The sequence below is a fragment of the Vibrio sp. 1F279 genome (genome assembly GCF_041439815.1).
GTDB lineage: Bacteria > Pseudomonadota > Gammaproteobacteria > Enterobacterales > Vibrionaceae > Vibrio > Vibrio tasmaniensis_A.
In genome coordinates this window covers 1-57,671 of record NZ_JBGOOU010000025.1, presented here as the reverse complement: position 1 = coordinate 57,671, position 57,671 = coordinate 1, and the positions used below count along the sequence as shown (strand labels likewise).

At 43.5% G+C, this 57,671-nt stretch carries 49 protein-coding genes and 2 pseudogenes (1 of these 51 running past the window's edge); 38 read left to right on the top strand and 13 right to left on the bottom strand.

Features of this window, described 5'->3' with window-relative positions; translation table 11 throughout:
• Both ACED60_RS17280 and ACED60_RS17275 read right to left on the bottom strand, forming a co-directional pair.
• Positions 1-1,083: the 5' portion of a PTS transporter subunit EIIC gene (locus ACED60_RS17280; RefSeq protein WP_371695561.1), read on the bottom strand. Its footprint begins 288 nt before the window's first position; the window shows 1,083 of its 1,371 coding nt (coding positions 1-1,083); the start codon lies at positions 1,081-1,083; its stop codon lies beyond the left edge, outside the window.
• 16 nt (positions 1,084-1,099) lie between these two features.
• Positions 1,100-2,542 carry a glycoside hydrolase family 32 protein gene (locus ACED60_RS17275; protein WP_371728059.1) on the bottom strand — a complete coding sequence of 481 codons (1,443 nt, stop codon included), beginning with the start codon at positions 2,540-2,542 and terminating at the stop codon, positions 1,100-1,102.
• A gap of 198 nt (positions 2,543-2,740) precedes the next feature.
• On the opposite strand from ACED60_RS17275, the gene ACED60_RS17270 reads away from it, so the two are divergent.
• The gene (locus tag ACED60_RS17270; RefSeq protein ID WP_017098077.1) at positions 2,741-3,754 is read left to right on the top strand and encodes a LacI family DNA-binding transcriptional regulator; all 1,014 of its coding nucleotides are present in this window, start codon (positions 2,741-2,743) and stop codon (positions 3,752-3,754) included.
• 43 nt (positions 3,755-3,797) lie between these two features.
• Here ACED60_RS17270 and ACED60_RS17265 read toward each other — a convergent pair whose 3' ends face one another.
• The gene (locus ACED60_RS17265; protein ID WP_017098076.1) at positions 3,798-4,238 is read right to left on the bottom strand and encodes a CBS domain-containing protein; all 441 of its coding nucleotides are present in this window, start codon (positions 4,236-4,238) and stop codon (positions 3,798-3,800) included.
• 335 nt (positions 4,239-4,573) lie between these two features.
• Between ACED60_RS17265 and queA the strand changes: the two genes are divergently transcribed.
• The 5 genes from queA to secF all read left to right on the top strand — a co-directional run bounded on the left by queA (position 4,574) and on the right by secF (position 10,236).
• Positions 4,574-5,626, top strand: coding sequence for a tRNA preQ1(34) S-adenosylmethionine ribosyltransferase-isomerase QueA (gene queA, locus ACED60_RS17260; protein ID WP_017099581.1), 1,053 nt, complete (start codon positions 4,574-4,576; stop codon positions 5,624-5,626).
• A 194-nt stretch (positions 5,627-5,820) separates the two neighbouring features.
• Positions 5,821-6,957 (top strand): tRNA guanosine(34) transglycosylase Tgt, encoded by a 1,137-nt coding sequence (tgt, locus tag ACED60_RS17255; RefSeq protein WP_009848280.1) that lies wholly within the window; start codon positions 5,821-5,823, stop codon positions 6,955-6,957.
• Between the two features lie 110 nt (positions 6,958-7,067).
• A complete protein-coding gene (yajC, locus tag ACED60_RS17250; RefSeq protein ID WP_009848281.1) occupies positions 7,068-7,397 on the top strand; it encodes a preprotein translocase subunit YajC in 330 nt (109 codons plus the stop codon).
• 20 nt (positions 7,398-7,417) lie between these two features.
• A complete protein-coding gene (gene secD, locus ACED60_RS17245) occupies positions 7,418-9,274 on the top strand; it encodes a protein translocase subunit SecD (protein ID WP_009848282.1) in 1,857 nt (618 codons plus the stop codon).
• Positions 9,275-9,288: 14 nt separating this feature from the next.
• Positions 9,289-10,236, top strand: a complete 948-nt coding sequence (secF, locus tag ACED60_RS17240; RefSeq protein ID WP_012603308.1) for a protein translocase subunit SecF — start codon at positions 9,289-9,291, stop codon at positions 10,234-10,236.
• Between the two features lie 322 nt (positions 10,237-10,558).
• Here secF and suhB read toward each other — a convergent pair whose 3' ends face one another.
• A complete protein-coding gene (suhB, locus tag ACED60_RS17235) occupies positions 10,559-11,362 on the bottom strand; it encodes an inositol-1-monophosphatase (RefSeq protein WP_009848284.1) in 804 nt (267 codons plus the stop codon).
• A 181-nt stretch (positions 11,363-11,543) separates the two neighbouring features.
• On the opposite strand from suhB, the gene trmJ reads away from it, so the two are divergent.
• From trmJ to ACED60_RS17130, 21 genes are all read left to right on the top strand, one after another.
• The gene (trmJ, locus tag ACED60_RS17230) at positions 11,544-12,272 is read left to right on the top strand and encodes a tRNA (cytosine(32)/uridine(32)-2'-O)-methyltransferase TrmJ (RefSeq protein ID WP_004735091.1); all 729 of its coding nucleotides are present in this window, start codon (positions 11,544-11,546) and stop codon (positions 12,270-12,272) included.
• Between the two features lie 116 nt (positions 12,273-12,388).
• On the top strand, positions 12,389-12,910 hold the full coding sequence (iscR, locus tag ACED60_RS17225; protein WP_012603310.1) for a Fe-S cluster assembly transcriptional regulator IscR: 522 nt from the start codon (positions 12,389-12,391) through the stop codon (positions 12,908-12,910).
• A 27-nt stretch (positions 12,911-12,937) separates the two neighbouring features.
• On the top strand, positions 12,938-14,152 hold the full coding sequence (locus ACED60_RS17220) for an IscS subfamily cysteine desulfurase (RefSeq protein WP_009848287.1): 1,215 nt from the start codon (positions 12,938-12,940) through the stop codon (positions 14,150-14,152).
• A 33-nt stretch (positions 14,153-14,185) separates the two neighbouring features.
• Complete coding sequence (gene iscU, locus ACED60_RS17215) at positions 14,186-14,563, top strand: Fe-S cluster assembly scaffold IscU (RefSeq protein WP_004735094.1); 378 nt, start codon at positions 14,186-14,188, stop codon at positions 14,561-14,563.
• A gap of 101 nt (positions 14,564-14,664) precedes the next feature.
• Positions 14,665-14,988: an iron-sulfur cluster assembly protein IscA gene (iscA, locus tag ACED60_RS17210; protein ID WP_004735095.1), complete on the top strand. Its 324-nt coding sequence runs from the start codon at positions 14,665-14,667 to the stop codon at positions 14,986-14,988.
• Between the two features lie 80 nt (positions 14,989-15,068).
• Complete coding sequence (hscB, locus tag ACED60_RS17205) at positions 15,069-15,584, top strand: co-chaperone HscB (protein WP_009848288.1); 516 nt, start codon at positions 15,069-15,071, stop codon at positions 15,582-15,584.
• Positions 15,585-15,606: 22 nt separating this feature from the next.
• On the top strand, positions 15,607-17,457 hold the full coding sequence (gene hscA, locus ACED60_RS17200; protein ID WP_371728058.1) for a Fe-S protein assembly chaperone HscA: 1,851 nt from the start codon (positions 15,607-15,609) through the stop codon (positions 17,455-17,457).
• A 20-nt stretch (positions 17,458-17,477) separates the two neighbouring features.
• Complete coding sequence (gene fdx, locus ACED60_RS17195; protein WP_017098073.1) at positions 17,478-17,816, top strand: ISC system 2Fe-2S type ferredoxin; 339 nt, start codon at positions 17,478-17,480, stop codon at positions 17,814-17,816.
• Between the two features lie 92 nt (positions 17,817-17,908).
• A complete protein-coding gene (gene iscX, locus ACED60_RS17190) occupies positions 17,909-18,109 on the top strand; it encodes a Fe-S cluster assembly protein IscX (protein ID WP_004735099.1) in 201 nt (66 codons plus the stop codon).
• A 206-nt stretch (positions 18,110-18,315) separates the two neighbouring features.
• Positions 18,316-19,611 (top strand): aminopeptidase PepB, encoded by a 1,296-nt coding sequence (gene pepB, locus ACED60_RS17185; protein WP_371728057.1) that lies wholly within the window; start codon positions 18,316-18,318, stop codon positions 19,609-19,611.
• A gap of 106 nt (positions 19,612-19,717) precedes the next feature.
• Positions 19,718-20,152, top strand: a complete 435-nt coding sequence (gene ndk, locus ACED60_RS17180; RefSeq protein ID WP_371695571.1) for a nucleoside-diphosphate kinase — start codon at positions 19,718-19,720, stop codon at positions 20,150-20,152.
• A gap of 453 nt (positions 20,153-20,605) precedes the next feature.
• Entirely contained in the window at positions 20,606-21,748 is a 1,143-nt protein-coding gene (locus ACED60_RS17175) for a bifunctional tRNA (adenosine(37)-C2)-methyltransferase TrmG/ribosomal RNA large subunit methyltransferase RlmN (RefSeq protein ID WP_009848292.1), read from the top strand.
• A 441-nt stretch (positions 21,749-22,189) separates the two neighbouring features.
• The gene (gene rodZ / locus ACED60_RS17170; RefSeq protein WP_371728056.1) at positions 22,190-23,146 is read left to right on the top strand and encodes a cytoskeleton protein RodZ; all 957 of its coding nucleotides are present in this window, start codon (positions 22,190-22,192) and stop codon (positions 23,144-23,146) included.
• A 7-nt stretch (positions 23,147-23,153) separates the two neighbouring features.
• A complete protein-coding gene (gene ispG, locus ACED60_RS17165) occupies positions 23,154-24,275 on the top strand; it encodes a flavodoxin-dependent (E)-4-hydroxy-3-methylbut-2-enyl-diphosphate synthase (protein WP_009848294.1) in 1,122 nt (373 codons plus the stop codon).
• A gap of 70 nt (positions 24,276-24,345) precedes the next feature.
• Positions 24,346-25,614 carry a histidine--tRNA ligase gene (gene hisS, locus ACED60_RS17160; RefSeq protein ID WP_009848295.1) on the top strand — a complete coding sequence of 423 codons (1,269 nt, stop codon included), beginning with the start codon at positions 24,346-24,348 and terminating at the stop codon, positions 25,612-25,614.
• Between the two features lie 76 nt (positions 25,615-25,690).
• Positions 25,691-26,305: a YfgM family protein gene (locus tag ACED60_RS17155; protein WP_065678454.1), complete on the top strand. Its 615-nt coding sequence runs from the start codon at positions 25,691-25,693 to the stop codon at positions 26,303-26,305.
• A 10-nt stretch (positions 26,306-26,315) separates the two neighbouring features.
• The gene (bamB, locus tag ACED60_RS17150; protein WP_371707476.1) at positions 26,316-27,476 is read left to right on the top strand and encodes an outer membrane protein assembly factor BamB; all 1,161 of its coding nucleotides are present in this window, start codon (positions 26,316-26,318) and stop codon (positions 27,474-27,476) included.
• 158 nt (positions 27,477-27,634) lie between these two features.
• Positions 27,635-29,116: a ribosome biogenesis GTPase Der gene (gene der, locus ACED60_RS17145; protein ID WP_010440555.1), complete on the top strand. Its 1,482-nt coding sequence runs from the start codon at positions 27,635-27,637 to the stop codon at positions 29,114-29,116.
• A 133-nt stretch (positions 29,117-29,249) separates the two neighbouring features.
• Complete coding sequence (locus tag ACED60_RS17140; protein WP_371728055.1) at positions 29,250-30,170, top strand: alanyl-tRNA editing protein; 921 nt, start codon at positions 29,250-29,252, stop codon at positions 30,168-30,170.
• A 290-nt stretch (positions 30,171-30,460) separates the two neighbouring features.
• A complete protein-coding gene (locus ACED60_RS17135; protein WP_371728054.1) occupies positions 30,461-31,456 on the top strand; it encodes a diguanylate cyclase in 996 nt (331 codons plus the stop codon).
• 42 nt (positions 31,457-31,498) lie between these two features.
• Positions 31,499-31,726, top strand: coding sequence for a zinc ribbon domain-containing protein (locus ACED60_RS17130; RefSeq protein WP_017099592.1), 228 nt, complete (start codon positions 31,499-31,501; stop codon positions 31,724-31,726).
• Between the two features lie 89 nt (positions 31,727-31,815).
• Here the strand turns inward: ACED60_RS17130 and xseA are convergent, their stop codons facing one another.
• Positions 31,816-33,162 (bottom strand): exodeoxyribonuclease VII large subunit, encoded by a 1,347-nt coding sequence (gene xseA, locus ACED60_RS17125; RefSeq protein ID WP_017066420.1) that lies wholly within the window; start codon positions 33,160-33,162, stop codon positions 31,816-31,818.
• Positions 33,163-33,433: 271 nt separating this feature from the next.
• On the opposite strand from xseA, the gene guaB reads away from it, so the two are divergent.
• The 5 genes and pseudogenes from guaB (at position 33,434) to ACED60_RS17100 (ending at position 40,441) form a co-directional block, all read left to right on the top strand.
• Positions 33,434-34,897, top strand: coding sequence for an IMP dehydrogenase (guaB, locus tag ACED60_RS17120; protein WP_010440594.1), 1,464 nt, complete (start codon positions 33,434-33,436; stop codon positions 34,895-34,897).
• 378 nt (positions 34,898-35,275) lie between these two features.
• Positions 35,276-36,829 carry a glutamine-hydrolyzing GMP synthase gene (guaA, locus tag ACED60_RS17115; protein ID WP_017099594.1) on the top strand — a complete coding sequence of 518 codons (1,554 nt, stop codon included), beginning with the start codon at positions 35,276-35,278 and terminating at the stop codon, positions 36,827-36,829.
• A gap of 286 nt (positions 36,830-37,115) precedes the next feature.
• Positions 37,116-38,828 (top strand): annotated as a pseudogene (locus tag ACED60_RS17110) (chitinase).
• A gap of 137 nt (positions 38,829-38,965) precedes the next feature.
• Positions 38,966-39,760, top strand: coding sequence for a hypothetical protein (locus tag ACED60_RS17105; protein WP_017098063.1), 795 nt, complete (start codon positions 38,966-38,968; stop codon positions 39,758-39,760).
• Positions 39,761-39,847: 87 nt separating this feature from the next.
• On the top strand, positions 39,848-40,441 hold the full coding sequence (locus ACED60_RS17100) for a GPR1/FUN34/YaaH family transporter (RefSeq protein WP_009848306.1): 594 nt from the start codon (positions 39,848-39,850) through the stop codon (positions 40,439-40,441).
• 176 nt (positions 40,442-40,617) lie between these two features.
• Here the strand turns inward: ACED60_RS17100 and ACED60_RS17095 are convergent, their stop codons facing one another.
• The 4 genes from ACED60_RS17095 to ACED60_RS17080 all read right to left on the bottom strand — a co-directional run bounded on the left by ACED60_RS17095 (position 40,618) and on the right by ACED60_RS17080 (position 46,061).
• A complete protein-coding gene (locus tag ACED60_RS17095) occupies positions 40,618-42,165 on the bottom strand; it encodes a sodium:alanine symporter family protein (protein WP_102556377.1) in 1,548 nt (515 codons plus the stop codon).
• Positions 42,166-42,639: 474 nt separating this feature from the next.
• Positions 42,640-43,980, bottom strand: coding sequence for an MBL fold metallo-hydrolase (locus ACED60_RS17090; protein WP_371728053.1), 1,341 nt, complete (start codon positions 43,978-43,980; stop codon positions 42,640-42,642).
• Between the two features lie 177 nt (positions 43,981-44,157).
• Positions 44,158-44,925 (bottom strand): 1-acylglycerol-3-phosphate O-acyltransferase, encoded by a 768-nt coding sequence (locus ACED60_RS17085; protein WP_371728052.1) that lies wholly within the window; start codon positions 44,923-44,925, stop codon positions 44,158-44,160.
• A 197-nt stretch (positions 44,926-45,122) separates the two neighbouring features.
• Complete coding sequence (locus ACED60_RS17080) at positions 45,123-46,061, bottom strand: hypothetical protein (RefSeq protein WP_371728051.1); 939 nt, start codon at positions 46,059-46,061, stop codon at positions 45,123-45,125.
• 270 nt (positions 46,062-46,331) lie between these two features.
• Between ACED60_RS17080 and ACED60_RS17075 the strand changes: the two genes are divergently transcribed.
• From ACED60_RS17075 to ACED60_RS17060, 4 genes are all read left to right on the top strand, one after another.
• Positions 46,332-48,044: a bifunctional 2-polyprenyl-6-hydroxyphenol methylase/3-demethylubiquinol 3-O-methyltransferase UbiG gene (locus ACED60_RS17075; protein WP_135385396.1), complete on the top strand. Its 1,713-nt coding sequence runs from the start codon at positions 46,332-46,334 to the stop codon at positions 48,042-48,044.
• Positions 48,045-48,102: 58 nt separating this feature from the next.
• A complete protein-coding gene (locus ACED60_RS17070; protein ID WP_135382703.1) occupies positions 48,103-48,831 on the top strand; it encodes a DUF429 domain-containing protein in 729 nt (242 codons plus the stop codon).
• 81 nt (positions 48,832-48,912) lie between these two features.
• Complete coding sequence (locus ACED60_RS17065) at positions 48,913-49,722, top strand: M15 family metallopeptidase (protein WP_135382702.1); 810 nt, start codon at positions 48,913-48,915, stop codon at positions 49,720-49,722.
• A 305-nt stretch (positions 49,723-50,027) separates the two neighbouring features.
• Positions 50,028-51,908: an ATP-dependent zinc protease gene (locus ACED60_RS17060; protein ID WP_371728050.1), complete on the top strand. Its 1,881-nt coding sequence runs from the start codon at positions 50,028-50,030 to the stop codon at positions 51,906-51,908.
• Between the two features lie 152 nt (positions 51,909-52,060).
• Here the strand turns inward: ACED60_RS17060 and ACED60_RS17055 are convergent, their stop codons facing one another.
• The 3 genes and pseudogenes from ACED60_RS17055 to ACED60_RS17045 form a co-directional block, all read right to left on the bottom strand.
• Complete coding sequence (locus ACED60_RS17055) at positions 52,061-53,368, bottom strand: HipA domain-containing protein (RefSeq protein WP_371728049.1); 1,308 nt, start codon at positions 53,366-53,368, stop codon at positions 52,061-52,063.
• Positions 53,352-53,654 (bottom strand): helix-turn-helix transcriptional regulator, encoded by a 303-nt coding sequence (locus ACED60_RS17050; protein WP_009848316.1) that lies wholly within the window; start codon positions 53,652-53,654, stop codon positions 53,352-53,354. The genes ACED60_RS17055 and ACED60_RS17050 overlap by 17 nt, the downstream gene beginning before the upstream one ends.
• Before the next feature lie 259 nt (positions 53,655-53,913).
• A pseudogene (locus ACED60_RS17045) lies at positions 53,914-54,335 on the bottom strand (DUF4143 domain-containing protein); the annotation flags it as partial.
• 830 nt (positions 54,336-55,165) lie between these two features.
• On the opposite strand from ACED60_RS17045, the gene ACED60_RS17040 reads away from it, so the two are divergent.
• Together ACED60_RS17040 and ACED60_RS17035 are read left to right on the top strand one after the other, a co-directional pair.
• On the top strand, positions 55,166-55,519 hold the full coding sequence (locus ACED60_RS17040; RefSeq protein ID WP_371728048.1) for an EAL domain-containing protein: 354 nt from the start codon (positions 55,166-55,168) through the stop codon (positions 55,517-55,519).
• Positions 55,520-56,226: 707 nt separating this feature from the next.
• A complete protein-coding gene (locus tag ACED60_RS17035) occupies positions 56,227-57,021 on the top strand; it encodes a transcriptional regulator (protein ID WP_135385388.1) in 795 nt (264 codons plus the stop codon).
• 280 nt (positions 57,022-57,301) lie between these two features.
• On the opposite strand, the gene ACED60_RS17030 is transcribed toward ACED60_RS17035, so the two are convergent.
• A partial coding sequence (locus tag ACED60_RS17030) for a hypothetical protein (RefSeq protein WP_371728047.1) occupies positions 57,302-57,671 on the bottom strand: 370 nt, incomplete at its 5' end.

Genomic DNA, 57,671 nt, shown 5'->3' with positions numbered 1-57,671 from the left:
GTAGGCATTACCTTTTTTCAGTTTATCTTTCAGTAGAGTCGCGACGGCTATCGCAGCGCCAAATTGACCTGCCATTGAAGCAGTACCAAGAGGTTGCAGTGGGTTAACACCAGTTTCATTTAATAAGCCAATCTCAATGACACCAAGAGCATGGTGTAGACCGGTGATCACGATCATTTGCTGAACGGCACCATAAAGGATGTAACCAATACCAAGAGGTAGGTCGAGCGCCATACGTACTAGAGAAGTACAGCCGTGTTCAATGCTTTGTAGAATCGGACCAAAGCCAAACAAGATGACAAATACGGCAATCGTAATGGTTAAAAATGGAGTGAAGACTAGGTCCATACTTGCTGGAATGAAGCGGCGTAGATTACGCTCCAAGTAAGAGACAAACCAACCTGCGAATATTGCTGGAAGTACAGTGCCTTGGTAGCCCACTAATGGGAAGTTGATTCCCAATAAGTTGACCATCATCGGCTCGGCACCGCCAGAGGCTACCACCCAAGCATTAGGTAATTGTGGGGCGACCATCATCAAACCAACAACGATGGCAATAATAGCATTGCCACCGAATTTCTTTGCCGCAGAATAAGCGATTAAAACGGGTAAGAAGGCAAAGGCAGTGTCGGTTAGCATGCTAAATAGGGCAAGCGTTTCGGGTGAGAAACTCATGCCAGAATGCAGCATCATGCCACGTAAACCCATCAGTAAGCCGGTGGTCACTAGTGCTGGGATCAGTGGGATCAAAATATCGGCGAGAGTGCGAACCACTTTTTGACTTATGGTCATATCTGCGAAGGCATCTTGTTTAAAATCTGAGTTATCAAGCTCTCCGCCTAATGCGTGCTTTAATGAGTCATAAACGTGAGAGACTGTACCAGTGCCAATAATAAATTGGTGTTGACCTGATTGATAAAAGTAGCCGCTGATCTGTTTAATTTCTTTTGCTTTTTCAGAATCAACTTTTTCGTTGTCTTTTAGGATGAGGCGCAAGCGTGTGGCGCAGTGTTCTGCGTTGCGGATGTTCTCTATGCCCCCGATACTCTCGAGTATCTCGTTTACGGTAGCGTCATAATTCATTTTGTTCACCATTTTATTATATTGTAAGGTAGTTAAGTTTGATATCCATATCGGTATCTTCTTTTTGTAATATATTTAATCTGTGTTCTTCATTTTCAGGGAAAAACAAACAAGTAAATACATCTCGTCCATTGTTGAGGTATATCTCAATGATGCTTTGGTCACATATAAATTTGACATCCGTTATGTCATAATTTGTTCTGTGATGTCTGACGCTTCCAAATTCCCAATCTTCTGGATGGTGGTTATATTGGCTTCGATCTAAGTGAATATCTCTGTCTTTAATAGAGAATAACAATTTCTTATTTTTAGTTTCGATGGATATTTTTATATTTCCATTGAACTCATTTACATCGAGTGAAAATGAAAGTTGCTCTAACTTAATGGGTATATTGGTTTTATTTATTTCCAATGGACGCTTATTAAAAGAGTCAGATTGCAAAATCTTCGGTTGTTGGTATAAGCGACGATTAAGAATTGATAGTGTTCTCGGCAATGTTAAACAGTTAACCCAGCCAAATTGGCGACTTGGTAGTTCTTCATCGGTCCCTGCCCATGCAATAAGAGTTTGCTCATCTGGGGTGTTCGCCATAGTTTGTGGGGCATAAAAATCAAACCCACGGTCCAATTCATCCCAGTGTTCAACTTCAAAGGTCAGTTTTTCGAAGTTGATGCTGCCTAAACAATAGATAACGTTGAATCGGTTATGGAATCGACTTCCGTTTGCCTTGCTACCTTGCGGTGAAAAAATTAAAACGTCATGGCCGTCAACGTTTAATAGATCAGGACATTCGAACATGTAACCGGTTAAGAATTCCCCTGAGAACTGAAGATCTAATTCTCCTTTGAATTCCCAACGGAGCAAGTCATCCGATTGATATATGATGATTGCCCCTGATAGATCGGCTTCTCGCTGTGCACCGAGCAACATGTAATAGTGTTCATTGTGTTTAAGGATTTTGGGATCTCGTACATGCCCGGTATACCCCTTGGGAACCGACTTAATCACTGGATTCGGACTATACTTGGTGACGGCATTAGTGTTATCGAGTAATGCTAAACATTGGTTTGCATCTCGAGATGATCCTTTTTTAATGTTTCCTGTATAAAATAAATAAGCGTTATTATTTTCTACAAAAGCACTGCCGGAATATGCTCCGTGAGATTCATAGCTTTCTTTTGGTGTTATTTTAGAACCATGCCTCTCCCAATTTAATAGGTCATTAGAAGTTAAATGCATCCAATGCTTCATTCCATGGTAGGTATCGAATGGAAACCATTGGTAAAATAAATGGTATTGATTATTGAAAAAACAAAAACCATTTGGATCATTTAATAAACCATGGGGAGGCGTAATATGAAATAAAGGTCTCATTTCTGATGATCTTTCTATTTCAGTAAACTTAGTTATTTCACTAGCCGTTGCTAAATTGATTGTTTTGTATTTTTGTTCTTGCACGATGGCTTACCTAATCATGTTGCTTGGTTTAAATCATAGGTAGGGTGACGATTTGATAAAATAGTGAGGACGAATTCTCCAGTCGTTCTGAGTGAATATTGGCTAAATCTGTAGTCGTTTGTGATGTAACACCAAGTCTTGTTACATGATTTTGGTTAATGTATTGGGTTGGTAGATTGTTAAAGAGAATGAGTGAACATGACTATTAGGGATGTTGCTAAACGTGCGGGTGTATCAATCGCGACAGTATCAAGGGTGCTAAATGGTAGTGAGCGTGTCTCAGAGCAAGCAAAGCTGTCTGTGATTAGTGCGATGGAAGCTCTGAACTATCAGAAACCGCCTGCGAAGCGTAAAAAGCCAACTAAGCTGTTTGCTGTCATTGTGCGAAATATGTCGAATCCTTTCTTTACTCAGTTAGTGGATGTTCTTGAGGAAGAGGCCTACAAGCATGGCCGAAGTATACTGTTGTTTAATAGCCGGAATAATTTACAGTTAGAGAAGACGTTTCTTTCGGAGTGCATCAACCATAAGGTTGATGGTGTTTTTCTAATCCCTCGCTCGTTGAAAAAAGAACATCTAGAGCCATTAGGTGAGCTACCGTTTCCTGTCGTATTGTTGACAGCGACAGACCCTACTGTTGCGAGTATAGGAACTCATCACCAGCACGGGGGTGAGCAAGTTGCCTGTTATTTTGCTAAGCGAGGGTATCGTCGTATTGGCTTTATTGGAGCCAGTGATATTCAATCGGATCGCTTTATTGGTTTTCAAACAGAACTAAAGTCTCGCGATATCCTGTTGGATAAAAAACATGTGTTAGCTCCCTATACTACGGAGTCGTTGACAGAATATATCCAACACTTGATCGTCGATAATTCTTCGCCACTGGAAGCTGTATTTTGTTCCGATGATATATCGGCTAGTCATCTATTTAATGGGTTAAAATCAGTAGACAGTCAACTGCTTGAAAGGGTTGATATTGTAGGGTTTGATGACACATTTATTGCCCAGTCATTGGGCTTTTCAAGTGTTAAGCAACCAATACATCAAATTGCGCTGTTAGGTTTTGATATGATGATGGAGTTGATTCAAATCGGAGAGTCTTTTCCAAAAGCTATGTTGCTAGAACCGACAGTCGTTATCCGACATACACCTAAAGTTCCGTCTATTTCACGTAGCCCTGAAATTCTTCGTAATAACGTACAGCAACGCTAAGGATTCGCTCTCTTTCCTTAGCGTGTCTATTGGTGAATAGTGGTTAATTTACCTCTTCCGGTTCCGCTTCTTCTTGTAGCTCTAGCAGGTTAATGGCTATCGTAACGAAATCGCTGTCTGTAATGATGCCCACGAGTTCGTGGTTCTCTACGACAGGTAAACAGCCCACTTTGTGTTTCTGCATATAAACAGCAGACTCTTTTAGTCCTGCGCGCGGCTCTACAGACATAACACTCTTGTGCATGATGTCATTGAGTGGTGTTGCAAGAGTATAGGATTGAGCTTGTGGGATGTTTTGTAGGCTAGATTCTTGAGCGGCAAGAACGTCTCGCTGTGTGACGACGCCAAGTAGTTGTCTGTCGGCATCAACAACCGGAATATGGCGGATATCAAGCGCTTCCATCATGTGCTTTGCATCGGCCAGTGAGTGTGAGCGCAATAGGGTATGAGGGTTGCGAGTCATCATATCTTCAACCTTGATCATACGGACCTCCTTCTTTTTTATTTGTTGCTATTACTATAGTTTTTTATCCCAAAAATAACTGAGATCTAACGCATTTTTGGGTGAGTTTCATGCAACTAATTTTGGTTTTTTTATGAGGGGGAGTGGTCGTATTATTTTACGACTCTTTACAATAATCCAATGCTGTAAACCTTGCTATTGCGGCTCGTGTGCCTATACTAGCCCACTGCGAAATTTTTAGTCATGTTTACGATGTGTTTCTGGTAACGATTTACTTACCGAAACGATTGTTCGGCAACTTCGACTTAATATTCGTCAACGGCATTAATATCATCAACTAAGACAAGACTCGACACATGCAAGTTTCAGATTTTCACTTTGACCTACCAGATGAACTCATTGCTCGCTACCCTCAAGAGGAGCGCACAGCAAGCCGCCTACTTAAATTAGATGGCAACAATGGCAACCTAGCTGATGGTTCGTTTAAAGACGTTTTAGACTTGGTTGAGCCAGGCGATCTTGTTGTTTTTAATAACACTCGCGTGATTCCTGCTCGTGTATTCGGTCGCAAGGCATCAGGCGGTAAGCTTGAAGTGTTGGTTGAACGTATGCTGGATGAGAAAAGCATTCTTGCGCATGTTCGTTGTTCTAAATCACCGAAACCGGGTACCAAATTGTTCCTTGGTGAGAACGATGAGTATGAAGCTGAAATGGTGGCACGTCATGATGCGTTATTTGAAATCCATTTCACATCCGATCAAAGCGTTTTAGAGATTCTTAACAGTGTTGGTCACATGCCACTGCCTCCTTACATCGATCGTCCAGATGAAGACGCCGATAAAGAGCGCTACCAAACTGTCTATAATGAAAAGCCGGGTGCGGTTGCTGCGCCAACAGCAGGCCTTCACTTTGATGATAAGCTAATGGCTGACATGAAAGAAAAAGGTGTTGAGTTTGCTTACGTGACACTTCACGTTGGTGCTGGTACGTTCCAGCCAGTAAAAGTCGATAATATCAATGACCACCACATGCATGCTGAGTACGTTGAAGTACCGCAAGAAGTGGTGGATGCCGTAGCTGCTGCAAAAGCACGTGGCGGGCGTATTATTGCCGTTGGTACAACCTCTGTGCGTTCACTAGAAAGTGCGGCTCAAGATGCATTGAAAAATGGCACTGAGTTAGTTCCTTTCTTTGGTGACACAGAAATCTTCATCTTCCCTGGTTATGAATATCAGCTGGTGGATTGCTTGATTACCAACTTCCACTTACCAGAATCAACGCTGATTATGTTGGTGAGTGCATTTGCTGGCTACGACAATGTGATGGGCGCATACGATCACGCAGTGAAGAGCGAATACCGTTTCTTCAGCTACGGTGATGCGATGTTCATCAATAAGAAAACGAGCTAATTTTAGCTGGTTATAAACGATATAAGCAGAATTTACGGGTGCTAGCAGTAAGCTAGGAGTCGGGCAGGGTGTCTGTCTAATCTCTCGCAAGGAATACGCGACCGCTCCTCATAGAACCCACTAGACTGAACTTTTGTTTGGCCTAAGGTTCTGAATTAACAGTCAGATTGTTTCTCTGGCATATTGGAGGCTTCGTGAAATTAAAATACGAACTTAAAAAAACTAATAGCGGCGCACGTCGTGGTCAACTTCAGTTTGAACGCGGTACCGTTGAAACCCCAGCATTTATGCCTGTAGGTACTTACGGTACGGTAAAAGGCATGACACCTGAAGAAGTAAAAGACACAGGTGCTGAAATCCTATTAGGTAATACATTCCACCTATGGCTACGTCCTGGTCAAGAAATCATGAAACTGCACGGTGATTTGCACGATTTCATGAACTGGAAAGGTCCTATCTTGACTGATTCAGGTGGCTTCCAAGTATTCAGCCTAGGTGCAACGCGTAAAATCACTGAAGAAGGTGTTCATTTCCGTAATCCTGTAAACGGTGACAAGATTTTCATGGACGCTGAGAAGTCGATGGAAATCCAAAAGGATCTAGGTTCAGACATTGTAATGATCTTTGACGAATGTACGCCTTATCCTGCAACGCACAAAGAAGCTAAAGACTCAATGGAGATGTCTCTTCGTTGGGCTCAGCGTTCACGTGATCATTTTGATAAGCAAGAAAACCCGAACTCACTGTTCGGTATTGTACAAGGTGGCGTATACGAAGACCTTCGTGATGTATCCGTTAAAGGCCTAACAGAAATTGGCTTTGACGGTTACGCAGTAGGTGGTCTAGCAGTAGGTGAACCAAAAGAAGATATGCACCGCATTCTTGAGCACACATGTCCTCAACTGCCTGAAGATAAGCCTCGTTACCTAATGGGTGTAGGCAAACCTGAAGACTTGGTTGAAGGTGTTCGTCGCGGTATCGATATGTTTGACTGTGTTATGCCAACGCGAAATGCACGTAATGGTCACCTGTTTGTAACGGAAGGTGTGATCAAGATCCGTAATGCGAAGCATAAAACCGATACAACACCACTAGATTCAGATTGTGACTGTTACACTTGTAAGAACTACAGCAAGTCGTACTTACACCATTTGGATCGTTGTAACGAAATCCTAGGTGCTCGACTGAACACGATTCACAACCTGCGTTTCTACCAACGAGTAATGTCAGACATTCGTCAGTCTATCGATGAAGATCGCTTTGAAGAGTTCGTTGCAGAGTTCTACGCAAGAATGGGGCGTGAAGTGCCACCACTAGGTAAAGAATCTTAGTATTTCTTTTTTGCGAGCCCTATCTCTCTTCCGAGTGATGGGGCTTGAAAATAAAGGGATACGACCCAATTAGACAAACAATTACGAAAATATAATAGAGGATGTTTTAAATGTTTATTTCTCAAGCTCACGCAGCAGCAGAAGGTGCACCAGCAGGCGGCGGTTTCGAAATGCTTATCATGCTAGGTATGTTCGCTGTGATCTTCTACTTCATGATCTACCGTCCACAAGCTAAGCGTGTTAAAGAGCACAAGAGCCTTATGTCTTCTATGGGCAAAGGCGATGAAGTTCTTACAAGCGGCGGCCTAATCGGCAAGATCACTAAGATTGCTGAAGACAGCGACTACGTTGCTATCGAACTGAACGCAAACAACGAAGTCGTTATCAAGAAGGACTTCGTTACAGCAGTGCTACCAAAAGGTACTCTGAAATCACTATAAACAGCTAGAGGATCCTCGCTGTGCTAAACCGTTATCCGTTATGGAAGTATTTGATGGTGATGTTTGCCATCGCTATCGCTGCGTTGTACGCACTTCCAAATATATACGGTGAAGATCCGGCAGTTCAAGTTACAGGGGCGCGTGGCGCCTCTGTAGATCTGTCTACGCTGGATGCTGTCACCAATGCTCTTGAAGCAGAAAACCTTTCTACTAAATCCGTTGCTCTCGAAAACGGTTCCATTCTTGTTCGATTTAACGATACAGATACGCAAATCAGTGCCCGTGATATCATCACAGAAGCACTAGGTGATGACGTTATCGTAGCTTTAAACCTAGCGGCTTCAACTCCTGATTGGCTTGAATCTATTGGTGCTGCACCAATGAAACTGGGTCTTGATCTACGTGGTGGTGTTCACTTCTTAATGGAAGTGGATATGGACGCTGCGATGCAAAAACTGGTTGGCCAACAAGAAGAAGCGTTCCGCAGTGAACTTCGTGAAGAGAAAATCCGCTACCGTGCTATTCGCCCATCGGGTAAAGATGCGGTTGAAGTGATTCTGCGTAACGAAGAGCAGCTTGCTGAAGCGAAATCGCTTCTGCAATCTAAGCACCAAGATATGACGTTCGTAGATTCAGAATCTAACGGTCGTTTCTCTTTGATTGCTAACTTCACTGAAACTCGTCTTCAAGAAATCCGCAATTATGCGGTAGAGCAAAACATTACTATTCTACGTAACCGTGTTAACGAACTTGGTGTTGCTGAGCCTTTGGTTCAACGTCAAGGTGCTAGCCGTATCGTAGTGGAATTGCCAGGTGTTCAAGACACGGCTCGTGCTAAAGAAATTTTAGGCGCAACCGCGACTCTTGAATTCCGTGAAGTGGACAGCAGTGCCGATTTGGCCGCTGCAGCTTCTGGCCGTGCTCCTGCTGGTAGTGAAATTAAGCAAGACCGCGATGGTCGTCCTGTAGTACTTAAGAAACGCGTTATCTTAGGCGGTTCTAGCATTACAGATGCAAGCTCAAGTGTTGATGAATATGGTCGCCCACAAGTTAACATCTCGCTAGACAGCGAAGGTGGTAGCAAGATGTCTACATTCTCTCGTCAAAATATCGGTAAGCTAATGGCAACCGTATTTGCAGAGTATAAAGACAGCGGTCGTAAAACACCTGAAGGCCGAGTGATCCTAAGTAAGCACGAAGAAGTGATTAACCAAGCGACGATTCAATCTGCGCTTGGCCGTAACTTCCGTATTACAGGTATCGACTCAACGGCTGAAGCTCATAACTTGGCACTTCTACTACGTGCAGGTGCATTGATTGCGCCTATCTCGATTGTAGAAGAACGTACGATTGGTCCATCTATGGGTCAACAAAACATCGATATGGGTATCATGGCGATGGTTTGGGGTATGGCTGCAGTAATGCTGTTTACACTGCTTTACTACCGTACTTTCGGTTTGATTGCGAACGTCGCTCTGATGGCTAACTTAGTGTTGATTATTGGTGTGATGTCGATGATTCCTGGCGCGACAATGACGCTACCAGGCATTGCCGGTATCGTATTGACGGTCGGTATGGCAGTCGATGCCAACGTTCTTATCTTTGAGCGTATACGTGAAGAACTTCGAGATGGACGTAGTCCACAACAAGCGATTCACCAAGGTTATGCAAACGCATTTAGTACAATCGCCGATGCCAACATCACCACACTACTAACAGCAATCATTCTATTTGCTGTCGGTACAGGTGCGATTAAAGGCTTTGCGGTAACGTTATCAATCGGTATCTTGACTTCAATGTTTACAGCTATTATCGGAACACGTTGTATCGTGAACCTGATGTATGGCGGCAAACGCGTTAAGAAACTGTCGATCTAAGGCTAGGAATTAATATGTTTCAGATTCTAAAAGCAGACAAAATGATCGACTTCATGCGTTGGTCAAAGGTTGCCTTTTTATTCTCAATCTTGATGATTGGTACTGCTATCTTCACCCTAACAACGAAATCGTTGAATTGGGGTCTAGATTTTACCGGCGGTACTCTGATTGAAGTGGGCTTTGAGGAGCCAGCAAACCTACCTGACATTCGAAGCGCACTAGAAGCTGAAGGCTTTGGTGATGCTACGGTTCAGAACTTTGGTTCTGCGCGTGAGGTAATGGTTCGTCTACGTCCACGTGATGGTGTTGCGGGCGAAACGCTTGGTAACCAAATCCTGTCTGCAATTAAAGATGGTACTGGTGAGCAAGTTGAGATGCGTCGTATCGAGTTCGTTGGTCCAAACGTGGGTGATGAACTAACAGAAGCTGGTGGTCTTGCGATCTTAGTTTCTCTGATCTGTATCTTGATCTACGTATCCGTACGATTTGAATGGCGATTAGCTGCAGGTGCTGTATTAGCCCTAGCGCACGACGTTATCATCACACTAGGTGTGTTCTCTCTAATGCAAATTGAGGTCGACCTTACCATCGTGGCAGCCTTGCTAACGGTAGTCGGTTACTCCCTCAACGATACCATAGTGGTATTTGACCGTATTCGTGAGAACTTCCGTAAGATGCGTAAAGGCGAGGCACCTGAAGTACTGAACAGCTCAATCACACAAACATTGAGCCGTACATTGATCACTTCTGGTACAACGTTATTCGTAGTTATCGCACTGTTCGTTCAGGGCGGCGCTATGATTCACGGCTTTGCGACTGCACTTCTACTGGGTATTACCGTTGGTACTTACTCTTCTATCTACGTTGCATCTGCACTAGCTATGAAGTTGGGTATTACGCGTGAACACCTAATGCCACCACAAGTGGATAAAGAAGGTGAAGAGTTTGACGAAATGCCTTAGGCCGCGGCTTAACAACTTTCGCTAAACCAAAAAAACCGCTGGGTAACTAGCGGTTTTTTTATGTCTGTATATTGTGGGTTAGCTTTTGGAACCGACTGACCATTGTCGTATTTACCAATACCAACACCAATACCAAGTGCCAAAGTAGCTAAGTCACTATCTAGTGGCGATCTAAATACAGCTTACAGAGCAGTGATTTGTGCTCACTGTAACTAACCGACATTTTGGTCGTATCTTGTATCGCGGATACAAAAAAGCCTCGCAATAGCGAGGCTTTGAAAATCTTCTGCTCTAACTAAAGAGCATTAACGCAAGGTCTGAATTACTTCAGCATACCTTCGTTAGAGTTCTCACGAACGTGCTTAAGAATAGACTTAACACCACGCGCGCTTGAAGCAACAACATTACCAGACGTCATGTAATCAGTGCCGCCAGCAAAGTCAGTCATGATAGCACCAGCTTCACGAGCGATTAGATCGCCAGCTGCTAGATCCCATGGCTTAAGACCTAGTTCTAGGTAACCGTCAACACGGCCAGCTGCTAGGTAACATAGGTCAAGAGCTGGAGAACCAGTACGACGGAAATCAGCACAATCAACGAATAGACCAGAGATGATCTTCATGAAAGATTCAGAGTGTTGTTTTTGCTTGAATGGGAAACCAGTCGCTAGAACAGTACCTTGAAGGTCTTTTAGTTGAGTAACACGCATACGAGCGTTGTTAAGTTGAGCGCCAGCGCCACGTTGAGCTGTGAATAGCTCGTTTAGCATTGGGTCATAAACACAAGCAACTTCTGTACGACCGTTCATGCGAACAGCGATAGATACTGAGAAGTGAGGGAAACCTTTTACAAAGTTGTTGGTGCCATCTAGTGGGTCAACGATCCATTGTACGTCAGAATCTTTACCTTCAGTTAGGCCTGACTCTTCAGAAATAATGCTGTGCTCTGGGTAAGATGATTTGATTGTCTCAATGATCATGTACTCAGCTTCTTGAGCAATGTTAGTAACGTAATCATTGTTACCTTTTAGAGACGATTCGATCTTATCAGTTGTTTCTAGAGATTTAGCAATATGGTTGCCAGCTTTACGCGCAGCGCGTATCGCAATGTTTAGCATTGGATGCATATGGTTTTTCCCACAAGATGTTAAAGAACAATATAAAGCGGCGGCGAGTATACCAAAGTTTCCCAAAAAGGGAAGTGGTTATTTTTTGAACTCTTGATTTCACATTCCGAGAAGGGTCTGACCATTTTACTTAGCTATGTGTTAATATCTCGCGATTATTTTTAAAGTGGTGTCATATAGCATGTTAGACAATGTAAAAGTCGTTCTGGTTGGTACGTCTCATTCGGGAAATATCGGATCAGCAGCTCGCGCAATGAAAGTGATGGGTTTGAGTCAGTTAGTTCTTGTAGACCCTCAATGTGAAGTTGACGAGCAGACCTTAGCACTGGCTGCGGGTGCAGGTGACATCGCGGAAAACGCGACCATCGTTTCTACACTGGATGAAGCAGTAAAAGACTGTGGTTTGGTGGTTGGTTCGAGTGCACGCTCTCGTACGCTTGAATGGCCAATGCTTGAGCCGCGTGAATGTGGACAAAAATTTGCAGTTGAAGGTCAAAAGCACCCTGTAGCGTTAGTGTTCGGCCGTGAGCGTACAGGCTTAACCAATGATGAGCTTCAGAAGTGTCATTTCCATGTATGTATTCCTGCAAACCCAGAATACAGCTCACTAAACCTAGCAATGGCAGTACAGACTCTTAGCTATGAAGTGCGTGTAGCACACCTTGATATGGTGGCGAGCCAGTACCAGCCGCAGCAACAAGATGAGTACCCTCGTCACGAAGAACTAGAAATGTTCTATGAGCACCTTGAAAAAGTGATCATTGATACCCAATTTATCTCTAAGGATAAACCGGGTCAGGTGATGAACAAGCTACGTCGTCTGTTTAGCCGAGCTCGTCCTGAACTGCAAGAGATCAATACTCTACGTGGTATTTTGACTTCAATTGAGAAGAGCAAAAACGACAAATAAAGCCCACTCTAGTTGTAGGGGTGAATACCTGACTAAAATAGTCAACTAAATACTTGACCAATTTAGTCGGGTATGGGAAAATTCCAACCACATAAACAATGTGGATACGGTGTGATATGAAACTTACATCTAAAGGAAGATATGCGGTAACAGCTATGCTAGATGTAGCACTGCATTCGCAAAAAAGCCCAGTTCCTCTGGCTGATATTTCAGAGCGACAAGGCATCTCGTTATCTTACTTAGAACAACTTTTTTCTAAGTTACGTAAAGCTGGCTTGGTTGCTAGTGTTCGTGGTCCTGGCGGTGGTTACCGTTTAGGTGCTGAAGCGAGCGACATCGCTGTCGGAACTGTAATTGCTGCAGTTGACGAATCAGTCGATGCAACTAAGTGTCACGGTCGAGCAGATTGCCAAGGTGGTACTCGTTGTTTAACTCACACTTTATGGCGTGATTTAAGCTCCCGAATCAGCAGCTTCTTAAACGACATTACGCTCGGTGAGCTAATGAAAGATAACGAAGTTTTAGAGATTTCTGATCGTCAAGATATCGATCTTGCGGTTAATAATGGTTTTGCACATAAAAATACGAGCACTACAACGATTAGTGCAGCACCTCACGGTGTTAATGCCCGCTCTTAGCGGTCAGTTTTTACATTGGAGTAGAAAATGAAACTGCCTATTTACTTTGACTATTCAGCTACATGCCCAGTCGATCCACGTGTTGCTGAAAAAATGGTTCAGTGCATGACGATGGACGGTAACTTCGGTAACCCTGCATCTCGTTCACACCGTTACGGCTGGCAGGCAGAAGAATCAGTAGATAATGCTCGTGAGCAAATTGCCGATCTACTAAATGCAGACCCACGTGAGATTGTTTTCACGTCAGGTGCTACAGAGTCAGATAACCTTGCTATCAAAGGTGCTGCGCACTTTTACGAGAAGAAAGGTAAGCACGTAATCACGTGCAAAACAGAACACAAAGCGGTTCTTGATCCATGCCGCCAATTAGAGCGTGAAGGTTTTGAGGTTACATACCTTGAGCCAGAAGCAAACGGCATCATTGATCTAGATAAGCTTCAAGCTGCAATGCGTGAAGATACTGTTCTAGTTTCTATCATGCACGTAAACAACGAGATTGGTGTAATCCAAGATATCGGTGCAATCGGCGAATTATGTCGTGCACGCAAGATCATCTTCCACGTTGATGCAGCGCAGTCTGCGGGTAAAATCCCACTAGACGTAAAAGAGATGAAAGTTGATCTTATCTCTATGTCTGCACACAAAGCATACGGCCCTAAAGGTATCGGCGCTTTGTACGTTCGTCGTAAGCCACGTATTCGCCTTGAAGCGCAAATGCACGGTGGCGGTCATGAACGTGGTTTCCGTTCTGGTACGCTTGCTACTCACCAAATCGTGGGTATGGGCGAAGCGTTTGCTATCGCTAAGCAAGACATGCAGAAAGATTACGATCACGCACTAGCACTTCGTGAGCGCCTATTGAAAGGTGTTCAAGATCTAGAAGCAGTAACCGTAAACGGCGACTTAGACCAACGTGTACCACACAACCTAAACGTGAGCTTCGCTTTCGTTGAAGGTGAGTCTCTGCTTATGTCTCTAAAAGACCTAGCGGTATCATCAGGTTCTGCATGTACATCAGCAAGCCTAGAGCCTTCATACGTTCTACGTGCTCTTGGTCTGAACGATGAACTGGCACACAGCTCAGTACGTTTCTCATTCGGCCGTTTCACAACGGAAGAAGAAATCGACTACGCGATTGCACAAATCCGTGTAGCGGTAAACAAATTACGCGACATGTCTCCTCTATGGGATATGTATAAAGAAGGGATTGATTTGAACACTGTTGAGTGGGCTCATCACTAATCTCACGGAAATAGAGGATTCGAGGTAACTATCATGGCATATAGCGAAAAAGTAATTGATCACTACGAAAACCCACGTAATGTAGGTTCGTTTGATAAAGAAGACCCAAGTGTAGGTAGCGGCATGGTTGGCGCACCGGCTTGTGGTGACGTAATGAAACTGCAAATCAAAGTATCTGCAGAAGGTATTATTGAAGACGCAAAATTCAAGACTTACGGTTGCGGTAGCGCAATCGCTTCTAGCTCACTAGTAACTGAGTGGGTTAAAGGTAAAAGTATTGATGAAGCAGCTGCTATTAAAAACTCTGAAATCGCAGAAGAGCTTGAGTTGCCACCAGTGAAAGTTCACTGTTCAATTCTTGCTGAAGATGCAATCAAAGCAGCTGTTGCGGATTACAAAAAGAAGCACTAATCGCTTCAATAACGTAATTACGTCGACAGAAAAGTAATATTTGGGAGCATCCTTTGTGCTCCCCCTGAGTTCTCAATTTATATAAAACACAAGGTTGTAGTATGGCCATCACCATGACAGATACGGCAGCAAGCCGAGTTCAAGCTTTCCTAGATAACCGTGGTAAAGGTCTCGGGTTACGCTTAGCAGTAAAAACTACTGGCTGTTCGGGTATGGCGTATGTACTGGAATTCGTTGACGAGCTTAACGAAGAAGACGAAGTGTTTGAGCATTCAGGTGTTAAGGTCATCATTGATCCAAAGAGCCTAGTATACCTTGATGGTACTGAGCTTGATTATGTAAAAGAAGGCCTAAACGAAGGTTTTGAATTCAACAACCCGAACGCGAAAGGCGAATGTGGTTGTGGTGAGAGCTTCAATGTTTAAACGCTTGAATCGTTAAGCGTTGTAAGCGAAGAATAAAATTAGGCTCTGAACAAAGAGCCTAAACTTAGGACCACCTTTACATGAATCATTTCGAATTATTTGGGCTACCACTTCAGTTTCAACTGGATGGTAGCCTTCTTTCTTCTCAGTTTAGAGATCTGCAACGCCAATTCCATCCTGATAAATTTGCGATAGCTTCTGAGCGTGACCGCTTATTAGCCGTGCAAAAAGCGGCACAAATCAACGATGCGTACCAGGTATTGAAGAATCCAATCAGCCGAGCAGAATACCTGCTAGTTCAACACGGTGAAGACATTCGTGGCGAACAACAAACCATGCAAGATCCGATGTTCCTGATGGAGCAAATGGAACTGCGTGAAGAGTTGGAAGATATCGCAGACAGTTCTGATCCCGAAGATGCGCTATTTGCATTTGAAGGCAAGGTTAGCAAAATGTATAAACAACAATTAAGCGCTATCCAACAAGAACTCGAAAGCGAAGCTTGGCTAGAAGCTGCAGACCGAGTAAGAAAGCTTAAGTTTATTGCAAAATTAAAGAATGAAATCGAATTAGTTGAAGATCGTTTGATCGGCTAGTTTGTATAACAAGGACACATCCATGGCACTACTTCAGATTGCAGAACCAGGGCAAAGCGCCGCTCCTCACCAGCACAAGCTTGCTGTGGGTATTGATTTAGGTACAACAAACTCGTTGGTTGCTGCAGTACGCAGTGGCGAGGCGAGCACACTCGTTGATCAACAAGGTCGAAGCATTTTACCTTCAGTTGTTCACTACCAGTCGGAATCTTATACGACTGGCGATGAAGCTCGTGCTAACGCGCAGACTGACCCTAAAAATACCATTATCTCAGTTAAGCGATTAATTGGTCGCTCACTGTCGGATATTCAACAGCGATACCCGTCTCTGCCATATCAGTTTGAAGAAAGTGATAATGGTCTACCTGTGATCCGTACAGAACAAGGCAACAAGAACCCAATCCAGGTTTCTGCAGATATTCTACGAGCGCTTGGCCAACGTGCTGAGTCTACGTTAGGCGGTGAGTTATCTGGTGCAGTGATTACCGTTCCTGCGTATTTTGATGATGCACAGCGTGCTGGTACGAAAGACGCGGCTCAACTTGCTGGTCTTCACGTGTTACGTCTTCTTAATGAACCTACTGCGGCAGCGATTGCTTACGGTCTGGATTCAGGTAAAGAAGGGGTGATTGCGGTTTATGACCTTGGCGGTGGCACGTTTGATATCTCTATCTTACGCCTGTCTAAAGGTGTTTTTGAAGTATTAGCAACGGGTGGCGACTCTGCATTAGGCGGAGACGACTTTGACCACTTGATCGCAGAGCACTTCCAAGAGCAAATGGGCTTATCAGAGCTAACCGCAGAACAGAATCGTATTCTTCTAGATGCAGCAACAGAAGCGAAGATTGGCTTATCTGAAGCTGAAAGCGTTAATGTTGAAGTGTTGGGTTGGGCTGGTTCATTAACTCGTGAAGAGTTTGAAGACATCATTAAGCCGCTTGTTAAGAAAACACTGCTTTCATGTCGTCGTGCATTGAAAGATGCTGAAGTTGACGCGGATGATGTTTTAGAAGTCGTGATGGTCGGCGGTTCAACTCGTACATTGCTTGTACGTGACATGGTGGGTGACTTCTTTGGTCGTACGCCATTAACCAGCATTAACCCAGATGAAGTGGTTGCGATTGGCGCTTCTATCCAAGCGGATATCTTAGTCGGCAACAAGCCTGACTCTGAAATGCTGCTGCTTGATGTTATTCCTCTTTCTCTAGGTATCGAAACGATGGGTGGTTTGGTCGAAAAGATCATTCCACGTAATACCACGATCCCTGTTGCTCGCGCACAAGAATTTACCACGTTCAAAGACGGTCAAACTGCAATGACAGTACACACCGTGCAAGGTGAACGTGAGATGGTTGATGACTGTCGTTCATTGGCTCGTTTTGCTCTAAAAGGCATTCCACCAATGGCGGCTGGTGCGGCGCATATTCGTGTGACTTACCAAGTAGACGCGGATGGCCTGCTATCGGTTACTGCTATGGAGAAGAGCACAGGTGTTCAAGCTGAAATTCAGGTTAAACCGTCTTACGGCTTAAGCGATAATGAAGTGGCGAACATGCTGAAAGATTCGATGACGTTTGCTAAAGAAGACATGCAAGCGCGTGCTCTAGCTGAACAACGTGTAGAAGCAGATCGTGTTATCGAAGGTCTTATTGCAGCAATGCAAGCTGATGGCGATGAGCTGCTTGATGAGCAAGAAAAACAGCACCTTCTGCAAGCTATTGAAGCACTGATTGAAGTGCGTAATGGCGAAAGTGCTGATGCCATCGAACTAGAAATTAAGAATACCGACAAAGCGAGCCAAGACTTTGCTTCTCGTCGTATGGATAAATCAATTCGAGCTGCACTGTCAGGTCAGTCAGTCGATAATATTTAATAGTTAGAGAATAGATAAACATGCCAAAGATTATTGTTTTACCTCACGAAGATCTATGTCCAGAAGGCGCTGTTTTAGAAGCAAAAACTGGTGAGACGGTTCTTGATGTTGCATTGAAGGCCGGTATTGGTATTGAACACGCATGTGAGAAGTCGTGTGCATGTACTACATGTCACGTCGTGATTCGTGAAGGTTTCGATTCATTAGAAGAAAGTGATGACCTAGAAGACGACATGCTAGATAAAGCATGGGGTTTAGAGATGGAATCTCGCCTTGGTTGCCAAGCTAAAGTGGCTGATTCGGATCTTGTTGTAGAGATTCCAAAGTACACATTGAACTTAGCTTCTGAAGAGCATTAAGAAATAAGCTCGACTAAACGTGTTAGTAAAACTGGCATAGAATATAAGTCACTAAGATGACAAATCGTCGCTGATAAAGATAAGGAAATGTTATGAGTTTGAAATGGATTGATTCGCGAGATATTGCGATTGAACTATGTGATTTATACCCAGATACCGATCCTAAAACAGTACGCTTCACGGACTTGCATCAATGGGTGCTAGATCTTGAAGATTTTGATGATGAGCCGAATCACTCGAATGAGAAAATTCTAGAGGCCATTATATTGTGCTGGATGGATGAGATGGATTAATCCTCTTGTCTAATCACTTGGTCGCGGGTTGGTATCAGTCCAATGTAAAACGCAGTCAAGTTAACAATTCTTACTAAAAAAAGCGGACCTTATGGTCCGTTTTTTTATCAAAATGACATTTTCCTCCTACATAATGCTAACATCAGTGCGCTAATAAAAAACAATCAGAATCACATACTCAAAGTGGTTCATGACAAGGAGAAATCATGTCTACACAGATGTCAGTATTTTTAAGTCAAGAAGCTGCCCAGCCTCAGTGGGGAGCAAGAGCTATTTTATCGTTCTCAGAAGCGGGAGCGACAATTCACATTGGTGAAGGCCACGATCTAGGCGCGGTTCAACGTGCGGGTCGTACGCTTGACGGACAAGGTATCGCATTGGTTGCACTTAGCGGTAAAGGCTGGGATCTAGAAAGTGTTTGGGCTTTTTACCAAGGCTACCGTGGACCAAAGAAGAAGAATGCATTGGAGTGGGATACTCTAGCTGAAGCTGATCAAGTTGAATTGGAAGCACGTATCCGCGCGACAGATTGGACGCGTGACATCATCAACAAAACGGCTGAAGAAGTTGCCCCTCGTCAATTAGCGACAATGGCAGCTGAATACATCAAGTCAGTGGCACCAGCAGGCACTGTTAAAGCGAAAATCGTTAAAGACAAAGATCTCCTAACTGAAGGTTGGGAAGGCATCTATGCGGTAGGCCGCGGTTCTGAACGTACTTCTGCAATGCTTCAACTGGACTTCAACCCAACCGGCGATGAAAACGCACCCGTGTTTGCTTGTCTTGTGGGTAAAGGTATCACTTTCGACTCAGGCGGTTACAGCATTAAGCCAGGTCAATTCATGACAGCAATGAAGGCTGACATGGGTGGCGCAGCGACTATTGCCGGTGGTTTAGGTCTAGCGATTGAACGTGGCCTGAACAAGCGCATTAAGCTTATCTTATGTTGTGCTGAAAATATGATCTCTGGTCGTGCATTGAAGCTTGGCGACATCATTACTTACAAAAATGGTAAGACTGTCGAGATCATGAATACCGATGCTGAAGGTCGTTTAGTTTTAGCTGATGGCCTGATGTTCGCAAGTGCTCAGAATCCAGAGTTGATCATCGACTGTGCAACGCTAACCGGCGCGGCTAAAAATGCATTAGGTAACGACTACCACGCATTATTGAGCTTTGATGATGAGTTGTCTCATCAAGCACTAACGGCTGCGAACCAAGAGAAAGAAGGTCTATGGCCATTGCCGCTTGCTGATTTCCACCGTGGTATGTTGCCTTCAAACTTTGCTGATCTTTCAAACATTAGCTCTGGTGATTACACTCCGGGTGCAAGTACCGCTGCCGCGTTCCTTTCTTACTTTGTAGATGATTACAAAAAAGGTTGGATTCACATGGATTGCGCGGGTACTTACCGCAAGTCATCAAGTGATAAGTGGGCTGCAGGCGCGACTGGTATGGGTGTTCGTACACTGGCTCGTCTTCTTATCGACCAAGCAAAATAATAATAAGAGTGAGTGGTATTTCGATACCGCTTATTCATCAACTCAGATCGAATGATCTTAGTAATTTCAGTATTTAATAACAAAAAAATGAAGTGAAGGAATCCCTATGGCTCTAGAAAGAACGTTCTCAATTGTTAAGCCGGATGCAGTTAAGCGTAACCTTGTCGGTGAAATCTACCACCGCATAGAAAAGGCAGGCCTAGAAATTATTGCTGCTAAAATGGTTCGTCTTACTGAAGAACAAGCAAGTGGCTTCTACGCAGAACACGAAGGCAAAGAATTCTTTCCGGCTCTTAAAGAGTTTATGACTTCTGGTCCTATCATGGTTCAAGTACTTGAAGGCGAAAACGCGATTGCTCGTTACCGTGAATTGATGGGCAAAACAAACCCAGGAGAAGCAGCATGCGGCACTATCCGTGCTGACTACGCTATCAGCATGCGTTACAACTCAGTACACGGCAGCGATAGCCCTGAATCTGCGGCTCGCGAAATCGAATTCTTCTTCCCAGAATCTGAAATTTGCCCGCGTCCAGCTGAATAAGCAGACAACAGCAAGTCTCAATAAAGGCTTCACTTCGGTGAAGCCTTTTTCGTTTCTGGTGAGCTCTAGTGTTTTTTCGGTAGTGACGAGGGAAGCTGTTGGGAGTCTCAGTGTGCTGTCGGAGATTCCAGTACCTCGTTCCTCGGTTCTGGAATGACGAACAAGTCGCGTTAGTTGTAAGGCTGCGAAGATAACGAGCAGCGTTAGTAGGAGGTCGGAGAGGGCGCGAGTATTAGGTGGTTAAAGCCCGTCATTCCCGAAAGCGACGGAGGAGCGTAATCGGGAATCTCTCTTTGAATTGGCCGAACTTAAGCAGGTAAATTTGACTGTGTAAATTTTAATCACTTAAGTTTGAATGTCTTAGTAAACACAAGGTTTTACAGTGCTTGTTGAAGTTGCGTAAAGGCTGTACAATTCGCGCCCTTAATTATTGTTCCGTCATTGAGAGGCATCATGACCACAGCTAAAGTCAATCTACTCGATTTTGATCGTAAAGGTCTTCGTAAATTTTTCACAGAAGAACTGAATGAGAAAGCGTTTCGAGCAGAGCAAGTGATGAAGTGGATTTATCACTTCGGTGTCGATGACTTCGAACAAATGAACAACATCAACAAAAAGTTACGTGAGAAACTGCTGCATCGCTGTGAGATTGTTGCACCTATCGTTTCTGAAGCTCAGCACTCTGCGGATGGCACCATTAAATGGGCGATGAGCGTTGGTGACCAAGACGTTGAGACTGTATACATCCCAGATGGTGACCGTGCGACGCTATGTGTTTCTTCGCAAGTAGGCTGCGCGCTTGAATGTAAATTCTGCTCTACGGCTCAACAAGGCTTCAACCGTAACCTGAAAGTTTCAGAGATCGTTGGTCAAATCTGGCGTGCTGCACGTGAAATCGGTTTAGAGAAAGAAACGGGTCGTCGTCCAATTACTAACGTCGTAATGATGGGTATGGGTGAACCTCTATTGAACATGAAGAACCTAATTCCATCATTGGAGCTGATGCTTGATGATCTGGGTTTCTCACTGTCTAAGCGTCGTGTAACAGTATCAACATCTGGTGTTGTTTCTGGTCTTGATCAGATGACAGACAACATCGATGTCGCTCTGGCGATTTCTCTACACGCACCAAACGATGCACTACGTAGCCAAATCATGCCAATCAACGACCGTTGGGATATCCAAGATTTCCTAGCATCGGTTCGTCGCTACATTGCATCTTCAAATGCTAACCGCGGCAAAGTAACGGTTGAGTACGTTCTGTTGGATCATGTGAATGATGATATGGACCACGCTCGTGAACTTGCTGAGTTAATGAAAGATACGCCTTGTAAGATCAACTTGATTCCATTTAACCCTTATCCGGGTTCGCCTTATAAGAAGCCAAGCAACTCTCGTATTGATCGCTTCCAAAAAACGCTGATGGAATACAACTACACAGTTACGGTTCGTAAAACACGTGGTGATGATATTGATGCCGCATGTGGTCAGCTGGTTGGTGATGTTATTGATAGAACCAAGCGTACTAAAATGCTGAAAGCCGCCTCTGAAGCTAACTTGATCGCAGGTGATGTGATTCAAGTAAAAGCGGTTTAAATACCATTTAGATCTAAACAAGCCAGAAGGATTCCTTCTGGCTTGTTGCTTTTCTGGAAGGTGAATTTCCAATAATTGGATTTTTTCCCCACGCTTTCTTACATTTTTCGTCAAATTTTGGACAAAACCATGAGCTGACGGTAAATTTTGTTTAAAGTGTTTTTGCCTTGCAATGGCATTAGCTTATGATTAACTCATCTTAAATTAATTTAAGTGCTCGCTTGTTACCCGATAATCGTCAATGTGTCTATTTAGGTTGGCTACTTGATAAACTAGCTTCCTGAGAAGGTCATCCATAGTCAATGGGTGATGTTCGTCTTTAAGGGTTGATGATTTAGATAACAGGAAAAATTCCACATAAAGTGGGTTGTTAGATTGAGCTTAAACGACAATAAAAATGCTCTCATCAACCTGCGATAATACTTTAGAAGTTCACTCTCTATGAACACAGAACACGAAACACAAACAAAAGAAACTGTCGCTCCAGAAATCGAAGCGGGAACGCTGCTTAAAAATAAACGAGAATCTCTTGGTTTAACACAAAAGCAGATTTCTGATCGTTTAAAGCTGCGCGTTACGCTGATCCAACAAATTGAAGAAAACCAATTCGAGTCAGATCAAGTTGCCACCTTTATGCGTGGCTACATTCGTTCATACGCGAAATACGTCAATCTTGACGAAAAGGTCGTATTGAGCGCACTCCATCATGCTGGTGACGCTCAACATCAAGAACAAGAAATGTTGAGCTTTTCTCGTAAGACTAAAACCGAGAAGCACAACAGCCGTATTATGATCCTTACTTGGAGCATTTTTGCGGTAATTGCGGGTATCTCCTCACTGTGGTGGTGGCAGAACCAACAACAAGACACCCTATCTCAATCTTTAGCTAATACTGAAAGCTCAGAAGAGCTAGCTGTAGAAGAATCACTTGCCCCTGAATTCACCTCTTTAGAAGTGATTGAAGCTGAACAAAATGAAGAGGGTACTTCTGTTGTTGAAGGTACTGATGACCTTGCTGCGATAAGCGATGCGGAAGATTCTGTTACATCAACTGACGAAACTACTGCACAGCAAGCAACAGAGACAGAACCAACTGCTGAAGTTGCTGCTAATGCTGTTAATGCAGAAGCTGTTGAAGCAAGCACTGCGTCTGAAGCTGTGATTAACGAGTTAGTGATGCAGTTCTCTGCTGATTGCTGGATCCAAGTGAAAGATGCTTCGGGCAAAACCTTGTCGACTGGCATCAAAAAAGCAGGCCAGTCGTTAAATCTATCAGGAACTGCGCCATATAAAGTGATTCTAGGTGCGCCAGAGGGCGTATCGATGACATTTGCAAGTGAACCTGTCGACCTTTCTGGGTATACTTCAGGCAAAGTAGCTAGAATAACCTTACCTTAGAGTTAATATGCAACACGAATCTCCTATTATTCGTCGCAAATCAACCCGTATTTATGTGGGTGATGTGCCGATCGGTGATGGTGCACCAATTGCTGTGCAATCCATGACCAACACAAGAACAACAGATGTAGCCGCGACCGTTGCTCAAATTAGAGCTCTGGAAAAAGTTGGCGCTGATATCGTTCGCGTATCTGTACCGACTATGGATGCCGCTGAAGCCTTTAAGCTAATCAAGCAGCAGGTCTCTGTTCCTTTGGTTGCTGATATTCACTTCGACTACCGTATCGCACTTAAAGTGGCTGAATACGGCGTTGACTGTCTGCGTATCAACCCAGGTAACATCGGTAACGAAAGCCGCATTCGCTCTGTTGTGGATTGTGCTCGTGATATGAATATCCCGATTCGTATTGGTGTTAACGGCGGTTCTCTTGAAAAAGAGATCCAAGAGAAATACACAGAGCCTACAGCAGAAGCGCTTGTTGAATCTGCAATGCGTCACGTAGACATCCTAGACCGTTTGAACTTTGATCAATTTAAAGTCAGCGTTAAGGCGTCTGATGTATTCCTAGCCGTCGGTTCTTACCGTTTGCTTGCTAAGCAGATTGATCAACCTCTTCACCTTGGCATTACCGAAGCGGGTGGTGCGCGTGCAGGTTCTGTGAAGTCAGCGGTAGGTTTAGGCATGCTTCTCTCTGAAGGTATCGGCGATACGCTGCGTATTTCGCTCGCGGCTGATCCTGTTGAAGAGATCAAAGTTGGCTTTGATATTCTTAAATCTTTGCGCATTCGCTCGCGTGGCATCAACTTCATTGCGTGCCCGAGCTGTTCTCGTCAAGAGTTCGATGTTATTAACACCGTTAATGCCCTTGAAGAGCGCCTAGAAGACGTGATTACTCCAATGGATGTATCTATCATCGGTTGTGTGGTTAACGGCCCTGGTGAAGCTGAAGTGTCTCACTTAGGTCTAGCTGGTAGTGCACGTAAGAGTGCTTTCTACGAAGACGGTAAGCGTCAGAAAGAGCGCTTCGATAACGATGACCTTGTCGACAAACTTGAAGCTAAGATTCGTGCAAAAGCATCAGTGCTTGATAAAGCAAATCGCATTGATGTAGAAAACTTAGAAGATTAATACAACGCGATGGGGTGTGATTGTCTATTCGCACTGATACCTGGTCGTGAGAAATTACGGAATAAATACTGTGGCTAAAAATATCCAAGCAATTCGAGGCATGAACGACTGCCTTCCAACTCAATCACCACTGTGGCAGAAAGTAGAAAGCGCAGTTAAAAGTGTGGTGAGCGCATACGGTTACAACGAAGTACGTATGCCTATCGTTGAAGAAACAAACCTATTTAGCCGTGCGGTTGGTGAAGAGACAGACGTTGTTTCTAAAGAGATGTACACCTTTGATGACCGCAATGGTGACAGTCTAACGCTGCGTCCAGAAGGAACAGCAGGTTGTGTACGTTCATGTATTCAAAACAGCCTTATTAACCGTGATGAACAGCGCCTATGGTACATGGGCCCAATGTTCCGTCACGAGCGTCCTCAAAAAGGTCGTTACCGTCAATTCCACCAATGTGGTGTTGAAGTGTTTGGCCTAGACGGCCCAGACGTTGACGCTGAACTTATTATGATGACAGCACGTCTATGGCGTGAACTAGGTATCGATAAGCACGTTCGTCTTGAATTGAACTCAATCGGTTCTCAAGAAGATCGCGTAAGCTACCGTACTGCGTTAGTGGCTTTCCTTGAGCAACACATTGATGTGCTAGATGAAGACTGCAAACGTCGCATGCACACTAACCCTCTACGTGTTCTGGATACTAAGAACCCGGATGTTCAAGCTATCTTAGGTGACGCACCTCGACTATCTGAATATCTAGGTGAAGAATCGAAGCAACATTTTGCTGGTTTGTGTGAACTTCTTGACGCTGTTGGTATCGAATACCAAGTTAACGAGCGTCTAGTACGCGGCCTAGATTACTACAACCGCACCGTATTTGAGTGGATCACAGACAGCCTTGGTGCCCAAGGTACAGTATGTGGTGGTGGCCGTTACGATGGTCTTGTTGAACAACTCGGCGGCAAAGCAACCAATGCTGTTGGCTTCGCTATGGGTCTAGAGCGTCTAGTCCTTATGATGGAAACGCTAGAACTTACAGAAGTTCGTCGTAGTGTTGACGTATACATGGTTGCTGCTGGCGAAGGTACAATGATCGCGGGCATGCAGTTAGCGAATCAATTACGCGATAACGTTGAAGGCGTACGTGTGATGAACCACTTCGGTGGTGGTAACTTCAAGAAGCAATTCAAACGTGCTGACAAAGTAGGTGCTGTTGTGGCGTTGGTACTTGGTGAGAACGAAGTTGCTGACAATACAGTTGTGCTAAAAGATTTGGTTGGCGGCGAGCAACAAACCGTGTCTCAAACGGAAGTTGCAGAAAAAGTTGCTGCGTTAATCTAAGCCATTGAGCAAACGCTCATCATGAATATCAACGTCAGCACTATGCTGGCGTTTAAAGAATTAAAGAGGACAGGAAGTGGAACTTTACGATAGCGAAGAGCAACAAGTTGAAGCCATTAAAGATTGGTGGAAAGAGAATGGCAAAGCCGTAATCTTTGGTGCGGTTATTGGTTTAGGTGGCCTATTTGGTTGGCGCTATTACCAAGATTCAGTCGTTGAAGCGCGTGAAGCCGCTTCAGAAAGCTACACCTCTGCAATCTCAGCTCTAGATGCTAAAGGCGTTGATGCTCAATCTGATATTCAAGCTTTCATCGACGCAAACAAAGACGCTGAATATTCAGTACTTGCTGCTATGCAATTAGCAAAAGCGCAAGTTCAAGCGGGTGACCTTACAGCTGCACTAGAACAACTTGAGTGGGCAAAATCGGCAACTAAGGACGCGGCATTAGCGCCACTACTGACTTACCGTGTTGCTCGTATCAAAGCTGAGCAAGGTGAATTTGACGCAGCATTGACTGATCTTGAAGCGATGACTGACGAATCTTGGAAAGGCCGTGTTGCTGAACTGCGTGGTGATATCTCACTTCGTAAAGGCGACACAGATGCAGCTTACAGTGCATACTCTGAAGCTCAACAAGCTGCTGATGCGAGCCAAACGCTTCAAATCAAACTTGACGACCTAGCTAAATAAGGCGCTTTGAATGAAGAAGATGTTTCCAAAAGCGGCGTTGTGTGCGATTGCTCTTGGCCTGCTAGCGGGCTGTGCAAGTGAAGAAGACACCGTAATCATGGCACCAGTACCAACGGTAAACAGCGAGTTTACTCCTAGCCAGGAATGGTCTACGTCGGTTGGTGATGGTGTTGGTCACTACTTTTCAAAACTAACGCCGGAATTGGCTTACGACAAAGTATTTGTTGCAAGCCGTGAAGGTATGGTTAAAGCGCTTGACCCTGAAACAGGTAAAGAGCTTTGGAAAGTCGATCTTGAGAAAGAAGTACTGGCTCGTTTATCGGGTGGCTTAACGGCAGCTTACGGTAAGGTATTTGTTGGTTCTGAAAATGGCGAAGTGATCGCGCTGGATGAATCAACCGGTGAAGAGCTGTGGCGTGTATCAGTGAATGGTGAGGTGCTTGCATCCCCTGCAACTGAAAGCAACATGGTTATTGTTCATACCAGTCGTGGCATGTTGACCGCGTTAGATCAAGAAAGCGGTGAGCAAAAATGGACCATCAGTACCGAAGTACCAAGCCTAACACTTCGTGGCGATAGCTCGCCTGTTACTGTTTCAGGTGGTGTATTCTGGGGTACGGCAAATGGTCGTTTAGCCGCAGCTATCGTTGATCGTGGTCAGCTTATTTGGCAACAGCCAGTAGGCACGCCAAAAGGTGCAACGGAAATCGATCGTTTAGTTGATGTGGATGCATCACCGGTTGTTCTTGGTGGCACCCTGTATACCGTAGGTATCAATGGTCAGCTGATTGCTATCGATCTTCGTTCTGGTAAGCCAATTTGGAAGCGTAACTACTCGTCAGCGATTGATTTAGCGAGTGATGGTAGCCGTTTGTTCGTTGTTACTGACAAAGACCATGTGGTTGCGGTTGATGCGCGTAGTGGTACTGAACTGTGGAGCACTCCATTGTTAGAAAACCGCTTACTGACAGCACCTGCTATTATTAATGGTTATGTAGTTGTTGGTGATACTGAAGGTTATCTGCACTGGTTAGATCGTTCATCGGGTGAGTTTGTTGCTCAACAGTTGGTCGATGATAGCGGCTTTGCGGTTGCGCCAATTGAAATGCCTGAAGGCTACTTAGTGACGACTCGCAATGGCGATGTAAAGAAACTAACGATTAGCCAATAAAAGCGTGATATAATTCACAGTCGGCTCCTGGTTGGTAACAGCTAGGAGCCGTTTTGTTGTTATAAATTAATAAACCGTGTGGTTATAGGTAAGAGTTTAAACTTGCGATCAAGTGCTTACCTATAACTACATTTAGAGAAGAAATTGTAGAGGTTGTTATGGTACCTGTTGTTGCTCTAGTAGGGCGTCCGAACGTAGGTAAATCTACGTTATTTAACCGATTGACTCGAACTCGTGATGCATTGGTTGCGGATTTCCCTGGCTTAACGCGTGACCGTAAATACGGTCATGCTCATTTTAGCGAGCATGACTTTATTGTTATCGACACTGGTGGTATCGACGGTACCGAAGAAGGTGTTGAAACTAAAATGGCTGAACAGTCGCTAGCGGCGATTGATGAAGCTGATGTCGTTCTATTTATGGTAGATGGCCGTGCGGGTCTAACACCTTCAGACGTAGCTATTGCTAAGCACCTTCGTCAACTAGAAAAGCCTTCAATGCTAGTAGTAAACAAGGTTGATGGTATCGACCCTGATGCTGCAAGTGCTGATTTCTGGCAACTAGGCGTAGAAGACATGTACCAAATCGCTGCAGCGCACGGTCGTGGTGTAACTGCGTTGATTGATCTTGCTCTAAACCCATTCGCTGAAGCGTTAAAAGCTGAGAATGGCGAAGTAAGCGATTTAACTGAATTTGAAGACGAAGAAGAAGAGCAAGTTGATTTCACTGAAGAAGAAGCGGAAGAAGAATTCAAGCGCCTTCAAGATCAACCGATTAAGCTAGCGATCATTGGTCGTCCAAACGTAGGTAAATCAACACTAACTAACCGTATTCTTGGTGAAGAACGTGTTGTTGTTTACGATATGCCAGGTACAACTCGTGACTCTATCTACATTCCGATGCAGCGTGATGAGCGTGAATACGTTCTGATTGATACTGCGGGTGTTCGTCGCCGTAAAAATATCAACGAAACAGTTGAGAAGTTCTCAGTGGTTAAAACACTGAAAGCGATTGAAGATGCTAACGTTGTATTACTGCTTATCGATGCTCGCGAGAACATCTCAGATCAAGATCTAAGCTTGTTAGGCTTTGCGTTGAATGCTGGTCGTTCAATTGTTATTGCCGTAAACAAGTGGGATGGCCTAGATAACGACGTTAAAGATCGTGTTAAGAAAGAACTAGATCGTCGTTTAGGTTTCGTTGATTTCGCACGTATTCACTTTATCTCTGCACTTCACGGTACTGGTGTTGGTCACTTGTTTGAGTCTGTTCAAGAAGCTTATAAGTCAGCAACGACTCGTGTTGGTACTTCTGTTCTTACTCGTATCATGAAGATGGCGACTGATGATCACCAACCACCTATGGTTCGTGGTCGTCGTGTTAAATTGAAATACGCGCACGCTGGTGGCTACAACCCACCGATTATCGTTATCCACGGTAACCAAGTACGTAACTTGCCAGATTCATACAAACGATTCTTGATGAACTACTACCGTCGTTCACTAGAAATTATGGGTACACCTATTCGCATTCAATTCCAGAACAGCGAGAACCCATTTGAAGCTAAGACTAACAAGCTGACAATTTCTCAAGAACGTAAACGTAAACGTATGATGAGCATGGTTAAAGGTCGTAAGTAAACCTTTCCAATAGATTTGATACCCGAGCCTGTCTCGGGTATTTTTTTAAGTAAAATTCACGTTAAGCCATAACAATATGTTTTCGTATCGCTATGGCTTAACGAATCAGACTCGATTCCAAAAGAAGAATGATATGGCCACTAGAGATTTGAATACACCTGCGACATCCATGAAACCAACAATAGTCGTCACACCAACCATCACTCAATTTTGTCATCAAACTTGGCTGCTCAATGCAAAAGCAGTGTACGTTGAAAGTGACGACAGCAAAACTTACTTGATCACTGACGTGACACCTTTCCACCCTGTGAGTCATATTTGGCCCGATCACCCAGCAGACCGAGGTTTTGTCAGCGTAGGTGGCGAACAGTATATTGTTGAAGATTGCCTTGTTGGTGCAATAGAGCAATCTACTGGAAATCTTTATATTGCAGCAGATATCCCTGTTAAGCGTGATACGGAAGGGTGGGCGTTTGTGGTTGTCCACCAACTACCTGTATCAGCTTCTATTATTAAAATTGGCGATGAAGTTGAGTTGTCGGTTGATAAAGAGCACCAAGCCAGTTTGAGCCGCGGTCATAGTGCCGGACATATTGCCTTCTTAGCCTTGAATAAAGTATTAGCTGAGAGTTACTGGCGTAAAGATGCGGATAGAAAAGATCCACTCGGCAGCTATGACTTCAATAGCTACGCACAGGTGACTAGCTTTGTGACTCCAGAGTTGTGTACCGATAAGTATCGTTTAGGTAAAACATTGAAGAAACGCGGTCTGAACGTTGCTGACATGCTAACGAACCTTGATGGCATTGAGGCCAATATCAACCAGATGATTGCAGGCTGGCTTGCTGAATCGACTCTTGTAACGATGAGACTAGAAGGTGAGTCGTTAACAGACTCTCGCTACTGGGAATGGCAACTAGATGACGAGACTTTAGTGTCTATTCCGTGTGGTGGTACTCACATCGACAATACTTCAGAACTTAAGGCATTGTCGGTTAAGTTAACCCAATTAGATGACCAACATATCGAAATGCAGACGTGTGTCTCTCGATGATCTCAATTAAAGATCGAAAATAGATTGTTCTGCATTATTGGTTTTATTTGTTTGCTTCTAGTCATATATTCCATTGTAAATTGAAATGCAGTATATGTAACTTATGCTTTCGGTGTGTGGTGATATAAATATTCTTTTTGGGGTAGATCGCTGATCAAAGTAGATAAAGCAAAAGATCAACCTATGATCTTCGGTGGTGTGTTGTGGTAATTTAGTGTGTTAATATTGACCAGTATATAGGCTTGCATAAGAACAAGCTGTTCCCACCATATAATTGAAAGCTTTAGTGAATGAAACAACAATTTTTATTAGAAGGTCACCGAGCAGTAAACAGTTTGCTTCGAAAGCTTGCCCTTGGGTTGGATCGCAAAGAATTAAATCGCAAGATCATTCAACTCACCGAGCAGATTTTTGGTCAAAGGATGGCCTCTATCCTATTGCTAAGCCCCGAATCGAATACATTACATTTAGAATATGCTCCAAACTTGCCTGATTTTTATAACCAGCAGATAGAAGGGGTGGGGGTTGGTGCCGGAATTGGTTCTTGTGGCGAAGCGGCGGCACTTAAGAAAGCTGTCATGGTCTCCAATATTAATGCACACCCGAATTGGATTCCTTTCTTAGCCTTAACCAATCAGGCCAATCTTCATGCATGTTGGTCAGTGCCAATCATCTCTTCACATGGTCACGTATTAGGTACCTTCGCAATTTACAGTCAGTACATCTCTGAACCTCATGAGTTTGAACTTGAGATCTTAGAGTTATTGGCTTCTCTGTATTCAGTCGCGCTTGAAAAGTATGAGTTAGAGAATCAACTCAACTTTTTTGCCAATCGGGACTCCCTAACACACAGTTTGAATCGCCGAGCATTGCTGAGAGAAGCCGAGCAGGTGTTAACTAACCGGTGTTTTACTGAAAAAGTGATGGCATGCCTGTTTGTTGATGTCGATAAATTTAAGTCAATAAACGATACGTTTGGCCACAGCTTTGGTGATGATGTGTTGTTAGCCGTTGCAAAAGTGCTTGATGAGGCAACGACTGCCTGTGCCAAGATAGGGCACTATGGGGGCGATGAGTTTGTCGTGTTCTCTTGCTTTGATGATCAAGAAAGTGTGCTGAACTTTTATCGAAGCTTAGAAAGAACCTTGGAACAAGCGCTCTATATCGATGGCACTCAGTTTTCTGTCAGCGTTGGACTTTCTTATGATAAAGATCCTGAGTCATTGGAAGGCTTGATCGCACAAGCTGATAAGAACATGTACCAAATCAAGCAAGCTAAGTCTTAGCAGTAGTAGATTGTAAAAAAAGTAGTGAGTTAGGAAATGCTAATGAGTGAAAATATCTGCCCTAAGTGCCAATCAGAGCTAGGTTGGGATGGAAAGTATCACTGTGAAAGTTGTCAGGCACACTTTACTAAGGTTGGGTTTTGTCCTGAGTGCAGCAGCCAACTTGAGAAGCTTCAAGCCTGTGGTGCAGCGAGCTATTTTTGTAATGGTGAGTGTAATGAGCTTAAATCTAAATCGAGAGTAAAGTTCGAATTCCAACCAGCGGAATAGCCTTAAATTATTTGGTTTGAACGACAATCGGTGATGTTATACCAGAGACTCAATACCAAAGTGTTGGGTCTTTTTTGTATCTAATGAACCTAGAGCTCGCTCTTGGCGACTCTTGTTGTCACTTGCGACTCAATCACACCGTCTTCAACTTGAGTGGTGATCACTTCGCCTACTTCGACGTCGTTAATCGATGACACGGTCTTGCTCGATGCTGAATGAGTAATGCTGTAGCCACGCTTTAACGTGGCAAGTGGACTAACGGTCTCTAACTTCTCGGCAGCCATGGCTAGCTGGTGGCGAGTGGTCAGTAATGTCTTATCCATCGCATCCAATAGTTTTTGCTCTGAACGTTGTAGATGCAGTTTTTGTTCACCAAGGCGTTTCACTGGCGAGTTCAGCTGAAGCTGGTGCTGTTTGCGCTCAACACGCTGTGCATGCTGCTTTAGGTATTGAGTCATACCGCGACGCAAACGCATGTCTAGGTCATCAAGCTGCTGACTCTGCTTTTGCAGTTGGTAGCTCGGGTGTTGTTTCTCTAAGCGGTATTTCAACGTTTGAGTGGATTGTGCTTGTTTGATTAACACATGACGAATCGCACTGACTAAGCGAGCACGTTTAGAGGCATAAGCTTGCTCTTTATGACTGTTGTCACGGCTAACCAATTCTGCAGCTGCTGACGGCGTTGGAGCTCGCATATCTGCGACGAAATCGGCGATAGTGACATCAACTTCATGCCCAACGGCGCTGATAATCGGGATTTGGCTTGCAGCGATTGTGCGAGCTACGATCTCGTTATTGAAGCACCATAAGTCTTCTAACGAACCGCCGCCTCGGCCAACGATCAACACATCACACTCATTGCGCTCATTGGCACGCCCAATCGCCTGAGCAATTTGAATTGCCGCCTCTTCGCCTTGAACCATGGTTGGGTAAACCACAACAGGCAATGAAGGATCGCGTCTTTTCAGGACATCAAGAATATCAAACAGTGCTGCACCGGTTTTAGAGGTGATGACGCCAACGCGTTTTGGATGTTCAGGAAGCGGTTGCTTACTCGATTGAGCAAACAGGCCTTCAGCGGCAAGGTTCATCTTCAGCTTTTCAAACTCTTGCTGAAGCTTGCCGTCACCTTCTGGCTGCATGCTTTCGATGATCAGTTGATAATCACCGCGTGGCTCATAAAGAGATAGACGCGCTTTAACTAGCACTTGATTACCGTTCTGAGGCTTAAAAGTCACACGACGATTATTGCCACGAAACATAGCGCACTTAACTTGAGCGCGAGAGTCTTTAAGCGTGAGGTACCAGTGACCAGAGACAGGTGCAGAGAAATTTGAGATTTCACCAACGAGCCAGACTATTCCCATTTCGTTTTCTAATAGGAGACGAACCTCTGAATTGAGGCGAGAAACAGTAAAGATGTTTGGATTGGTCATAGAAGCGCTATCTATCCTTGAAGGAAGGTCTTTCTCTTGGAATCTCACTGGGCGTGAGTATGGAAGATAGCGGCAATATAATACATAGCAAGGGGGTAAATGCAAATTAAAAGTATAAAAATGTGTAGCCAAGCGATTTCGTTGGCCGTATAATCCGTCCGCAATATCTAATCCAAATGCAGTTTGATTTTCCTTAATTGGCTGCCCTCATTAGGCGAAACGATGAGATTGGATTGTTTCTTTTTACTCCTATTATTGTGAGATATTGCAAATGCTAAGAATTGCCAAAGAAGCGCTGACATTCGACGACGTACTGCTAGTGCCAGCACACTCCACCGTTCTCCCTAATACAGCTGATCTTCGCACTCAGTTGACGAAGAATATTTCCCTAAACATCCCAATGATCTCTGCATCGATGGATACTGTGACAGAAGCTCGCCTAGCGATTGCACTGGCACAAGAAGGAGGAATAGGCTTCATTCATAAGAACATGTCTATTGAACAGCAAGCTGAAATGGTTCGCCAGGTTAAAATTTACGAAGCAGGTGTGGTTTCTCACCCTGTTACTGTAAACCCTGACGCGACAATCGCTGATGTTGTAGCTCTTACTCAAAAACACGGCTTCGCCGGTTTCCCTGTTGTTACTGAAACAAACGAACTTGTTGGTATTATTACTGGCCGTGACGTTCGCTTTGTGACTGACCTTTCTAAGAAAGTTGACGTAGTAATGACGCCTAAAGCTCGCCTTGCTTCTGTTAAAGAAGGTGCAACTCGTGAAGAAGTTCAAGAGAAAATGCACGAAGCGCGTGTTGAAAAAGTTCTTGTTGTAAATGATGACTTCCAACTAACTGGAATGATCACTGCGAAAGATTTCCACAAAGCTGAACGTAAACCAAACGCTTGTAAAGATGAGCGCGGCAGCCTACGTGTAGGTGCAGCTGTTGGTGCTGGTGCTGGTAACGAAGAGCGCGTTGCTGCTCTAGTTGAAGCTGGCGTAGACGTTCTACTTATCGACTCTTCACACGGTCACTCTGAAGGCGTACTTAACCGTATCCGCGAAACTCGCGCTGCATACCCTGATCTACAAATCATCGGTGGTAACGTAGCAACTGGCGCTGGCGCTCGTGCTCTTATCGAAGCAGGTGTTAGTGCGGTTAAAGTAGGTATCGGCCCAGGTTCAATCTGTACGACTCGTATCGTTACTGGTGTTGGTGTTCCTCAAGTAACAGCAATCGCAGACGCGGCTGAAGTAGCTAACGAATACGGTATTCCAGTAATCGCAGATGGCGGCATTCGCTTCTCTGGCGATATCTGTAAAGCTATCGTTGCTGGCGCATCTTGTGTGATGGTTGGTTCAATGTTCGCGGGTACTGAAGAAGCTCCGGGTGAAGTTATCCTTTATAACGGTCGTTCTTACAAGTCTTACCGTGGTATGGGTTCTCTTGGCGCTATGTCTCAAGGTTCTTCTGACCGTTACTTCCAATCTGACAACGCTGCAGACAAGCTTGTTCCAGAAGGTATTGAAGGTCGTATCGCATACAAAGGTCGTCTAAAAGAGATCGTTCACCAACAGATGGGCGGTCTACGTTCAAGCATGGGCCTAACGGGTTCTGCAACTGTTGAAGATATGCGTACTAAAGCTGAGTTTGTTCGTATCTCTGGTGCGGGCATGAAAGAATCTCACGTACACGATGTTCAAATCACGAAAGAAGCACCTAACTACCGTTTAGGTTAATAATACGTCCAAACGTTTGAATAATGTGCTGATTTAGTCGGCACATTAATATACCAATCGTAGTAAATAACTGATCATCCTAGCTTGTTAAAAACCTCGATAACTTCGTTAGAATTTTTGATTGTAGAATAACTACTTATCAGAACTCTTTGTTGAATAGAGCAGCCTTGTTCTCAAGCTTTTTTCCAGCGCTACTACTGAACACTTACTTACTGTGATTGGTATTATATCTACCGCCTGTTTTGCAGAAAGTCTGATTTTCTCAAAACACGAGGTTACAGATAACCAACGAAAACGTTTGCTTTATTTCTTGAAGAGTTAATCAGAGGTGAGTAAACTCGCCTCCGTTTTATCACATAGCCAATAAGACTGCTTACAATGACTAAAAATATTCATGACCAACGTATTCTAATTCTGGACTTCGGTTCTCAATACACACAGCTAGTAGCTCGTCGTATTCGTGAGATCGGTGTTTACTGTGAACTTTGGAGCTGGGACGTAGAAGAAGCGGATATTCGTGAATTCAATCCAGACGGTATCATCCTATCTGGTGGCCCTGAAAGTGTAACGGAAGAGAATTCTCCACGTGCACCTCAGTACGTATTTGATTCAGGTGTTCCTGTCTTCGGTATCTGCTACGGCATGCAAACTATGGCTGAGCAACTTGGCGGTAAAGTAGCAACATCTACTGAGCGCGAGTTCGGCTACGCGGCTGTACAAGTGACGGGTGAATCTGCACTTTTCGCCGACCTTGAGACAACTCAAGATGTTTGGATGAGCCACGGTGACAAAGTGGTTGAAATCCCTGCTGATTTCACAAAAATCGCAGAGACAGATACTTGCCCATACGCTGCAATGGCAAACGAAGAGAAGAAATACTACGGTGTTCAATTCCACCCAGAAGTAACGCACACTAAAAACGGCCTAAAAATGCTTGAGAACTTCGTTCTTAACGCGTGTGGTTGTGAAGGTCTGTGGACTTCAGCATCTATCATTGAAGATGCAGTTGCACGTATTAAAGAGCAAGTAGGTGACGACGAAGTTATCCTTGGTCTTTCTGGTGGTGTTGATTCATCAGTCGTAGCAATGCTTGCTCACCGCGCTATCGGCGACAAACTGACATGTGTATTTGTAGATAACGGCCTTCTTCGTTTAAACGAAGGTGAGCAGGTTATGGAGATGTTTGGTGACCAATTCGGCCTAAACATCATTAAAGTTGATGCGGAAGATCGTTTCCTTAACGCTCTGGAAGGCGAAGCTGAACCTGAAGCGAAACGTAAGATCATCGGTCACGTATTCGTAGATATCTTCGACGAAGAGTCTAAGAAACTGAAGAATGCTAAATGGCTTGCTCAGGGTACTATCTACCCAGACGTAATCGAGTCTGCAGCATCTAAGACAGGTAAAGCACACGTAATCAAATCTCACCACAACGTTGGTGGCCTTCCTGATGATATGGAAATGGGCCTTGTTGAGCCTCTACGTGAGCTGTTTAAAGATGAAGTACGTAAGATCGGCCTAGAGCTTGGTCTTCCATACAACATGCTTTATCGCCACCCATTCCCGGGTCCAGGTCTAGGTGTTCGTGTACTTGGTGAAGTGAAGAAAGAGTACTGTGATTTACTGCGTCGTGCTGATGCTATCTTCATTGAAGAGCTTCACGCTGCTGACCTTTATCACAAAGTATCTCAAGCATTCACGGTATTCCTACCAGTACGTTCAGTTGGCGTAATGGGCGATGGCCGTAAGTACGATTGGGTTGTATCTCTACGTGCAGTAGAAACTATCGACTTCATGACTGCTCACTGGGCACACCTACCATACGACTTCCTAGGTAAGGTTTCTAACCGTATTATCAACGAAGTTAACGGTATTTCGCGTGTTGTTTACGATATTTCTGGTAAGCCACCAGCAACTATCGAGTGGGAATAATCTCTTAGAGATTTAACCAGTTTTGATTAAGCTCTTAAGCCTCGAACTTTGTTCGAGGCTTTTTTCTTTTTATTTGGGAGATTAAGGATTTACATCTACAACGAGCAACCAAATCCGTTGGAAGTTAGATATCACCTCAAGAAACAATGAGACGTTTTGTTGTGTTGAAGGATACATAAAAGTGTCACTCGCACTTTTTATAAATTCACATGGTAACGACTGGCTCATTTCCCATGCGCCGCATATTCTTTGATGGACTTATTAAGGACAGATAAGAGAATCCATCATGTTAAAAATCAAATATTTGGCGACAGTTGTTGGCTGCACTTTAGCAGCACAAAGTTACGCGTCTTTGAACATTCAACCTGATCCGCAAAACCCGAATGGCTACCTTGTTGAAAAGTTTGCACTGCAAGCTGCTGAACAAGCGAAAACATCCGATCCTATGTATGCGATCTGGTCACAAGCATTACAAACTCGTCCCAATAGTATTGTTGAAGCTATTGAACCGGGTTTAGCCTCGAATCCTGAAAACGTGAAACGAGTCGAGCGTGTATTCCCTCAATCTGAATGGGACTTCCTCACTCAGATGGCTGCGCCAGAATACACGTACACTCGCTTCTTACGGGCGATTGGTAAATTCCCAGCCTTCTGTGGAGAGTACACTGATGGCCGAGACTCAGACGCCATCTGTAAAAAATCCATCATCACGGCCTTTGCTCATTTCGCTCAAGAAACAGGCGGGCACATCGCAATAGATAACACCTCTGATAACCCATTAGCTCTAGAAGAGTGGCAGCAAGCGCTGGTGCATGTTCGTGAAATGGGTTGGTCAGAAGGTCAAGAGGGTTACACCACCGGTTGTGGTCAGAACGATTGGCAGAATGCACGTTGGCCTTGTGCGGCAGGGCAGGGTTACTTTGGACGTGGTGCTAAACAGCTTTCTTACCATTTTAACTACGGTGCGTTCTCGGAAGTTATGTTCGATGGTGATGCGACGGTTCTATTGAATAACCCAGGTTTGGTTGCTGATTCATGGTTGAACTTGGCTTCTGCTATCTGGTTCTTCCTTACACCTCAAGCTCCTAAACCTGCCATGCTGCACGTTATTGACCGCACTTGGACACCCTCTCAGCGTGAGTTGGATGCGGGAATTGGCTATGGGTTTGGTACCACAATCAACGTAATTAATGGTGGTATCGAGTGTGGTGAGCAGAACAAAGACAAAGGCCAACCGGTTAACCGAATTCGTTATTGGGAAGGATTAGCTGCGCATTATCTGATCCCTGTAGAAGCGGATGAAGCCAATACATGTTGGCAGTAAACGCCTTATGGAAGCTTGAACTTGAATGGTGCGACTGATGTGTTGTACACCAACTGGGATGGTAACTGGAAATACTACGCAGACCGCCCAGAAGGCTATTCATTTGAGTGTGAGCTTGTTGGTTTCCAAACCGCTTATTCAGCCTTGGTGGCCGGAGATTATGAGAAGTGTGTGACCAATTTTTATGGATCACATGCGAGTTGGCCAGAAGTGAAAGTGGTCGATAAGCTTGATCCGGTTGACCCTGGTACTAACCCCGGAGGCAATGGTTGGAGTGTAACGAAAGTTTACAATGCTGGCGACCAAGTCACTCACAACGGCGCGACTTATCAAGCTAAGTGGTGGACTCAAGGGGATGATCCTGCCAATGGCGGCCCTTGGAAATTAGTAGCGGGTGAGCCAACACCACCCGTAGTGACAGATCCATCGCCAGTTGACCCTACACCTGTCGATCCTGCTCCGGTAGACCCAACACCGGTTGAACCACCTGTGACTGAGCCGCCTGTCGTTGTTGATCCATCGGTGTTTATCACATGGCAAGCGGGTGTTAGCCAAGTGAGCAATGGCGATAAGGTGACACATAATGGCAAGTGCTTCGTGGCTAAAAACGGACCGGGTGTCTGGGAAAGCCCTGTTCAATCGAACTGGTTCTGGGATGAAATTAGTTGTAAATAATTGACTTAAGCAAGCCTCCTAGAGGCTTGCTTGTTCAGTGACAGTTATACGACACTTCCCTTACTTTCTATTACAGTAGTGCTTTCCATTTATCGATAAACTGTGTTCGTGAATAATTCGATTACAGGGCAATTAAAATGAAGTTAAAGCTATCTATTCTTGCGTTATTGGTAACTGGAGTTACTGGATGCAACAGTACGCCGCAGTCAGGTCTCGAGCAAAGTTTGGGCTGGGGTAATTATGGCAGTTTGAGTTTTGAAACGAGCTCTGAAGGTATTGTTGCTCAGCGTTATCAAGTATTAAAAAGTCCTGTAGGCCAAATCACGTCTATAGAGGAGCAAGGTAACCAAATTCATGTTATTCAAACACTTGAAGGCGCTTTAATTAAAGGTGTCGATAGTACAGGCATTATGAATTACGAAGGCTGTATGGAGTCTGTTGGGGAAGTTGATGCTGCTGTTAATGCATACCCGTCAATCGTTCAATTCTTATTAAAGCAAGCTGCGCCTCAAGGTCCTAATTCTGTATCAACATCATTACCTTTCACTGTCTCAGAGTCAGCCAATAACGCTCAAATTTACATTGGTGAAGCAACTTCTGTAGAAATTGAAGGTGAAAGCTATCCTATCGGTCCTATGATCGAACTTTCTGCGCCGTGGGGGGCATCTGGCCAAATCACATCTGTAGATGCGACAACCTTTGAATTTTCATATTTTACGACCAACGATGGCCACAAAGATACGGTTGATATCCGTGGTGCATGGAGCCAAAGTATGGGCCCAATGGATAAGTTTAACCAAGAACCTTCGGGAGAGTGGTTAGCGTGTGTAAAGCCCGAGGTTCAAGCGGTCTTGATGGAACAAAGCCCTAAACGAGTTGGCGAGATACTTGAAATCATCACGAAAGCCGAACTGGCGAACGATGCAATCTAAGATTGCGATTTAGCGATCTATCTTTTTATGCCGTTCGGATTAAAATTTGCGTACAAATTTTATTAACTTTTTTTAAAGGCGCGCAAAATGTCAACAAAACTGGCGAACCCGGCACCACTTGGCCTAATGGGTTTCGGTATGACTACTATACTTCTTAATATCCATAACGCAGGTTTCTTTCCAATCGATTCAATGATTCTTGCTATGGGTATTTTTTACGGTGGTCTAAGCCAAGTTATCGTGGGCACAATGTGTTTCAAACGTGGTGACACGTTCGGTACAACTGCGTTTACTTCTTACGGTCTATTCTGGTTATCTTTGGTTGGTTTAATCGTAATGCCTTACATGGGCCTACCAGCAAGTCCAGCAGCGTTTATGGGTTGGTACCTACTACTATGGGGCATCTTTACTGGCTTCATGTTCATTGGTTCTCTATGCTACCCAGTAGCGAAACAAGTAGTATTCGGTTCACTTACTATTTTGTTCTTCCTACTTGCCGCTCGTGACTTCACAGGCAGCGAACTGATCGGTACTATCGCTGGTTTTGAAGGTATCTTCTGTGGTGCGTCAGCTATCTACTTTGCAATGGCACAAGTAATCAACAACGAATATGGCCGCACAGTACTGCCAATCGGTGAGAAAAAAGCGCCTCAAATGACGGCTCAAGAGATCGCTGCTTAACGCTCTAGCTTGGGAACAGTTAGTTTGTTATAAGCAGTCAGTTCGTTATAAGTAATGAGCTCGTTATAAACTGCGATTTTTATGAACAAAACAAAAGGGGTTAGCCGAAATGGCTAACCCCTTTTTTATGCGTTATTAATAGCGCGAGTTAAAGCGATCTATTTGCTAAGTCAAGCTTAAGCTGAAGGTTGCTCTACAGGTTTACTGTCTGCAACTTCAGATTCAGGAGACTTACCTGTTTTACGCTTGTACTTCTCTTCCCAGTAAGTTGCACCTTTAATGCCTAGTTTTACAGGGTTGAATGTGTACTCAGTCACACCTTGTTTCTGTTGTTCTTCGTAGTCTGCTAAAGCCTTAAGCGCAGGCTTAGACATGAAGAAGATGATCAGAATACCAACGATGTTTAACCATGCCATCAAGCCAACACCCACATCACCCATTGCCCATGCAAGGTTCGCTGTTTTAACGGTGCCATAGAAAACTGCAGTGATAAGAACAAGCTTAAGTACGAACATCATGCCAGGGATCTTGATGGTACGACGTAGGTAAGCAATATTCGTTTCTGCGATGTAGTAGTAAGCAAGAATCGTTGTAAATGCGAAGAAGAACAGAGCAAATGCGATGAACGGCTTACCAATGCCTGGCAGTGCACTTTCAATAGCAAGCTGTGTAAATACAGGACCATTCGCACCGATGTTTGCTGCTAGGTTCTGAACAAGGAATACACCTTCAGCACCGCCGTGAACGTTGTAAGCACCAGTGATGATGATCATGAACGCTGTAGCAGAACATACTAGAAGAGTATCAATGTAGATAGAGAACGCTTGAACCAAACCTTGCTGAGCTGGGTGATCAACACTTGCCGCAGCTGCCGCGTGAGGACCAGTACCTTGACCTGCTTCGTTTGAGTAAACACCACGTTTAACACCCCAACCGATTGCAGCACCAAAGCCTGCCATAGGAGTGAATGCATCACCCAAAATCATTCCGAAAACAACAGGAACTTGGCTGATGTTTAGTAGGATGATAACGAATGCGATGATGATGTAAGCCAACGCCATGAATGGAACGACAATTTGTGTGAAGTTCGCGATACGTTTAACACCACCAAAGATGATGAAAGCAAGGATGATAGCAACAACAGTACCAGTGAAAATTTTAGCGAAACTGAATGTACCGATAGCTGTTTCAATCATATCACCTGAGCCAAATGCAGCTTCTACAGCATTACCTATACTGTTTGACTGAACACCTGGAAGCAAAATACCACATGCAAAAATAGTCGCGATAGCGAAGATCCATGCGTACCACTTCTGACCCATTGCTTTTTCAATGTAGTAAGCCGGACCACCACGGAACTGGCCTTCATCTTCTTCTTTATAGATTTGCGCCAGCGTAGATTCTGCGTAAGCAGTCGCCGCGCCAAAGAAAGCTACCACCCACATCCAGAATACTGCACCTGGGCCACCGAAACCGATAGCGGCAGCAACACCTGCAATGTTACCTGTACCTACACGGCCAGATAGCGAAACGGCAAGAGCTTGGAAAGACGAGATGCCTTTTGATGAGCTTTTACCCGAAAGTAGCAAGCGCCACATTTCAAAGAAGTGACGGATTTGAACAAATCGAGTCATGATGGAGTAGAACAAACCTGCACCTAAACATAGGTAGATAAGTACTGGGCTCCAGATTATTCCATTCAAAAAATCAACGAACGACTGCATGAGTATTTTCCCTGTTAGTTTTGCTTATGATTGTTTTTCGAACAACACAATACTTCACTTGTAACCCGAGTGTTAAATTATTTAACTGCGCATTGGGATTACTGTGACATAAAGCAAGTTATAGAGGGTGTTTGTTAATGCTTAGTGCTAATTCGATAATCGTTCCATTTAACTTGTTATGCAACAGATTGTTGCGGCTGGTGTTTTGCAAAGTGAATAAATAGTGATTAATACAAAAGGGTGGGGAGGTGCGCAGAAGAAGGGTAGGTGTGCACAAGAGACGAAATTGCGTAAAACAGCGGTTAAAGCCACTTAGCATGAACGGCTGATATATGAGTGGTGAGATGGATTTGATTGGAATATATCACCTACATCGCGTGAACGAGCTGGTCTAAGAGACTGTATTTTTTAAGGTTCGATAATTAAGGCTTTAACATTGATCTAGTGAAAGTGGCTCATTTGTTGATGCCTGTTTCAAACAACCACGAACCCTTGCTCCTGTAATTCTTTAGCGAACTCAGACTGAGTATTTGGCTCACCGTGAATCAAATGCACCTCTTTTGGTGGAGTCGCGATGCCCTCTATAAATCGATTGAGATCCTCTTTATCGGCATGAGCAGAATAGCCAGACATGCCATGAATTTGAGCATTAACCTCAACGTCTTTGTTATCAATAGAAACCTGCATTTCGCCTTGTTGCAGCTCTCGTCCGAGCGTTCCGTGTGCTTGATAGCCCGCTAAAATCACATCCGTCCGTTTATCGGGAAGCAAAGCGGATAAGTAGTTCATTATCCTGCCGCCCTGACACATTCCAGAAGCTGCGACCACAATCGCGGGTTCACCTGTCGACTTGAGGCGGTTAACGATTTTCTTGTGCATTCTATGCCCATCAACAGTAATGCATTGCTCAAAAGCGAGTGGGTGACGTTTCACTTCAAGGCGCTGCTTTGCTTCTTGCCCCCATAACTCTTTAAAGCGTCGGTATGAACGCGTTACTTTCTCTGCCATAGGCGAATCGAGGATGATAGGAATATCGGCGCTGAGTTGATGCTCAAAGATCAAGTTTTCAATATCAAACAACAGTTCTTGTGTTCTGCCGATACTAAATGCCGGGATCAGGATGACGCCACCATCGAGTAACGAACGGTCAATAATTGCTTTGAGGCGTTCAGAGCGTGGAGCAATATCGTCGTGCGTGCTAGTGCCGTAAGTCGATTCGATAAACAGATAGTCGGCTTGTTGTGGTGGTTTTGGATCCGGCAGCAGTGGCGTGTTACTAGGGCCCAAGTCGCCTGAAAAGACCACTACCTCTTGGCTTGGTAACTTAATCTCTATATAGGCCGAACCTAAGATATGCCCTGCAGGTTGAAAACGAGCATACAGAGTATTTGGCCTATGATGATCCTTTCCGTTGTTTTGTTGTGTGGACGTGATGGGAAACCAATCCCCGTAAGGCTTGGGAGCTATCAACGAATGAATCTTTTTGAGTATCAGCTTTGATTGTTTATTGCTGAGCCCTTGCAGTTTTAAGCCATCTTCAATCATTAAAGGAGCGAGCTCTGCGGTGGCTTGCGTGCAATAAATTGGTTGGTTAAAGCCACTGGCAAGCAACCAAGGTAATCGACCAATATGATCAATGTGAGTATGAGTCAGCAGCAGAGCGTTAAGGTGAGACGTTTCAAATTCAATATCAAGAGGGCGGGTGTCTTCTCCTTGAAAAAGGCCACAATCGATGAGAACCGCTTGGCCTGAATCTCTTAATTCGTGACAAGATCCTGTAACGGTATGTTTGCCGCCATGGTGAATCACTTCCATCGTTTACTCCCATTACTCTATAAAGCCATTAACGCCTGTTTTTATTGTGCGGATAAGCGCCAGCAAGTAAAACAAGAACAATGAGAGTTGCGATCGTTGAGTGTCTTTTTAAGTAACTGAGCAATGACTCTGTGGGTTCGTTGCGAGTTAGTTCTTGTTCCTTCTGTAACTACCTTGTTAGCGCGCGGAAGAACCGTCTGAATCCAGTTCTGGGTTTTGTTGCGCCTCTAAACGAGCGACTTCGGCATCAAGCTCTGCTATTTTTTCAGCCATGAGTGCGTGACAGCGATTTGCTAACTCTCTTGCGTCGCTGAGCTTGTATCCGGATACATCTATAGGCGCAAGCATCTCGGTGATCACAATGCCATTATTAACTCGGTTGAGATCAATCTTATTGTGTGTGGTGCTGGTACACATCGGGGTGATAGGCACACCGGCTTCAATAGCCATTCGGAAAGCGCCCGTTTTGAATGGCAGTAATCCACGCCCTTTACTGCGCGTTCCTTCAGGGTAAACCCAAACAGACAGATCTCGCTGATGAATGGCTTCCGCCACTTGCTTGATGGTATCGCGTGCTTTGGATTTGTCTTCGCGGTTAATCATGATGTTACCGGTGATCCAATACAGCAGCCCAAAGAAAGGCACATACAACAAATCGCGCTTGCCTAAAGAAACGGTACGAGGCCTTAGCATCCCAGGGTCAGTCACAAAGTCTAATATGCTTTGGTGGTTAGAGATGTAGACGCTTTTTTCTGATGTCGGCGCATTGTCTAGGCCGCGCTGCACCAGTTTTACACCGACGATCTTTTGGAGTTGATTGAACCAACGGCAGAAAACGTACACATGCTTAGGGTTCTTGGGGCTAAACAAGCAGTAAACAAAAGCACATAGAGTGGTGAAAATAATAAACACCGTAGCCAAAATAATACGAAGAACAGCAAGCACAATTCACTCCTTACTCACCGCAAGATTGCAGTGATTAAATAGTTTTAGATGCTTGAAGTTTTCACTCTATTTAACCGAATTGCAACAATTAACTGTTATAGGGGGCTGTTTTTAGATCTTTATATAAAACAATGACTAACAATGGGTGTTTGACACGATCATCGAGCTTACACGTGTTCACCAGTAGGTAGGCATGTTCACCAATACTGTTTATTTGGATCCGACTTTTCTACCCATTCAGGATCTTGACGCGACTCTAAATAGAGTTGTAGGCCGTTATAGGACATGAAAGCTGCAGGGCCACCAAGATGTTCGAAATAGTCAAAATAATCATCTTCGAGTGAACAAAGGTGAGCTAAATCTTTAACGTTATTCATCATTGCCCATTGAATAGCGAACACCGGAGCCGTCGAACCTGAAATGCTGACCTCTTCGACATTTGGGTTGAACAGTGAATTAGCTTGTTCAAGCAGTATCTCTTCTTGTTCAGACTCTTGCTGTAACACCTCTTCGATGATCTCTGAGCGTTTGGTATTAGAGACATTCTTATTCAGCTTAGCGATTCGAAGCGCGTAGCTAAAACGGTCTGTTGAAACGATGTCGACAAGTTGCGATAGCAGCTCTTTGTCTACGCCCGCAGCCTTGGTGAAATAATCGATACACGAATTGATTGAAGCATAACGAGTACCGTCAAATTCAAAGCCACTGGTTTCGTCGTAGACCTCTATTACAATGTCATCAACCGATAAAGGCCAACCTTTATAGTCGACTCGCTGCTTGGCGATTTGATACATCTTCCAAGCACTGCGCCCAAACCCGCCAAGTGTCGAGCCCGAGAAATCTGAATCAATGAGCTCTTGTTCCGTCCAATTTTCACCAATCCCTAAGTGCTTTGCGTACTTATCGATGAGTGCGTGTTTTATCTGGTCGCGCACAGCCCAAATTGAAGTTAGATCTTTTGCATACCTAACACTCGCGCACTCCTTACAAGCTGGCAGTGCAATCGGTGAATAGTCTATCTTGGCAATAGCTTGTGCAGTCTTAGGGAATTCAACAACATCATTGGAAGGTTCACCACAAAACCAACAGGTGTGGCGCAGGTTGAACGGGGTGTCTATGTGTGAGTATGTGGTCATTAGTCTTTATCAGTTAGGTACTTGAGGCGAGTTAATCATCTTCAAACAATTATCTCTGTTCGCACGTCAGCTTGCACCTTGTTTGTTTTTGTTTTGCTGACGAAACTGATTCGTGATGTGACTCGCCTGATGAGCTCATTAGGTGGATATTGATATAAAACAGTCACTAACGATAAATATTGATTGGTGTGGCTGAACTTACATGACTTGCTAGCAATCGCCTAAGCTCCCCATTACTATTGAGATAGACTCCTTACCCCAATAGTGCATATGTCCTCATCGATTCCTTTTTACGATAAAAATGCTCACACACTTTGTGAACAGTACAACTCAGTGACGTTCGAGACGGTACATAAAAGATGGCAAGCTTATTGGCCTTTAGAGGGCGATAAAGTACTAGATGTTGGTGCAGGAAGTGGTCGTGATGCACTATGGATGCACAAAGCCGGAGCTGATGTTATTGCGATAGAACCAAGTGCTTCATTACGCGAACAAGGCTCGAAATATACAAGCCCAAGTGTTACCTGGATTGATGATTCACTTCCCTCGCTTAGCCGCATTGAAAACCTCGGAATGCGTTTTGACTTGATATTGGTGAGCGCAGTATGGATGCACTTAGCCTCGTCTCATCGAGATCGTGCATTTAGAAAGTTGTCTAACTTGCTGGCTCCAAATGGCAAGTTGGTGATAACTCTACGTCATGGGGAGTTTCAAGACAGTCGACAAGGCTATGAAGTCTCAGTTGAAGAGCTCGAGCGTTTATCAAAAAACAGCGCCTTGTTGGTTCGTCATGTTGATGATAGCCAAGATACATTGAACCGCAGTGAAGTGTGGTGGCAAACCGTGGTGATGACACTACCAGACGATGGCTCCGGTGACTTGAACAAGGTGCGCCACATTATTGTGAATGACAATAAGTCAGCGACATACAAGCTGGCCTTATTAAGAACCTTACTGAGAATTGCGGATGCTCATTCAGGCGCTGTGATTGATCGAACGGATGGGAAAATTTCTCTACCAGTGGGCTTAGTTGCTCTGTATTGGGTAAGGCAGTTTAAGCGTTTGATTGATATCGATATAGAAGGCGCTGGAATTCAGCAAAATAGCAACACGAGTAAAGGCCTCGGATTTGTAAAAGAGGATGGTTGGAATAAACTCAAACACCTCAGTGCTGATGATCTAGCGATAGGCTCTATGTTTCTCGGCGATGAAGCCAAGGCACTACAGAAGCTGTTTTCACAAACGATCAGCACCATTAAATCAGGGCCTGTGACTTTTATTTATCAAGGCTCGAAAGACAACCGACTATTCGATATATACCCACCTCAGAAACGACGGAAGAGCCGAGAATCACTGGTCATTGATAGTGAGTTCTTAGAAAGCTTTGGCTATTTCACTCTCGATGAAAGCCTGTGGGAGTGCTTTAGAATCTACCACTCGTGGATTGAACCGCTGGTGGTGAATCAATGGGTCATGGAGATGCAGCGTTTCGAGTTGAACCGACAGCGAAGCATTTCACTACAGACTTATCACGACTGCTTGGTATGGATCGATCAAAACCATGATACTCGCGATGTGCGTAAACGTGTCGAGCAACTTAGATCTGATCGTGCCGACATTGTCAGCGTGTGGAGTGGAAAATCATTAAAAAATGAGTATCACGTTGATCACTGTTTGCCTTTCGCTTACTGGCCAAACAACGATAAGTGGAACCTCTTTCCTACTACAAGCAAAGAGAACTTAAGTAAAAGTGATAAAGTTCCTACGGCTGAAAAGCTGCGCTCGTCTAAGTCGAGGATTCTAGAGTGGTGGCAACTCGCTTGGAACGATTCGGCTCATTTTGAACAACAATTCTTTTCAGAAGCCGCGCTTTCGTTACCTAACATACCAGCGCAGTGTCGAGACTTTGAAGAGGTGTTCGATGCAATGGGCTTGCAGGTACGTGGTGTAAAAAGCAGACTGCTGATTAGTGAGTGGCACTGATCATTAAGTGGGCTAGTTATCCCAAATAACCCTCAACAAACTAATCATCGAGAACATAATGAAATACATCGGAATTGATGGCTGCAAGTCGGGTTGGATCGCTTGGATTGTCTCTGACAATGAGATACCTGCGTTTAAAGTGGTAAACACCCTCGATGAGTTGGTTGATGACCTTACGGGAGCAACAACGTTAATCGATATGCCTATTGGCTTTAGCGATTCACTGACTCCAGATAGATTATGCGATAAAGCGGCAAGACGTTTTCTAACCAACAAGCGTGGTTCCTCCGTGTTTCCAGTGCCGTGCCGAGAGGCGGTTTACCAAACCGATTACGTTGCAGCGTGCAGTGCCAATGTGGAGCAGCTTGATAAGAAGTTTTCTAAACAGACTTGGGGAATTGTGCCCAAGATCCGTGAGCTTGATGAGCTCATTGAAACTCATCCCAATCTTTCTATCAGGGAATCACATCCTGAGGTGGTGTTTGCAGCTTTGAAAGGCGAACCGCTGACGTTTTCAAAACGAACGCAAGAGGGCAAAGAAGAACGGCTTTCTATTATTCAGCAACTTGCCCCTCAGTGGTGTGACGGCTTGTCGTTGTCCATTTCAAATACCAAGCGTAAAGACGTCGCGATAGATGATATTTACGATGCTTTTGTACTGATGTTGATCGCCTATTACGCTCCGCAATTATCGACCTTACCTGAACTTTCTGATGTTGGTGGAGAAGCTGACAAGGATCAGAACGGACGAGTTAGAGAGATTGTCTATTGGAATAAAGCGCGCTAACAAATCGTGCGCTCAACTTGGCTTAATATGCTATTTTCCAACTTCTGCTACTTTCCACTCTTATTATTTTGAGTCTTTGATATGAAACGTTTTATTGTCGGCTGTCTGGCCACTGTGCTCAGTGCTGCGAGTTATGCTCAAGTTGCGCCTATATCTCAATGGCAATGCGATATGATGAAAAAGAACAATGTATTGAGCAGCGGTGCGCCTGTTGGTTGTGAGCGGTTATCTAAAGTGGATTTCGATTTCATTAATTTCAAAGGGGAGACGCAACAGGGCAATATGATCGTGCTTGATGTTATTGCGCCAGCTGTTGAACAAATCTTTTCAGAGCTTAAACAGCGCAATTTTCCTCTTCATTCCGCTCGCCTAATGCGTGAGTTTAAAGGTGACGATAGCGCCTCAATGGACGCGAACAACAGTAGCGCGTTTAACGCTCGTCCTATTACAGGCGGAGGAGGTTGGTCGAAACATGCCTATGGTGTGGCAATCGACATCAACCCAGTTCAAAATCCTTTCTTAGAGTTCGATAGCAACGGACGAATCACGGTAAAGCCTTCACAATCTGCGGCTCGCTATGTGAACCGTACTCGTTTTCGCGCGCGTGATGAAATTGAACGCCGAGGCATGGCAGAAGATGTGGTTGAGCTGTTTGCTCATCACGGATTTATGATCTGGGGAGGGGATTGGAATAGCCCAATCGATACTCAGCATTTTGAGGTCGGCTCAAGAAAGTTCGTTAACCAACTGCTCTCTAAACCACAACCTGAAGCCAAAGTGTTATTTGAGCGCTACGTCGAATCTTATCGACAGTGCTCTATCAAAAATAAAGGCGAGAACGCAGAAAAAGCTCGAGCTATCTGTGCAAAGAAAACAGTCGGCACTTTTTAGTGCTATGTTTATCTAGAACCGTTTGTGTTTTAGCAAGTTAAACTCGCTTCAGGTGTGTTTTGAATCGCTAAGGTCAGCGCTTGTCGTTGGCCTTTTTGGTATTTATTTTTTCAATAGAACACCACATATTGAAAAGGTTATCGGGTATCCAATGGTCAATAATCGATAAGCGAATACTGCGCAAAGTCATCGGTTTGTCATCGAAAAACTCATAGCGTTAACGTTATGTGAGAACCATTGCTGGTGGGGGAACTATTTGCCGAATCGCCAGTATTATTAGTGAACTGATCACAACGGACCAACTAATGAAAAAGATACCTTTGGCTCTAACTCTTTTAAGCACTCTACTTTTTTCACAATATTCTTTGGCTACAGACACTTCACACACCACTCAAAATCCGACCTACGAACTCGATGGTAAGGCGGTATTAGGGCGTACAGAGAATGTATACCTATCTAGCGTTCAAGGGCTAAAAGACGTTCCTTTCATTGGTAAAATCGATACCGGTGCAGAAACCACTTCTATGCATGCGGAAGACATTCATGTGAAGAGCTCTAATGCCGACTACAAAAACCTCAAAGACAAAGAGTTGATGGCGGCGTTAACCGAAGACCTGTTGAACAATTCCGATGTTGATTACGATGATTGGGATGGCAGTACCTTTGCAAAATATGAAGCTGTGGTCTCTTTCAAGGTTCAAAACCCACGTACGGGTGACATGGTATTAATCGAAGCACCTTTAGAGCGTGTCAGCATAATACGCAGCCGCACCAGCAGCACGCCTTTGCTTCGCCCTACCGTCAAAATGTCGCTCACCATTGCGGATCAAGAGTTAAAAACAGACGTTAACCTGACCGACAGAAGCCACTTCTCTGCGCCAGTATTGATCGGCAAAACCTTCCTTGCGGATAACGCACTGGTGTTTGCTGGTTACGACTATTTGCAGGAGCAGGAAAACGCGACGGTTGTTGGCCGAAAAGAGGTGATGTCTATCTCGGGAATGGCGATGAACGCGACCTTCTCCTTAAAGAATCGCTACAGTATTCTTCATGCGAAAGACATCGATGTAGATAAGAAGAACAGTGAAGTGACGTTTGATATGTTCGACAACGATGGTAAGCAGAAAGAGATGACACTGCCATTAGTTCGTATGTTAAGTGTAGGTGGTAAAAAAAGACCTTTGGTGTATGTGCCGGTTCAACTCGATGAAAACACAACCAAAGACGTTCTGGTGTACCTACGTGAGCGCTCGAGTAGTGAGTCGCAGTTGAGATTTGGTACCAGTACTGCCAGTGAACTTTTCATGATTGATACCAATGCAGAAAATATTCTTTCAGAAGGTTCTGAGAATTTCAGCGAGGTTGCGAAAAAGACTGAGCCACTGATTATCTCACCGGAAGAAGATATCACATTAGATGGTTTCCCTATGAAGGCTGTTGCTTCATTTACTGTCAACACGCCTTTGTTGAAGGTCGACAGTTTTGAAATGACAGGTAACGGCAAAGAGGCTTCTGTTGAATTTTATCTTACAGATGTTAATGGTGAGAAGCAGAAGATAACAAAGCCAATTATTAAGAAGCTTAAGGTCGGTGATGATACTCGCCCGGTGGTAAGTGGTGAGTTTTTGGGAGCTGGTAAAGTTCGCCAACAAGAGTTTGCTATCGATGTGCTTAACAGCAATGAAAAAGAAGCGTACTTCATTCTGGGTAAGAAGATGGCGAAAGATGGGGTATATGTGAATACTCGATCTGATTATCTTTTGAAATCGGAGCCTTTATTTAAAGTAGGGCATATAGAAGTTGTTGAAGTCAACGGCATGAAGTTCCCGGCCAAGTTGGATACTGGCGCAGATGTCAGCTCAATGAACGCAGTCAACATCAAACGATTTAAGAAAGACGGCCAAGACATGGTGAGCTTTACCTATCAAAACAACCAAGGCGATAAGCAAGATTTCACCAAGCCAGTGATTGATGTAATGCGCATCAAAGCCAAGAAAGGCGAGAAGGTAAACATTCGCCCTGTGGTCGAAATGAAGGTGAAGTTAGGTGGCTTAGAGAAAGAGGTGAGGGTAAACCTTCAAGATCGCTCTCGCTTTGAATACAGCATGATCCTAGGTAAGAACTTCTTGAAGCACGGCGCAGTAGTCAGTAGCGATGAAGATTATGTGCTAGGTGATATGGAGTAACACCTAAACTTATCTAATTTCTATCGGTTCAACTTCCTCATCAGTAACTGAACTGGCTGCGTTAATTATCAAGTAGAAAGCACAAAGAGCTTTTGCTTTTTGTGCTTTCTATATTCTGATTAGATAGCTTATCTATAAGTTAAAGCTCAATTTCAGTGATGAGTGATGAGTGGTGATTGTTTAAGGAAGTGCTTACATCTAGCCACAACGATTTCACGGTATCGGTTTAAATAAGGTAATTGTGAATCAGAAGTCGGAGTGACGAGAGATATAGCATCATCAATGTTGTTTATAATGTCATTTGCGATCTTTACTAGGCTTTGTTGAAGCAATTTTGGTGAAATACCACAATCGTCAGCAAACTCTACAAGTTGGTAGGCATTAATAGAATCTGAGTCAAATTCATCCCCAATTGCCATCGCAAGATCCTGCTCAAATTCAGGGTACATCCTTACATTGACTAGATCGTAAAGTGGCGTTGGTGTTAAGCCCGATTTTTGGACAAAGAAACTGAAGTTTTTGCCATGTGCATCTGCGTTATAAATGCAGAGATTGAACATTGCCCACTTTAGGATCGCTAGTTTTGCCACTAATGGGTTTTCACATTGCTCTGTTACCGAAAAAAGTCGGGTGAAGCTGACACCATCACGAATATGACTGACATCTCTTTGTTTACCTAAGTTTCGTTCATACTTTCTATCGACACCTAGGTTACAAGCTTGACTGGCATCGATCATATGCCTTCGTTTCACACTTGTTGAGCTAAATAGCTTTCGATCAAATCTCTCTACAATTAAGGCTGGAAATTGGTCAAAATACCGCAACTCAACATCAGCAACATCTAGTTCAACTAGCTTCGCTAACTTCATCGTCACAAATTCATTTATGACAAGGTGTTGTTGGTCATTTTTTTCGAACTTCACAATATGAGTTGAGCATAGTTCACCCTCTCCAAACCCTAAGTTTCCATCGATAGATAAAACGTTTAGCTTAGATTGAACCCCCGCTACTGATAGTCTTGGTTTTCCTTCCCATATTTCTAAATACCAAAGCTCAGGGTCAGATAGTTTCTTAATTAATTCACTATCGTTGATTGGGTTGAAAGAGGTTTCAGTTTGAACTGGAGAAACACCTTCAGATAAGAACATCATTGCACCTGATGTATCTGTTCCAATACCACCAACTTGTGCAAATACGTTTGAACGTGATACGCCAAGAAAGTCGATCAAATAATCTAACCCTTTATTTTCAGGGAGCAAATTCTGTAAGAACCTCCTGATATTGACTGATGGTATATCAGAGTTAAATGGAAGGTGTGGCGATATGGGAAACCCATTATCAATCCAATCTTGCTTGTAGATTACAGATAGAGCATCACTTTCTTTACTCAGTGATAGTTTGCCTATGACTTGCTGGCTATAGACTATATCGAGGATGTATTGATTAGACCCAGACGTCATTACCTTTCTCCTGTGATGAGACTGAAGCATCTAAGTCTTGCCATGGTTGTATCGATATCTTTATTCCTAGAGCAGACACAACTTTCATTAAAGAGGTTAGTTTAATATCGGAGCTGCCTTGTTCAATTTTTATGTAGGTTTGTTTTGAAACACCAGAAAGCAATGCTGCATCTTGCTGAGTGATTTTACTTTGAGTTCTTTTTGCTTTGATCGCCTCACCAAGTAGTGATGGTGTGAACACCTGGCTTAGATCTGGTGACTCAGTTGCTTTTACTTTCTTAACCATAGAACCTCCATATAGCATGATGCAATAAAGTATGTCTTAGTAGACTTTTAAGTTATTTATACGTAGATTTTAAATAAAAGTCTATTAAAGTTCACTTTTATGGTGAATACATTGAGTTATCACATAAAAGTCTACAGTAGTGAGCTTTTATGCTTACAAACTTGGCGATCTTATTAAAAGTCTAATGTGATTTACTTTATGTAATGAAAGAACAATAGAAAACTCAAAGCCATGGGGCTTTGAGATACCTAAAGTATGGCTAACTCTCTATCGGAACCTTAAGGTGGTCGTTCAAGTATTGTGTGTAATACAAAGGCATTACAACATTCTCTTGCTCTAGTGTATTGGAGCCTTGTGTTCCTGTTAGCTTGATTGTCTTGTGTGGCTTACACTTCGATATATAGGATTGCAGTGACCTAGCGCGAGTCTTTTTGCCACTCTTTACTTCTATAGGAATTATACGACCAACCTCATCGGCAATGACAAACTCAATCTCAGCTCTAGCATCCCCCATGAAAAAGTCGGTTCGTAGCCTAGTGCTGCAAGTTCTTGTTGAACAAAGTTTTCAGCAACGTAGCCTTTGTATTCGTACCCCTGTTGCTTTATTTCACGGTAACTTGTCGCGAGCATGTGATTAAGTACTCCTACATCAAATAGAAACAGCTCTATAGCATTCTCTTTTGCCTTAAAATTAAATAATTAAACCTTAAGTGGTCAGACTTGAATTTGTTTGATTAATTCTCAAATTTAAGATGATAATCATTTTTTTTGCTGTTGAGTGAGGTTTTTATCACTTTTTTAAAGGGGGCATATGTCTACGACTAGTTTATTTAATTTGCTTTTTCTTACGTCACTTTCATTGTGTGTGGTGTTTTATAGAAAATCGTTAAGATATGAAAAAAATTTATCGTTTGTTCAACGACGATTGGAGCGAGAACAAAAAAACAAACGCTCAAGCGTTTATTTTGTGATGAAACAGATTTGCTAAACATTAATTACATTCAAAATGGGCTGTTAAAGAAAAGTAAAAAACTCACCGAGTCATACATGTAATCTGTGTAGGAAGAACTGAAGATTTCTATAATTTTTTTGATTCAAAAACTAGTAGGACTATTAAAACTGAATTACATAATCATCTTAGCGAAGTGCTTTCTCCTAGTATTATCGGTTTGTTTGAAGGGAAGTATATAGTTATTATTTTCGAAAATAACACCCCTTGGAAAGAGAAGGAAATCATCAAACAACAACAAATACAGCGAGTTCTACCCCAAGATAAAAATCAGTTGTTTAGAAGAATGGCTTATAGCGTAAAAAGGTCACTACAATCTACTGATGGTGTTTATGTTTACAATATCATGATTATGAAAAAAGCGTTAAAACTCGTTCAGTAATCCAAGCGTTGCATCACGATATAAGAAAAGGTGGAGCTCAGTTTGAGCTTTTCTATCAACCCGTAGTTTATAGTATGAATACATCTAAAGAGTATCTTTGTTACACTATTCACTACTATTATGATCTTAAAAAATTTAATAGAATATGCGATAACCACCAAAGAAAACTTACTTAATATTAGCATTAATATCAGTTATTCTGATTTAAGTATAATTAGTTTTTATACTGATGTAATGGAAGTTACCAAGCTGGTCCCTGAATTAATAAGTTCAATAATATTCGAACCTGTTGAATATAGTGAAGAACTTGCTCATGATTATACCAAAGATAACTTAAATCTACTCAAGAGTGCAGGATTTCGGTTTGCTATTGATGACTTTGGTTGTGGCTATTCTAATTTTAATCTTTTGTCTAGGAAGTATTTTGATTCCATTAAACTTGATAAGTCCTTGTTAAGGAAATGTCAAGACTAAATCGTTGCTAATGAAATAGTTAAGTTTATGGTCAAGCTATCATAACGTATTGATGTGACCTTGATTATCGAGGGTGTTGAAATATCTCAACATTTACGATTACTTCCCAAAAAGGAGAATATATTATTCCAAGGTTTTTTTATAAGTAAATTAAGCTAACTAATACCCTTATTTGTAATTAAGAATATGAACTTGAGTGATGTTAAGATTGGTTTTTAATATTTTTAATGGCAGACTTAAGGGCTAGGTTAAATATTGAGTTAATTAACTATTGTAGTGTTGGTAAGAGCTTGGGTAGTGTACGTTCCATCGTGAGTGTAATCTTGATGGTTAATTTAGAAGGCAGTGTGAAATTCTATATTTATAATATATCCCCCCCCCCTCCCGAGCTTGTTGTTGAATTGCACTGTAAATGTTAATGGTGTTTTCATATTTAGAGCATTAATACTAAATGTAAATAAAAATTAGTTATATCGTTGTTTTTTATGAGGTGAGAGGGTAACATGCGCTCAAATATTAGCTAAATTAAATAAGTCTAAAATTCATCTATATAAAGAGGGGATGACCTTCGAGTTACTATTAGATAGATTTTATGACGTACTCTAGGATGGAGTAACGTGTTCGTATGCGAGCGATGATCTTTCAGGGATGATTTTAGGCTTAGGTGTTATACCTAAGAAAATTGTAGATTGATTAGTTGTACGTGTATGAATTGCGAATTTTTATGGCAGTTGTATCCTCTTGCTCGGGAACAACTAGTTAATGTTAAAACCTTGAGGGCCAAAAAGCTGAAAGGTACAGAATGTCGAGTATTGGAAGTCTTAATTGCAAATCAAGGGCAGGTTGTACCGAAAAAAGAGTTGTTTACTCAGGTTTGGGGTGATCGGATTGTGTCCGACAACAGTCTGACCCAATGTATCGCTCAATTACGTCTAGCTTTCGGTGATAACGGCAAAGAGCAGAAGTATATAAAAACCATTCCTTCGCGTGGTTACATGTTATTTGAAAATGTAGTGCAATTGGCGGAACCTGAGCAAAATGAATTACCGGAAAAAGCCATTTCTGTACCGGAAGAGGCTCAAACTGATTATAAATCCCTTGAAGTGGTTGAGCGTCAATATCGCCAACAACTGAAAGCGTTGCTGGCGTTATTCTTCGCCGTGATATTCTTGTTTCAAACTGCTCAGGCTGTACATCGTTGGACGTTTGATTGGAATGTTTCTTTGGATCGATGGATTACTCAAACACAAGGTGACAGAACTTTCATGTTCCTCAATAACCCAGCAAGTGAAACGCTTTATCGTTATTTCCGCGATGAAAGTTCACACCTCAGGGAGACCTCTGTGACCGAGCTGCTTATTTCCACTGGTGTAAGTAATTATTATATTTCTTGTGTCTATCGATGTAAATCGACCGGAGATCAAGAAATCAAGAACTTTACTTTTAATTTGCAGGAGAACTTTTACCTAATTGGAGGGATGGTTCGCGATGTCTGTCAATAAAATACTGCTCGCGTTTTGTTTCCTAGCTGGAGTAGCAACGTTGACTAACGTTATGCTCAAAGTCGCAGATGTACCTGACTTCATGAATGGAAAAACGATTCAACTTTTCTATGGTAGTACTCTTAATGTGAAGCTAAGCGGAGATGTCTTTTTAAGTGAGGATTATCATACTATCAATCATCGATTGTTCTTTAATCAAAAATCACATACTAGCCACGTGATTGAAGGTGAACAGAAGGGGTTATACTTTAGTTATTTCACCGATTTCTATAGTGATAATTTAGTCCAGTTTACCGAGTTTTCTTTTCCAATAGACGCACAACTGAACTCGAATAAAGTGATTCAGGTTGAAGCTCATGCCATGAGGCGCTTCAACAACGAAATGTTGCAGATAATTTATCATAACCGCAAAGTTCTTTGTTATACAAAATTGCTTGAAGGTGGTGTGAAATGTATCACGCGTCGAAAATAAGACATTAGCTCTACCTCTTGCATCAACATCGATTTTTTGTTGTTCGCTACGGCGTCGATATTTTGCCATGCTCTTTCGAACGTCGGAAATGCGGTCGTATATCCTTACGACTGCGAGATAATCTTTGTATCCGCCCCATGAACCCACGGGGCGACTTGTCAGTGTTTGAAGTTCCAAG

Coding starts and splice junctions, on each gene's coding strand:
- iscR (WP_012603310.1), top strand. CDS start 12,389: ATGAAACTTACATCTAAAGGAAGATATGCGGTAACAGCTATGCTAGAT.
- ACED60_RS17060 (WP_371728050.1), top strand. CDS start 50,028: ATGAAAAAGATACCTTTGGCTCTAACTCTTTTAAGCACTCTACTTTTT.
- ACED60_RS17050 (WP_009848316.1), bottom strand. CDS start 53,654: ATGGTTAAGAAAGTAAAAGCAACTGAGTCACCAGATCTAAGCCAGGTG.
- ACED60_RS17175 (WP_009848292.1), top strand. CDS start 20,606: ATGACCACAGCTAAAGTCAATCTACTCGATTTTGATCGTAAAGGTCTT.
- secF (WP_012603308.1), top strand. CDS start 9,289: ATGTTTCAGATTCTAAAAGCAGACAAAATGATCGACTTCATGCGTTGG.
- ACED60_RS17055 (WP_371728049.1), bottom strand. CDS start 53,368: ATGACGTCTGGGTCTAATCAATACATCCTCGATATAGTCTATAGCCAG.
- pepB (WP_371728057.1), top strand. CDS start 18,316: ATGTCTACACAGATGTCAGTATTTTTAAGTCAAGAAGCTGCCCAGCCT.
- hscB (WP_009848288.1), top strand. CDS start 15,069: ATGAATCATTTCGAATTATTTGGGCTACCACTTCAGTTTCAACTGGAT.
- ACED60_RS17035 (WP_135385388.1), top strand. CDS start 56,227: ATGAATTGCGAATTTTTATGGCAGTTGTATCCTCTTGCTCGGGAACAA.
- ACED60_RS17130 (WP_017099592.1), top strand. CDS start 31,499: ATGAGTGAAAATATCTGCCCTAAGTGCCAATCAGAGCTAGGTTGGGAT.
- ACED60_RS17265 (WP_017098076.1), bottom strand. CDS start 4,238: ATGATCAAGGTTGAAGATATGATGACTCGCAACCCTCATACCCTATTG.
- hscA (WP_371728058.1), top strand. CDS start 15,607: ATGGCACTACTTCAGATTGCAGAACCAGGGCAAAGCGCCGCTCCTCAC.
- ACED60_RS17105 (WP_017098063.1), top strand. CDS start 38,966: ATGAAGTTAAAGCTATCTATTCTTGCGTTATTGGTAACTGGAGTTACT.
- guaB (WP_010440594.1), top strand. CDS start 33,434: ATGCTAAGAATTGCCAAAGAAGCGCTGACATTCGACGACGTACTGCTA.
- iscA (WP_004735095.1), top strand. CDS start 14,665: ATGGCCATCACCATGACAGATACGGCAGCAAGCCGAGTTCAAGCTTTC.
- trmJ (WP_004735091.1), top strand. CDS start 11,544: ATGTTAGACAATGTAAAAGTCGTTCTGGTTGGTACGTCTCATTCGGGA.
- guaA (WP_017099594.1), top strand. CDS start 35,276: ATGACTAAAAATATTCATGACCAACGTATTCTAATTCTGGACTTCGGT.
- yajC (WP_009848281.1), top strand. CDS start 7,068: ATGTTTATTTCTCAAGCTCACGCAGCAGCAGAAGGTGCACCAGCAGGC.
- ACED60_RS17270 (WP_017098077.1), top strand. CDS start 2,741: ATGACTATTAGGGATGTTGCTAAACGTGCGGGTGTATCAATCGCGACA.
- ACED60_RS17065 (WP_135382702.1), top strand. CDS start 48,913: ATGAAACGTTTTATTGTCGGCTGTCTGGCCACTGTGCTCAGTGCTGCG.
- ACED60_RS17040 (WP_371728048.1), top strand. CDS start 55,166: ATGATCTTAAAAAATTTAATAGAATATGCGATAACCACCAAAGAAAAC.
- fdx (WP_017098073.1), top strand. CDS start 17,478: ATGCCAAAGATTATTGTTTTACCTCACGAAGATCTATGTCCAGAAGGC.
- ACED60_RS17070 (WP_135382703.1), top strand. CDS start 48,103: ATGAAATACATCGGAATTGATGGCTGCAAGTCGGGTTGGATCGCTTGG.
- iscU (WP_004735094.1), top strand. CDS start 14,186: ATGGCATATAGCGAAAAAGTAATTGATCACTACGAAAACCCACGTAAT.
- suhB (WP_009848284.1), bottom strand. CDS start 11,362: ATGCATCCAATGCTAAACATTGCGATACGCGCTGCGCGTAAAGCTGGC.
- ACED60_RS17075 (WP_135385396.1), top strand. CDS start 46,332: ATGTCCTCATCGATTCCTTTTTACGATAAAAATGCTCACACACTTTGT.
- ACED60_RS17140 (WP_371728055.1), top strand. CDS start 29,250: ATGGCCACTAGAGATTTGAATACACCTGCGACATCCATGAAACCAACA.
- ACED60_RS17090 (WP_371728053.1), bottom strand. CDS start 43,980: ATGGAAGTGATTCACCATGGCGGCAAACATACCGTTACAGGATCTTGT.
- ACED60_RS17135 (WP_371728054.1), top strand. CDS start 30,461: ATGAAACAACAATTTTTATTAGAAGGTCACCGAGCAGTAAACAGTTTG.
- ACED60_RS17080 (WP_371728051.1), bottom strand. CDS start 46,061: ATGACCACATACTCACACATAGACACCCCGTTCAACCTGCGCCACACC.
- ACED60_RS17100 (WP_009848306.1), top strand. CDS start 39,848: ATGTCAACAAAACTGGCGAACCCGGCACCACTTGGCCTAATGGGTTTC.
- queA (WP_017099581.1), top strand. CDS start 4,574: ATGCAAGTTTCAGATTTTCACTTTGACCTACCAGATGAACTCATTGCT.
- rodZ (WP_371728056.1), top strand. CDS start 22,190: ATGAACACAGAACACGAAACACAAACAAAAGAAACTGTCGCTCCAGAA.
- iscX (WP_004735099.1), top strand. CDS start 17,909: ATGAGTTTGAAATGGATTGATTCGCGAGATATTGCGATTGAACTATGT.
- ispG (WP_009848294.1), top strand. CDS start 23,154: ATGCAACACGAATCTCCTATTATTCGTCGCAAATCAACCCGTATTTAT.
- ACED60_RS17220 (WP_009848287.1), top strand. CDS start 12,938: ATGAAACTGCCTATTTACTTTGACTATTCAGCTACATGCCCAGTCGAT.
- ndk (WP_371695571.1), top strand. CDS start 19,718: ATGGCTCTAGAAAGAACGTTCTCAATTGTTAAGCCGGATGCAGTTAAG.
- bamB (WP_371707476.1), top strand. CDS start 26,316: ATGAAGAAGATGTTTCCAAAAGCGGCGTTGTGTGCGATTGCTCTTGGC.
- xseA (WP_017066420.1), bottom strand. CDS start 33,162: ATGACCAATCCAAACATCTTTACTGTTTCTCGCCTCAATTCAGAGGTT.
- ACED60_RS17095 (WP_102556377.1), bottom strand. CDS start 42,165: ATGCAGTCGTTCGTTGATTTTTTGAATGGAATAATCTGGAGCCCAGTA.
- der (WP_010440555.1), top strand. CDS start 27,635: ATGGTACCTGTTGTTGCTCTAGTAGGGCGTCCGAACGTAGGTAAATCT.